Annotated in this window: 53 protein-coding genes and 2 tRNA genes (2 of these 55 running past the window's edge); 34 read left to right on the top strand and 21 right to left on the bottom strand. The window is 68.7% G+C overall.

The features are described from left to right. From EV662_RS05015 to rpoD, 3 genes are all read left to right on the top strand, one after another. On the top strand, positions 1-515 hold the end of the coding sequence (locus EV662_RS05015) for a Glu/Leu/Phe/Val family dehydrogenase (protein ID WP_132461036.1). 916 nt of this gene lie to the left of the window's left edge; 515 of the gene's 1,431 nt are visible here — the last part of the coding sequence; the start codon falls outside the window, past its left edge; the stop codon is at positions 513-515. A 147-nt stretch (positions 516-662) separates the two neighbouring features. Further along, on the top strand, positions 663-2,696 hold the full coding sequence (gene dnaG / locus EV662_RS05010; protein WP_132461035.1) for a DNA primase: 2,034 nt from the start codon (positions 663-665) through the stop codon (positions 2,694-2,696). Between the two features lie 49 nt (positions 2,697-2,745). Next, positions 2,746-4,737, top strand: a complete 1,992-nt coding sequence (rpoD, locus tag EV662_RS05005) for an RNA polymerase sigma factor RpoD (protein WP_132461034.1) — start codon at positions 2,746-2,748, stop codon at positions 4,735-4,737. Positions 4,738-4,761: 24 nt separating this feature from the next. Here rpoD and EV662_RS05000 read toward each other — a convergent pair whose 3' ends face one another. Continuing rightward, complete coding sequence (locus tag EV662_RS05000) at positions 4,762-5,541, bottom strand: hypothetical protein (RefSeq protein ID WP_132461033.1); 780 nt, start codon at positions 5,539-5,541, stop codon at positions 4,762-4,764. Between the two features lie 259 nt (positions 5,542-5,800). On the opposite strand from EV662_RS05000, the gene EV662_RS04995 reads away from it, so the two are divergent. The 7 genes from EV662_RS04995 (at position 5,801) to ribD (ending at position 11,092) form a co-directional block, all read left to right on the top strand. Then, positions 5,801-6,244 (top strand): hypothetical protein, encoded by a 444-nt coding sequence (locus EV662_RS04995; RefSeq protein ID WP_132461032.1) that lies wholly within the window; start codon positions 5,801-5,803, stop codon positions 6,242-6,244. Positions 6,245-6,396: 152 nt separating this feature from the next. Then, positions 6,397-6,933 (top strand): ubiquinone anaerobic biosynthesis accessory factor UbiT, encoded by a 537-nt coding sequence (gene ubiT, locus EV662_RS04990; protein ID WP_243695770.1) that lies wholly within the window; start codon positions 6,397-6,399, stop codon positions 6,931-6,933. Next, positions 6,930-7,937, top strand: coding sequence for a ubiquinone anaerobic biosynthesis protein UbiU (gene ubiU, locus EV662_RS04985; RefSeq protein WP_132461031.1), 1,008 nt, complete (start codon positions 6,930-6,932; stop codon positions 7,935-7,937). The genes ubiT and ubiU overlap by 4 nt, the downstream gene beginning before the upstream one ends. A 5-nt stretch (positions 7,938-7,942) precedes the next feature. Beyond that, positions 7,943-8,863 carry a ubiquinone anaerobic biosynthesis protein UbiV gene (gene ubiV / locus EV662_RS04980; RefSeq protein ID WP_132461030.1) on the top strand — a complete coding sequence of 307 codons (921 nt, stop codon included), beginning with the start codon at positions 7,943-7,945 and terminating at the stop codon, positions 8,861-8,863. 157 nt (positions 8,864-9,020) lie between these two features. Next, the gene (locus EV662_RS04975) at positions 9,021-9,431 is read left to right on the top strand and encodes a secondary thiamine-phosphate synthase enzyme YjbQ (RefSeq protein ID WP_132461029.1); all 411 of its coding nucleotides are present in this window, start codon (positions 9,021-9,023) and stop codon (positions 9,429-9,431) included. A gap of 96 nt (positions 9,432-9,527) precedes the next feature. Beyond that, complete coding sequence (gene nrdR, locus EV662_RS04970; protein ID WP_132461028.1) at positions 9,528-9,995, top strand: transcriptional regulator NrdR; 468 nt, start codon at positions 9,528-9,530, stop codon at positions 9,993-9,995. After that, a complete protein-coding gene (gene ribD, locus EV662_RS04965) occupies positions 9,995-11,092 on the top strand; it encodes a bifunctional diaminohydroxyphosphoribosylaminopyrimidine deaminase/5-amino-6-(5-phosphoribosylamino)uracil reductase RibD (RefSeq protein WP_243695781.1) in 1,098 nt (365 codons plus the stop codon). Before nrdR ends, ribD begins: the two co-directional genes overlap by 1 nt. 80 nt (positions 11,093-11,172) lie before the next feature. On the opposite strand, the gene EV662_RS04960 is transcribed toward ribD, so the two are convergent. From EV662_RS04960 to EV662_RS04945, 4 genes are all read right to left on the bottom strand, one after another. Continuing rightward, entirely contained in the window at positions 11,173-11,943 is a 771-nt protein-coding gene (locus EV662_RS04960) for a VPLPA-CTERM sorting domain-containing protein (protein WP_132461027.1), read from the bottom strand. A 143-nt stretch (positions 11,944-12,086) separates the two neighbouring features. Then, on the bottom strand, positions 12,087-14,135 hold the full coding sequence (locus EV662_RS04955) for a capsular polysaccharide biosynthesis protein (RefSeq protein ID WP_132461026.1): 2,049 nt from the start codon (positions 14,133-14,135) through the stop codon (positions 12,087-12,089). A gap of 8 nt (positions 14,136-14,143) precedes the next feature. Further along, positions 14,144-15,274, bottom strand: a complete 1,131-nt coding sequence (locus EV662_RS04950) for a polysaccharide biosynthesis/export family protein (RefSeq protein ID WP_132461025.1) — start codon at positions 15,272-15,274, stop codon at positions 14,144-14,146. A gap of 136 nt (positions 15,275-15,410) precedes the next feature. Next, a complete protein-coding gene (locus EV662_RS04945; RefSeq protein ID WP_132461243.1) occupies positions 15,411-16,703 on the bottom strand; it encodes a capsule biosynthesis protein in 1,293 nt (430 codons plus the stop codon). A gap of 123 nt (positions 16,704-16,826) precedes the next feature. Between EV662_RS04945 and EV662_RS04940 the strand changes: the two genes are divergently transcribed. From EV662_RS04940 to nusB, 4 genes are all read left to right on the top strand, one after another. Continuing rightward, entirely contained in the window at positions 16,827-17,429 is a 603-nt protein-coding gene (locus EV662_RS04940; RefSeq protein WP_132461024.1) for a riboflavin synthase, read from the top strand. Positions 17,430-17,551: 122 nt separating this feature from the next. Further along, on the top strand, positions 17,552-18,664 hold the full coding sequence (gene ribB, locus EV662_RS04935) for a 3,4-dihydroxy-2-butanone-4-phosphate synthase (protein ID WP_132461023.1): 1,113 nt from the start codon (positions 17,552-17,554) through the stop codon (positions 18,662-18,664). Between the two features lie 3 nt (positions 18,665-18,667). Next, complete coding sequence (locus EV662_RS04930; protein ID WP_132461022.1) at positions 18,668-19,207, top strand: 6,7-dimethyl-8-ribityllumazine synthase; 540 nt, start codon at positions 18,668-18,670, stop codon at positions 19,205-19,207. After that, the gene (gene nusB, locus EV662_RS04925) at positions 19,204-19,671 is read left to right on the top strand and encodes a transcription antitermination factor NusB (protein ID WP_132461021.1); all 468 of its coding nucleotides are present in this window, start codon (positions 19,204-19,206) and stop codon (positions 19,669-19,671) included. The genes EV662_RS04930 and nusB overlap by 4 nt, the downstream gene beginning before the upstream one ends. Here nusB and EV662_RS04920 read toward each other — a convergent pair. Next, on the bottom strand, positions 19,668-20,381 hold the full coding sequence (locus EV662_RS04920) for a glutathione S-transferase family protein (protein WP_132461020.1): 714 nt from the start codon (positions 20,379-20,381) through the stop codon (positions 19,668-19,670). The genes nusB and EV662_RS04920 overlap by 4 nt on opposite strands. A 147-nt stretch (positions 20,382-20,528) precedes the next feature. On the opposite strand from EV662_RS04920, the gene EV662_RS04915 reads away from it, so the two are divergent. The 3 genes from EV662_RS04915 to EV662_RS04905 all read left to right on the top strand — a co-directional run bounded on the left by EV662_RS04915 (position 20,529) and on the right by EV662_RS04905 (position 22,365). Further along, complete coding sequence (locus EV662_RS04915) at positions 20,529-20,861, top strand: hypothetical protein (protein ID WP_132461019.1); 333 nt, start codon at positions 20,529-20,531, stop codon at positions 20,859-20,861. A gap of 175 nt (positions 20,862-21,036) precedes the next feature. After that, positions 21,037-21,606, top strand: a complete 570-nt coding sequence (locus EV662_RS04910) for a hypothetical protein (protein WP_132461018.1) — start codon at positions 21,037-21,039, stop codon at positions 21,604-21,606. 297 nt (positions 21,607-21,903) lie between these two features. Then, complete coding sequence (locus tag EV662_RS04905) at positions 21,904-22,365, top strand: MmcB family DNA repair protein (RefSeq protein ID WP_132461017.1); 462 nt, start codon at positions 21,904-21,906, stop codon at positions 22,363-22,365. On the opposite strand, the gene EV662_RS04900 is transcribed toward EV662_RS04905, so the two are convergent. Further along, on the bottom strand, positions 22,355-22,573 hold the full coding sequence (locus tag EV662_RS04900; RefSeq protein ID WP_132461016.1) for a DUF6324 family protein: 219 nt from the start codon (positions 22,571-22,573) through the stop codon (positions 22,355-22,357). The genes EV662_RS04905 and EV662_RS04900 overlap by 11 nt on opposite strands. Positions 22,574-22,797: 224 nt before the next feature. On the opposite strand from EV662_RS04900, the gene EV662_RS04895 reads away from it, so the two are divergent. Together EV662_RS04895 and EV662_RS04890 are read left to right on the top strand one after the other, a co-directional pair. After that, positions 22,798-22,874 (top strand) — tRNA-His (locus EV662_RS04895). Between the two features lie 76 nt (positions 22,875-22,950). Next, entirely contained in the window at positions 22,951-23,559 is a 609-nt protein-coding gene (locus EV662_RS04890; RefSeq protein WP_132461015.1) for a CDP-alcohol phosphatidyltransferase family protein, read from the top strand. Between the two features lie 105 nt (positions 23,560-23,664). Here EV662_RS04890 and hisH read toward each other — a convergent pair whose 3' ends face one another. Both hisH and hisB read right to left on the bottom strand, forming a co-directional pair. Beyond that, positions 23,665-24,303, bottom strand: coding sequence for an imidazole glycerol phosphate synthase subunit HisH (hisH, locus tag EV662_RS04885; RefSeq protein WP_132461014.1), 639 nt, complete (start codon positions 24,301-24,303; stop codon positions 23,665-23,667). 4 nt (positions 24,304-24,307) lie between these two features. After that, entirely contained in the window at positions 24,308-24,895 is a 588-nt protein-coding gene (gene hisB / locus EV662_RS04880) for an imidazoleglycerol-phosphate dehydratase HisB (RefSeq protein ID WP_132461013.1), read from the bottom strand. A 137-nt stretch (positions 24,896-25,032) separates the two neighbouring features. Here hisB and EV662_RS04875 point away from each other — a divergent pair, with 137 nt between their 5' ends. After that, positions 25,033-25,272: an Lrp/AsnC ligand binding domain-containing protein gene (locus EV662_RS04875; protein WP_132461012.1), complete on the top strand. Its 240-nt coding sequence runs from the start codon at positions 25,033-25,035 to the stop codon at positions 25,270-25,272. A gap of 12 nt (positions 25,273-25,284) precedes the next feature. On the opposite strand, the gene EV662_RS04870 is transcribed toward EV662_RS04875, so the two are convergent. The 3 genes from EV662_RS04870 to EV662_RS04860 form a co-directional block, all read right to left on the bottom strand. Further along, positions 25,285-25,692: a GFA family protein gene (locus EV662_RS04870; protein ID WP_132461011.1), complete on the bottom strand. Its 408-nt coding sequence runs from the start codon at positions 25,690-25,692 to the stop codon at positions 25,285-25,287. A 92-nt stretch (positions 25,693-25,784) separates the two neighbouring features. Then, positions 25,785-26,210, bottom strand: coding sequence for an acyl-CoA thioesterase (locus EV662_RS04865; RefSeq protein WP_132461010.1), 426 nt, complete (start codon positions 26,208-26,210; stop codon positions 25,785-25,787). A 90-nt stretch (positions 26,211-26,300) separates the two neighbouring features. Continuing rightward, positions 26,301-27,623: an acetamidase/formamidase family protein gene (locus tag EV662_RS04860; RefSeq protein WP_132461009.1), complete on the bottom strand. Its 1,323-nt coding sequence runs from the start codon at positions 27,621-27,623 to the stop codon at positions 26,301-26,303. Between the two features lie 233 nt (positions 27,624-27,856). Between EV662_RS04860 and EV662_RS04855 the strand changes: the two genes are divergently transcribed. Next, a complete protein-coding gene (locus EV662_RS04855; RefSeq protein WP_132461008.1) occupies positions 27,857-29,224 on the top strand; it encodes a lipase/acyltransferase domain-containing protein in 1,368 nt (455 codons plus the stop codon). Here the strand turns inward: EV662_RS04855 and EV662_RS04850 are convergent. Then, positions 29,211-31,190, bottom strand: a complete 1,980-nt coding sequence (locus EV662_RS04850; RefSeq protein ID WP_132461007.1) for a DNA/RNA non-specific endonuclease — start codon at positions 31,188-31,190, stop codon at positions 29,211-29,213. The genes EV662_RS04855 and EV662_RS04850 overlap by 14 nt on opposite strands. 164 nt (positions 31,191-31,354) lie before the next feature. Between EV662_RS04850 and EV662_RS04845 the strand changes: the two genes are divergently transcribed. Next, positions 31,355-33,064 carry an ATP-binding protein gene (locus EV662_RS04845; protein ID WP_165915518.1) on the top strand — a complete coding sequence of 570 codons (1,710 nt, stop codon included), beginning with the start codon at positions 31,355-31,357 and terminating at the stop codon, positions 33,062-33,064. Here the strand turns inward: EV662_RS04845 and EV662_RS04840 are convergent. The 4 genes from EV662_RS04840 to EV662_RS04825 form a co-directional block, all read right to left on the bottom strand. Next, entirely contained in the window at positions 33,061-33,432 is a 372-nt protein-coding gene (locus EV662_RS04840) for a response regulator (RefSeq protein WP_132461005.1), read from the bottom strand. The two genes, EV662_RS04845 and EV662_RS04840, sit on opposite strands and share 4 nt — an antisense overlap. A gap of 1 nt (position 33,433) precedes the next feature. Next, positions 33,434-33,877, bottom strand: coding sequence for a MarR family winged helix-turn-helix transcriptional regulator (locus tag EV662_RS04835; RefSeq protein WP_132461004.1), 444 nt, complete (start codon positions 33,875-33,877; stop codon positions 33,434-33,436). A 92-nt stretch (positions 33,878-33,969) separates the two neighbouring features. Further along, positions 33,970-35,685, bottom strand: coding sequence for an ATP-binding protein (locus tag EV662_RS04830; protein WP_132461003.1), 1,716 nt, complete (start codon positions 35,683-35,685; stop codon positions 33,970-33,972). A gap of 303 nt (positions 35,686-35,988) precedes the next feature. Then, positions 35,989-36,195, bottom strand: a complete 207-nt coding sequence (locus EV662_RS04825) for a hypothetical protein (protein ID WP_132461002.1) — start codon at positions 36,193-36,195, stop codon at positions 35,989-35,991. Between the two features lie 357 nt (positions 36,196-36,552). Here EV662_RS04825 and EV662_RS04820 point away from each other — a divergent pair, with 357 nt between their 5' ends. Then, positions 36,553-38,262 (top strand): di-heme-cytochrome C peroxidase, encoded by a 1,710-nt coding sequence (locus EV662_RS04820; RefSeq protein ID WP_207903590.1) that lies wholly within the window; start codon positions 36,553-36,555, stop codon positions 38,260-38,262. Positions 38,263-38,274: 12 nt separating this feature from the next. On the opposite strand, the gene EV662_RS04815 is transcribed toward EV662_RS04820, so the two are convergent. Beyond that, a complete protein-coding gene (locus EV662_RS04815; protein ID WP_132461001.1) occupies positions 38,275-38,730 on the bottom strand; it encodes a DUF411 domain-containing protein in 456 nt (151 codons plus the stop codon). Positions 38,731-38,965: 235 nt separating this feature from the next. Between EV662_RS04815 and EV662_RS04810 the strand changes: the two genes are divergently transcribed. Next, positions 38,966-39,664 carry an NnrU family protein gene (locus EV662_RS04810; RefSeq protein WP_132461000.1) on the top strand — a complete coding sequence of 233 codons (699 nt, stop codon included), beginning with the start codon at positions 38,966-38,968 and terminating at the stop codon, positions 39,662-39,664. 54 nt (positions 39,665-39,718) lie between these two features. Here the strand turns inward: EV662_RS04810 and EV662_RS04805 are convergent. After that, positions 39,719-39,793: transfer RNA gene (locus EV662_RS04805), tRNA-Gly, on the bottom strand. Between the two features lie 318 nt (positions 39,794-40,111). Between EV662_RS04805 and EV662_RS04800 the strand changes: the two genes are divergently transcribed. Beyond that, positions 40,112-40,723 (top strand): VPLPA-CTERM sorting domain-containing protein, encoded by a 612-nt coding sequence (locus EV662_RS04800; RefSeq protein ID WP_165915517.1) that lies wholly within the window; start codon positions 40,112-40,114, stop codon positions 40,721-40,723. A 41-nt stretch (positions 40,724-40,764) separates the two neighbouring features. Here EV662_RS04800 and EV662_RS04795 read toward each other — a convergent pair whose 3' ends face one another. Further along, positions 40,765-44,208 (bottom strand): pyruvate carboxylase, encoded by a 3,444-nt coding sequence (locus EV662_RS04795; protein WP_132460998.1) that lies wholly within the window; start codon positions 44,206-44,208, stop codon positions 40,765-40,767. Between the two features lie 107 nt (positions 44,209-44,315). Next, positions 44,316-44,741 carry a hypothetical protein gene (locus EV662_RS04790; RefSeq protein WP_132460997.1) on the bottom strand — a complete coding sequence of 142 codons (426 nt, stop codon included), beginning with the start codon at positions 44,739-44,741 and terminating at the stop codon, positions 44,316-44,318. 129 nt (positions 44,742-44,870) lie between these two features. On the opposite strand from EV662_RS04790, the gene EV662_RS04785 reads away from it, so the two are divergent. From EV662_RS04785 to EV662_RS04745, 9 genes are all read left to right on the top strand, one after another. After that, positions 44,871-47,228 (top strand): ATP-dependent helicase, encoded by a 2,358-nt coding sequence (locus EV662_RS04785; RefSeq protein WP_132460996.1) that lies wholly within the window; start codon positions 44,871-44,873, stop codon positions 47,226-47,228. A gap of 117 nt (positions 47,229-47,345) precedes the next feature. Then, on the top strand, positions 47,346-48,434 hold the full coding sequence (locus EV662_RS04780; RefSeq protein ID WP_132460995.1) for a Hint domain-containing protein: 1,089 nt from the start codon (positions 47,346-47,348) through the stop codon (positions 48,432-48,434). 502 nt (positions 48,435-48,936) lie between these two features. Continuing rightward, a complete protein-coding gene (locus EV662_RS04775; protein WP_132460994.1) occupies positions 48,937-50,010 on the top strand; it encodes an Mrp/NBP35 family ATP-binding protein in 1,074 nt (357 codons plus the stop codon). 580 nt (positions 50,011-50,590) lie between these two features. Next, the gene (gene mraZ, locus EV662_RS04770) at positions 50,591-51,094 is read left to right on the top strand and encodes a division/cell wall cluster transcriptional repressor MraZ (protein WP_132460993.1); all 504 of its coding nucleotides are present in this window, start codon (positions 50,591-50,593) and stop codon (positions 51,092-51,094) included. A 3-nt stretch (positions 51,095-51,097) separates the two neighbouring features. Beyond that, positions 51,098-52,096 (top strand): 16S rRNA (cytosine(1402)-N(4))-methyltransferase RsmH, encoded by a 999-nt coding sequence (gene rsmH, locus EV662_RS04765; protein WP_132460992.1) that lies wholly within the window; start codon positions 51,098-51,100, stop codon positions 52,094-52,096. Then, positions 52,097-52,459, top strand: a complete 363-nt coding sequence (gene ftsL / locus EV662_RS04760; protein WP_132460991.1) for a cell division protein FtsL — start codon at positions 52,097-52,099, stop codon at positions 52,457-52,459. After that, the gene (locus tag EV662_RS04755) at positions 52,456-54,234 is read left to right on the top strand and encodes a peptidoglycan D,D-transpeptidase FtsI family protein (RefSeq protein ID WP_132460990.1); all 1,779 of its coding nucleotides are present in this window, start codon (positions 52,456-52,458) and stop codon (positions 54,232-54,234) included. The genes ftsL and EV662_RS04755 overlap by 4 nt, the downstream gene beginning before the upstream one ends. A 26-nt stretch (positions 54,235-54,260) precedes the next feature. After that, entirely contained in the window at positions 54,261-55,736 is a 1,476-nt protein-coding gene (locus EV662_RS04750; protein ID WP_243695769.1) for a UDP-N-acetylmuramoyl-L-alanyl-D-glutamate--2,6-diaminopimelate ligase, read from the top strand. Next, on the top strand, positions 55,733-55,875 hold the 5' portion of the coding sequence (locus EV662_RS04745) for a UDP-N-acetylmuramoyl-tripeptide--D-alanyl-D-alanine ligase (RefSeq protein ID WP_132460988.1). 1,306 nt of this gene lie beyond the right edge of the window; the window shows 143 of its 1,449 coding nt (coding positions 1-143); it begins with the start codon at positions 55,733-55,735; its stop codon lies beyond the right edge, outside the window. Before EV662_RS04750 ends, EV662_RS04745 begins: the two co-directional genes overlap by 4 nt.

The following is a 55,875-nucleotide window of genomic DNA, read 5'->3' as shown; positions in this document are numbered from 1 at the left end:
TCCCCGCCGCGCTGGAAGGGGTGATCACCCGCGAGAACGCCCCGCGCATCCGTGCGCCATTGATCATCGAGGCGGCCAACGGGCCGGTCACCGCGGGCGCCGATCATATCCTGTCCGAGCGCGGCACGGTCATCATCCCCGACCTTTATGCCAATGCGGGCGGGGTGACGGTGTCGTATTTCGAATGGGTCAAGAACCTGGGCCATATCCGCTTCGGCCGGATGCAGCGCCGCCAGGAAGAGGCGCGCCACCAGCTGGTGGTGGACGAGCTGGAACGGCTGTCGCACGAGATGGGCAATACCTGGACGCTGAGCCCGGGGTTCAAGGAACGCTACCTGCGCGGCGCGGACGAACTGGAACTGGTGCGCTCGGGGTTGGACGACACGATGCGCACCGCCTACCAGTCGATGCGCGAGGTCTGGCATGGCCGCCCGGACGTGCCCGATCTGCGGATGGCGGCCTACATGGTCGCGATCGAGCGGGTGGCGGCCAGCTATCATGCCAAGGGGTTGTGAGGTGCGGGAAAGGGCAGGGCTCCCGCCCCTTTCCGCCGCCCTAGCGGGCGTCGCAAAGCGTTGGGCCCGGCGCGCCCTTCGGGCGTGCGCCCGTTCCGTGACGCAGGTGTCTGGACAGCACCGCGCCCGCAACCGATATTATGGGACATGAGCCTGCCCCCCGGTTTCCTTGAAGAACTGCGCACTCGCGTGTCGCTGTCCCAGGTCGTGGGGCGCAAGGTCATGTGGGATACCCGCAAGTCGAACCAGGGCAAGGGCGACATGTGGGCACCATGCCCGTTCCACGAGGAAAAGACCGCCAGCTTTCACGTCGATGACCGCAAGGGGTTCTATTACTGCTTCGGCTGCCACGCGAAGGGGGACGCGATCTCTTTCGTGAAGGAAACCGAGAACGTGGGTTTCATGGAGGCGGTGGAAATCCTCGCCCGCGAGGCCGGCATGCAGGTGCCTGCCCGCGATCCCAAGGCCCAGCAAAAGGCCGACCGCCGCGCCCAACTGGCCGAGGTGATGGAACAGGCGGTGCGCCACTACCGGATGCAGCTGCGCAGCAGCGCGGCCGCCAAGGCACGCGCCTACCTGGAGCGGCGCGGCCTGGACGAGGCGGCATGCGACCGCTGGGAGATCGGTTTCGCCCCGTCCGGCTGGCAGGGTCTGTGGACCCACCTGCGCGGCAAGGGCGTTGCCGAGGACCTGATCCTGGGCGCGGGGTTGGCGAAGACCTCCGACAAGGGGCGCGAGCCCTATGACGTGTTCCGCAACCGCATCCTGTTCCCGATCCGCGACGCGCGGGGCCGCGCCATCGCCTTTGGCGGCCGGGCGATGGATCCGAACGATACCGCGAAATACCTCAACTCGCCGCAGACGGAGCTCTTCGACAAGGGGCACAATCTCTACAACCACGGCCCCGCGCGCGAGGCCGCCGGCAAGGGCCAGCCGCTGATCGTGGCCGAGGGCTACATGGACGTGATCGCGCTGGTGCAGGCGGGGTTCACGGCGGCGGTGGCGCCGCTGGGCACCGCGATCACCGAAAGCCAGTTGCAGCTGCTTTGGCGCATCCACCCCGAACCCATCGTGGCGCTGGACGGCGACAAGGCGGGCATCGGCGCGGCGCGGCGGCTGATCGACCTTGCGCTGCCCTTGCTAGAGCCCGGTCGCGCGCTGCGCTTTGCCCTGATGCCGGCGGGCCAGGATCCCGACGACGTGATCCGTGCGGGCGGGGCGGGGGCGATGCAGGCGGTGCTGGAGGCCGCCCGGCCCATGGTACAGCTGCTGTGGGAGCGCGAGACCGAGGGCCGCGTCTTCGACAGCCCCGAACGCAAGGCCGCGCTCGACCGCGACCTGCGCCAGGCGCTGAGCCGGATCAAGGATCCCTCGTTGCGCCGCCATTACGGCGAGGAAATCAAACACCTGCGCTGGGCGCTGTTCCGCCCCGCCCGCGGCCCCGCCCGCAAGGGCGGCTGGAAAGGCCGCGAGACTCCCGCCGCGCCACGCCCCTCGACCAAGGGGTCCGCCCTGGTCGCGGCCTCCGACCGCTTCGCCGAGGACCTGCGCGAGGCGGTGATCCTGGCCACGCTGGTGACCCATCCCGCCCTGATCGCCGAGTTCGAGGCCGAGGTCGAACGGCTGGAATGTGCCTCGGACATGCATGCGCGCCTTCGGGCGGCGCTGCTGGCCGCTGCGCATGGGGCGCCGCAGGCCGATCCCGCCGCCTTCCGTGCCGCGCTCGAGGCGCGTCTCGGTGCCGAGCCCCTTGAAAAGCTGTTCTCGCTCAGCCATGTCCGCATAGCCCCGCCGATCCGTCAGCCGGGCAATGCGGAAAAGGCGGCGCTGTGCCTGGCCGAGGAACTGGCCAAGCTGTCGGCGGCGCGGGGCGCCGAGCGCGAGATCGAGGACGCGATGCACGATCTTCAGGGGCTGGCCGACGAAGGGCTGACCTGGCGTCTCGGCCAGGTCGCCGAGGCCCGCAACCGCGCGGGCCGCAGCGATACCGAGGACCGTACCGATTACGAGATCGGCCCGAACGGTGCCCGGATCAGTCGCGACGAGAAGGACGCGTTTACCGAATTGCTGGACCGAATCGACTATGCCCGGGGAAAGCGCCGCAACCGGGGCACAGACGCACGGGAAGCGCCAGAAAAAACAGGCGAATCGGGTGGCCTTCCCGATGATTCGCGCTATTGATTCGATTTGAACCGGCGGGCGAATCAGCCTCCCCCTCAAGGAGCACTCCATGGCCGCAAAAGACACCGACGACCGCAAGACCGACGAGCAGGAACCGGAAATCTCGCTCGATATGAGTCAGGCCCAGGTCAAGAAGATGATCGCCGAGGCCAGGGAGCGCGGCTACATCACCTATGACCAGCTCAACCAGGTCTTGCCGCCCGACCAGGTGTCGTCCGAGCAGATCGAGGACGTGATGTCGATGCTGTCCGAAATGGGCATCAACATCATCGACAACGACGAGACCGAAGAGGGCGAAGAGGCCTCGACCCAGGTTGTCGAAACCTCGACCTCGCGCGAGGTGGCGGTCGCCACGACGCAGTCCGAAACGCTGGATCGCACCGACGATCCGGTGCGGATGTACCTGCGCGAGATGGGGTCGGTGGAACTGTTGTCGCGCGAGGGCGAGATCGCCATCGCCAAGCGCATCGAGGCCGGCCGCAACACGATGATCGCGGGCCTCTGCGAAAGCCCGCTGACCTTCCAGGCCATCACCATCTGGCGCGACGAGCTTCTGAACGAAGACATCCTGCTGCGCGACGTGATCGACCTCGACGCCACCTTCGGCCGGTCGATGGAGGGCGAAGAGGACGAGCCGGTGGTCGAGGGGTTGGGCGTCGAGACGACCGCCAGCGCCACCTCCAGCGCCCAGAAGGAGTCCGAGCCCGAGCTGGATGCCGACGGCAACCCGATCCGGCGCGAGGATGACGACGACGACGACGAGCAGGCCAACATGAGCCTTGCTGCGATGGAGGCCGCGCTGAAACCGCGCGTTCTCGAGCTGCTGGACCGGATCGCCGAGGATTACGCCAAGCTGTCCGACATCCAGGACAGGCGCATCCATGCCACGCTGCACAAGACGCAGCGCTTTTCGGACAAGGACGAGGCCGAGTACCAGAAGCTGCGCGCCGAGATCGTCGAACTGGTGAACGAACTGCACCTGCACAACAACCGGATCGAGGCGCTGATCGACCAGTTGTACGGCATCAACCGCAAGATCATGTCGATCGACAGCGCCATGGTCAAACTGGCCGACGAGGCCCGCATCAACCGGCGCGAATTCATCGACGAATACCGCGGCCACGAACTCGACCCGCACTGGATGGAGCGGATGGGCGAAAAGGCCGGTCGCGGCTGGCAGGCCTTCACCGAACGCTCGGGCGCCAAGGTGGCGGACCTGCGCGCCGACATGGCCCAGGTGGGCCAGTATGTCGGCGTCGACATCCAGGAATTCCGCCGCATCGTGAACCAGGTGCAGAAGGGCGAGAAAGAGGCGCGCCAGGCCAAGAAGGAAATGGTCGAGGCCAACCTGCGCCTGGTGATCTCGATCGCCAAGAAATACACCAACCGCGGGCTGCAATTCCTCGACCTGATCCAGGAGGGGAACATCGGCCTGATGAAGGCCGTGGACAAGTTCGAATACCGCCGCGGCTATAAATTCTCGACCTACGCGACCTGGTGGATCCGTCAGGCGATCACCCGGTCCATCGCCGACCAGGCCCGCACGATCCGCATCCCGGTGCACATGATCGAGACGATCAACAAGCTGGTGCGCACCGGCCGCCAGATGTTGCACGAGATCGGTCGCGAACCCACGCCCGAGGAACTGGCCGAAAAGCTGCAGATGCCGCTGGAAAAGGTCCGCAAGGTGATGAAGATCGCCAAGGAGCCGATCTCCCTCGAAACGCCCATCGGCGACGAGGAGGATTCGCAGTTGGGCGATTTCATCGAGGACAAGAACGCGGTCTTGCCGCTGGATTCCGCGATCCAGGAGAACCTCAAGGAAACCACGACCCGGGTGCTGGCCTCGCTCACCCCGCGCGAGGAACGCGTGCTGCGCATGCGCTTTGGGATCGGCATGAACACCGACCACACGCTGGAAGAGGTCGGCCAGCAATTCAGCGTCACCCGCGAACGCATCCGCCAGATCGAGGCGAAGGCTTTGCGGAAGCTGAAACATCCCAGCCGGAGCCGGAAGTTACGGAGTTTCCTGGATCAATAGCGTGTGCCTTGCCGGCGCGAATGATCAGGACTGCGGTTCAGAGCAGTTTTCGTGTCTTTGGACGAGTCGTCCCGAGCCAGCCATAAAGGCAATGGCGCCGGTAAGCAGAAGAATGCTCCCCGGAAGCGGTATTGGAGCAGGTAGCGAGTTGGGGTTGATCGCTGGAATCGTGACGTTCACGTCTGAAAATGAGAATTGGACGGTCATACCGTCGAACGTCCACCAATGGACTTCATCAAATTTTCCAGTGTAATACGCTTCGTTGCCGAAAACGAGGCTGCCGCCGTTAGGGTCAATTCTGAATGAATTATAAGGCGCCGCAGCGGATGAAAAAGACGAAGCTTGGAATCCCATTCCGTCGGCGGTTAAGGACAAACTTGACGCGCCGTAATTTGCGCAGAATGTAGTGTCCAGATTCGAATCTGAAAGGCGGCAGCGAACCTCGATGCCGAGATCCCTTGCACGTTCCTCGTCAATTGGATTTCCAAGTTCCAATGAAGGCGCATCGGCGAAAACCTGAAACTTTGCCCGAGTGCTATCGCCCGGTTCCATGCCATTGAACCATTGCTCTGGCGAAAAGCCCATTGCATCTCCGGTCTGAGAAAGCGACCTGTAGGCGATTGGGTCGAGCTGAATGAGGGTTTCCCATTCCCCCGGGTTCGTGGGAGGAATTATGGCGCTCACCGACATAAGCACACTATCGAGTGTTGCGATGAAGTTGGCCTCATAGATCAGCGTAGAGGCGGATGCTGATGTTGCGACGAGAAGTGTGCAGGCAGACGAAAATGCAATTTTCTTGAACATCTCAAAATGCCTCCAGAAAAACTCTACTGGCAAGCAAGATCGCACATAGCTGACGGTTCTGCTAGATCCATGGTCGCTCTTTCTGCACCCATTGGAAGGTTGCCAATCCTCAACCCTGCGCCCAACGCGCTGGAGCATCGGTGGGGCCGAACCCGCCAAGCCTGGAATTGCCACCACTTGACCGGCCGCAGCTTGCCGGACAGACCTACCCTCATTATTCGGTCACTATCGCCCGATCCAGCGCCCCGGAGACCCGCCCATGCGCCTCGCCCTCGCGCTCTGCACAGCCCTCGCCCTGACCGCCTGCATGCCCGCCGGCCCCAATGACGCGCCGCAAGCGATGCGGACCTTCCGGGGCAACCTCGTTGTCCCCGACGCCCGCATCCCCGGCCAGTTCGAGGTGTTCACCCGGCCGGGCGACGCGGGGTCCGACCTGTGGTGCGCGGCTGCCGAATTCGCCGAGGACGAACTGCGCGTGCCCGTCAACCGGCGCATCTATGTCGTGACCCCGCGCGGGCGCAGCGCGACCCGGCCCGGCGCCACCAGCGCCGTCTTCACCGTCTCGCCCGATGCCGCCCTGACTCGGGCCGCCGAGGCGCTGCCCGACAGCCTGTCCATGGGGGTCGACCGGCCGGGGCGGAACTTCCTGCCGATCCACGGGCGCGCCGCCTGCCGTCCGATCTTCGATCTGCGTTTCGACTGACCCCTCACGCGTATGTGATGACCCCCGCGCGGCATGGAAACGGCGTGTTTCCGGCCCCCGGGGCCGCCTGTGACAATTCGTGACCACGACGCGGCAGGCGGTTTGACGTAGGTCAAGTCTCTCCCTGAGACATCCGAGTAACGACTGGCGCCATGACATCCGAACCCAAGTCCTCACGCCTTTCCGGCGGCCCGGTCGGCTTTCCCTTTGCGCCGCCCCTGCCGCTGTTCCTTCTCAACCCCATCCTCAAGCGCATCGTCCACAGGATCGCCGCGCAGAACCCCGACATGTTCGACCGTCTGGGGCCGCACCGGCACGCCTATTTCCTGATCGACCCGGTGGACATGCCCCTGATGCTGTACCTGCGCCCCGATCCCGAGGCGCTGGATTTCCGCGCGGTGAACCGCCGGGCACTGCCGCCCCATGTCGCGCGCATCTCGGGCAAGTTTCTCGATCTGCTCACGCTGATGGATACCGAGCAGGACGGCGATGCGCTGTTCTTCTCGCGCGACCTGATCGTGACCGGCGACACCGAGGCGGTGGTCTGCCTGCGCAACGCGCTGGATGACGTGGACGAACCCATCGCCGAAAGCGTGGCCGACATGTTCGGCGCGCCCGGGCGCGGGGCGCTGAACTTCCTGCGCCGCGCTGCCGAGAATGCCCAGAAACGGAAAGGGGCCAGCACATGAACGCACCGGTCAAGCCCGAACTGATCTGTCCCGCGGGGACCCCCGCCGCCCTGCGCTCGGCCGTCGATGCCGGCGCCGACGCCGTCTATTGCGGCTATCAGAACGCCACCAACGCGCGCAACTTCGTCGGCCTGAACTTCACCCCCGAAGAGATGGAGAAATCCATCCGCTACGCCCATGACGGCGGCACCAAGGTCCTGATCACGCTGAACACCTTCCCGCCGTCGGGCAATGTGCAGCTGTGGAAGGACATGGTCGACCTGTCGGCCCGGCTGGGCGCGGATGCCTGCATCGTCGCCGATATCGCGGTCGCCGCCTACATCCAGAAGCATCACCCCGACATGCGCATCCACCTGTCGGTACAGGCCGCGGCCTCGTCGCCCGAGGCGATCGAGTATTACGTGCGCGAATTCGGGGTCAAGCGCGTGGTCCTGCCCCGCATCATGACCGTCAGCGAGATCCGCGGCCTGGTCGAGGAAATCCCCTGCGAGGTCGAGACCTTCATCTTCGGCAACCACGGGCTGATGGTCGAGGGGCGGTGTTCGCTGACCAACTATGTCACCGGGCAATCGACCAACATGGACGGCGCCTGTTCGCCCGCGGCCTGCGTGAAATACGAACGCGCCGAGGATGGCAGCATGTCGACGATCCTGGGCGATTACATGATCGACCGCTTCGGCCCCGAGGAAACCGCCGGCTACCCCACGATCTGCAAGGGCCGCTACAAGTGCGATGCCCGCGACGGCGGCTATTACGCCTTCGAGGAACCGATCAGCCTGAACGCGTCCACCATGCTGCCCGAGCTGATCAATGCCGGTGTGCATGCCTTCAAGATCGAGGGGCGCCAGCGCTCGCGGGCCTATGTGAAAAAAGTGGTCGCCGCCTTCCGCGAGGCGGTCGACTCGATCATGGCGGGCGAAGAGCCGAAACTTGCCGACCTCGTCGCGCTGACCGAGGGTCAGAAACAGACCGAGGGCGCGCTGAAAACCAAGAAGTGGAGGTAAGCGGCATGGCTGCGGAACTCACCCTCGGGCCGAACCTGTTTCACTGGCCCGCCGAACAGAAGATCGACTTCTACAATCGCATCGCCGACGAAAGCCCGGTTTCGACCGTCTACCTGGGCGAGGTGATCTGTTCCAAGCGCACGCCGTTCTTCGACGACAAACATCTCGACCAGGTCGCCGAGCGGTTGGAGCGCGCGGGCAAGAAGGTGGTCTATTGCTCGTTCTCCGAAGTGGTCATCAAGCGCGAGCGCAACATCCTGATGGAGTGGTCCAAGCAGGAGGGGCGCGACCTGGAGGTGAACAACACCGCCGCGCTTCTGCACCTCAAGGGGCGGCCGCACCGGATCGGGGCGCTGCTTAATGTTTACAACGAAGAGACCATGGCCTACCTCGCGGGGCAGGGCGCCACGCATTTCAGCCTGTTGCCCGAACTGCCGCGCAGCGCCGTCGAGGGCCTGGGCGCCAAGGGCGCCGAACTGGGCGTGGGGGTCGAGGTGCAGGTCTTCGGCCGCGCCTCGCTGGCGCTGTCGGCGCGGTGCTATCACGCCCGTGCCCATGACCGCACCAAGGACAACTGCCAGTTCGTCTGCGGCGAGGATCCCGACGGGATGGTGCTCAAGACGATGGACGACAAGCCGTTCCTGACGGTCAACGGCATCCAGACGCTCAGCTATGGCTATCTCGACATGATGGCCGATCTCGAGGACATGAAGTCGATCGGCGTGACCCATTTCCGGGTGATGCCGCATACCTGCGACATGATCGCGGTGACGCGGATCTTCGACGAGGTGCTGGCCGGCCGGATGGGCGTGGACGAGGGCGAGGCGAAGCTGCGCGAGCTGGGCATCGACGCGCCTTTCGTCAACGGCTTCTACCGTGGCCGGGCAGGGCACGACTGGGTGCCCCGGGCGACCGAAATGGCCTGACCACGGTCCGGGCCGGCGCGACAGCCGGCCCGCAACCGTGATCCGTCCGCGCCGTCCGCGGGATGCCACTGCAGGCGCGCAACGGGGCGCGGCCCGTGCCCCTTGCCCGCCGCGCGCCCCTGCCATAGCGTGCCCGCACCAAGCGGCACGAGGGGCGATGCAGACCACCTTCACGATCCCGACCCGGGGGCCCGGCCTTTACGAATTCACGGCCGATGTTTGCCGCTGGACCGCGGGGCAGGGGGATGGGCTGCTCACGCTGTTCGTGCGCCATACCTCCTGTTCGCTGCTGATCCAGGAAAACGCCGACCCGGACGTGAAACGCGACCTCGACGCCTATTTCGCGCGCCTCGTGCCGTCCGCCGACGATCCGGTAATGTCCTACCTGCGGCACACGCTGGAAGGGCCCGATGACATGCCCGCCCATATCAAGGCCGCCCTGCTGCCCGTGTCGCTGTCGATCCCGGTGGCGGATGGACGCCCGGCGCTGGGCACCTGGCAGGGAATTTACCTTTATGAACATCGCGCTGCGCCGCATCGGCGGCAGGTGGCCGCGCATCTGGGCTGACCCCATATCTAGCAGGTGAAAAGGCCCCTACCCAAACCCTAGAGGCTCCCCTATAGTGGCTGTGGATAAGTTGAACGCACCACCGAGGGAGAGGCCATGCGCTGCCCGTTTTGCGGAAATATCGACACGCAGGTCAAGGACTCGCGCCCCGCCGAGGATCACGTCGCGATCCGGCGGCGCCGCTTCTGCCCGGCCTGTGGCGGGCGCTTTACCACCTATGAACGGGTACAGCTGCGCGACCTGGTGGTGATCAAGTCGAACGGCCGGCGCGAGGATTTCGACCGTGACAAGTTGGAACGCTCGATTCGCATCGCGCTGCAGAAACGTCCCGTCGATCCCGAGCGGATGGACCAGATGATTTCCGGGATCGTCCGGCGGCTGGAAAGCATGGGCGAGACCGACATTCCCTCCAAGGTGATCGGCGAGATCGTGATGGAGGCGCTGGCCCGGATCGACACCGTGGCCTATGTCCGCTTTGCCAGCGTCTACAAGAACTTCCAGGCGGCCGACGATTTCGACAAGTTCGTCAGCGAATTGCGCCCGCCCGCTGCGGCCGAGGAGTGATCGCCGACACCGACGCGCGGTTCATGGCGCTCGCCCTGTCGCTGGGCGCGCGCGGGCAAGGGCGCACCTGGCCGAACCCCGCCGTGGGCTGCGTGATCGTCAACGGGGACCGGATCGTCGGCCGTGGCTGGACTGCGCCCGGCGGCCGCCCCCATGCCGAACCCGTGGCGCTGGCCCAGGCCGGCGCGGCCGCGCGCGGGGCCACCGCCTATGTTTCGCTCGAACCCTGCTCGCATCACGGCCAGACGCCGCCCTGCGCCAAGGCGCTGGTGGCCGCCGGGGTGGCGCGCGTCGTGACCGCGCTGGAGGACCCGGACCCGCGGGTGGCCGGGCGCGGTCACGCGATGCTGCGCGCGGCCGGGATCGAGGTCGCGACCGGCGTGCTCGAAGGGGCGGCCCGGCGTGCCCATCGCGGTTTCCTGCTGAACCGAACCCAGGGGCGCCCGGCGCTGACGCTCAAGCTGGCGTCGTCTTTCGACGGGCGGATCGCCACCGCGACCGGTGAAAGCCGCTGGATCACCGGCCCCGAGGCCCGCCGCGCGGTGCATGCGATGCGCGCCCGTCACGATGCGGTGATGGTGGGCGGTGGCACCGCGCGCGCCGACGATCCGGACCTGACCGTGCGCGACCTTGGCGTGGCGCATCAGCCGGTTCGGGTGGTCTGCACGCGGCGGCTCGACCTGCCGCTCGATGGCCGGCTGGCGCGGGGCGCGGACAGCGTGCCGCTTTGGCTGTGTCACGGGGCCGATGCCGACCCGGCGCGCGTCGCGGCGTGGACGGCGCGCGGCGCGCACCTGATCGAGGTGGCGGTGGCGCCGGGCGGCCAGCTTGACCCGCTGGCGATGCTGCGGGCGTTGGGCGCGGCGGGCCTCACGCGGGTGTTCTGCGAAGGGGGCGGCAGCCTGGCCGCCTCGCTTTTGTCCGCCGGTCTGGTGGACGATCTGGTGGGATTCACCGCCGGGTTGGCGTTGGGGGCCGAAGGCTGGCCTGCCTTGGGGGCGTTGGGCCTGGGCCGCCTGGCCGAAGCCCCGCGGTTTCGCCTGGTCGAAACGCGCGCCATCGGGGCCGATGTCCTGCATGTGTGGGAGCGCGACTGACCGCGGGAGCGTGTCACCGCGGGCTGCGTGTCGGACGGGCGGGCGTCGGCGCGGCGCCCGGGCGCGCCGCGCGGACAATGTCAGGCGTTCGGCCGCTCGCGGCGGGTGCGACGCACGGCGCCCAGCGCGCCCAGCGCCGTCACCATCAAAAGCGCCGCCGCAGGCACGGGCACCGGCGCGGTTGTGATATTCGCCATCTCGAAGGTGCCGCCATAGCCGTAGGTGCGGAACCGAAGCCCGTCGAAGGGGAGGCCCGACAGCGTCAGCAGCGCGCTGCCCCGGCCGGGCTGGTCCACGATATCCTCGCCGAAGGTCGTGTTGAACCAGTCCAGTTCGGCCCCGAAGAACGATCCGACCACCACGTCGCCCAGCAGGAACTCGATCTCGTTGGACATATCGGGCGAGCCCCAGAGCAGCGAAACCGCGCCCTGCCGCTCGTCGAAGCGCAAGGTGGCTTCGTTGGTGCCACCAGCCACCTTCAGGTCGAACACCGTCCAGAACGAGGCCGTCTCCCAGCCCGGCGCTCCGGAGATCGTTGACAGGTCGCCCAGCACGCCGCCGTAATAGGGCGAACAGGCAAAGGTGCAGGGATCGCCGCCCACCAGTACGGGGTCGACCGGATAGGTTGCGTTGGGCAGCAATTCGATATTCGAGTCCGCCGTCCACGCGGCGCCCGTGGGCAGCACGGTGCCCTGGCTCAGGTCGACTTGCGACCACGCGGTGGGATCAATCGCGGTGACCGTGGCGTTCAGTACGCCGCCCGAGGCCTGGGGCAGGGAAATTGTCGTTGCATGCGCCATGCCCGCCACGGCAAGCGAGGCAAGCGCGATGAAAACCGGATTTTTCGTCATGTTTGTCCGCCTTTGAAATGCGGCGTAATGTGTCGAAAATACGCCGAAAATCTGACTAGCACCAGGCTTTGGAAAGTGCAATCGCGAGTTGAGAGCCGGTCACGAAACACTGCGTTTACACCCGCAGAAGCGGACCGCATCGCCTAGCGCCACAGCCACGCCGCGCCGGCCAGCGCGCCCTGCAGCCGCGACAGCATCCGCAGCCCCGGCCCCGGGCGCGGCAGCTGGCCCCGGGCCAGCCGCTCGGCCACGACCTCGGCCGGGCAGGGCCGCCCGGTGACGGGGTCCAGGTAGCGCGGGTAGTCGATCAGAACCGCGTGGGCCAGCGCCACGATATCGGGCCGCGCCGCGCGGCGTGCGGGCACGGGGCCCAGGTCGCGCGTCAGCCCCCAACCGGCATAGAAGGGCGCGCCAAGGCAGGTGACGGGAAGCCCGCGCAACAGCGCCTCGAAGCCCAGCCCCGAACACAGGGTCCAGACCTCGTCCACCCCGGCCAGCAGTTCGGCCAGCCCGCCCCCGCGCAGCACCAGGTCGGCAAGGGCCAGCACCGCCGCATCCTCCAGCGCGCCGGGGCGCAACCCGGCCTCGACATCGGGGTGGGGCCGGTAGATCAGGACGGCGCCGGGATTGTCGGCCCGGGCGCGTTCCAGCAGGTCCAGGTTGGTTCGTTCCCGCGCGCAGCCGAGCCGCACCGAGGCGTCGTCCTCGACCTGGCCCGCGACCAGGATGCGCCGCCCCGGCGGCAGGGCGGGCAGGGTCGCGCCGCCCAGGTTGTATTTCGTAACCCCCCCGCCGGTCAGCGTCGCGATCAGCCGCCCGGCGCGGGCGCGCGCCACCGGGTCAAGGTCGCAGGCCGCCGCCACCAGCCGTTCCAGCCGGCTTTCCCGCGTGGGGTCGTAGTGGATGCCCAGATCGTCCAGCACCAGCGACAAGGGCGGCACCAGCGCCGCGCCCAGGCCCCGCGAGCGCAGGAACCCGTCCTCGACGCGCCAGGTGCCGGCCGCCACGTCCCCGGCGGACGAGGCCCAGACCATCACGCGCCGCCCTGACGCCGCCGCGCGCGCCTCGGCGCGGGCGCTGTCGCGGGCAAAGCGCACCGCGCGGACGCCCCCGAAAAAGCGTTGCACCGTGCCGCGTTTCCACGCCCGCATGCCGCCCGCCACCCAGCCTTGCCGGTCCTCGCGCCAGGTGCGCGTCTCGGCCTCCAGCGTGGCCAGCGCGTCCTCCAGTTCGCACAGGCGGTCGCGATAGGTGTCGTACCACGTGGGTGCCAGGATCAGCGCGCCGGCCACCAGCTGCGCGCGGGTCAGTCGGCGTTCGCGCCGGGCGACGGGGCGTTCGTCCTGCGTCAGCCCCCAACCGGCATAGAACGGCTGGCCGAAGACGCGCGGTTTGTGCCCCGCCAGGATCGCCTCGAACCCCATCTGCGAGGACACGGTATAGACCGCCACCGCCCCCTCCAGCAGCGCCCAGGGCGAAACCGGATCGGACAGGACCGTCACCCGGTCCCCCGCCACTTCGGGGCCGAGATGGCCAGGCCGCAGGCCCAGCCCGGTTTCCGGGTGGGTCTTGACGATGACCCGCGCGCCGGGGTTCTCGATTTGCGCCACCGCCAGCATCTCGCGGAAGGTGGCGGCATCCGCCCCGCTGGCCGTGACCGAGGCATCGCCCGCGGTCTGGTCGATCACCAGCGCATAGCCCGGCGCGGGCACCGGCGCGGCCGGGTCGAACCCGGTATACTTCGTCAGGTGGCCCGCCTTCAGCCGCGCCATGGCCGCGCGCGCCCGGTCCAGAAGGGCCGTGTCGTCCAGCGGATGGGTGGCCAGGATATGCTCCAGGTCGGATGGCACGGTCGGGTCGAAATGCACGCCGCGCCGGTCCAGCATCAGACCCAGCGGCGCGCCCGCCCCGCGCGCCCGCCCCGGCAGGACCGAGCGCAGGAACGCGTCCTCGACCCTCAGCAGCCCCGCGCCGCGTGCCCGCGCGACCCTCAGTCCGCGCCCGGCGGTCGGGCGGGCGCCCCAGATGCCCACGATGTCGTCCGGCCCCGGCACCCCCAGGTGGATGTCATATCCCGCAAGCGCCAGGATGCGGCGCACCCGCCGCTGGGTCACGAAACCGCCGTTATAGACGAAAAGCCGCCGGGAGGTTTCCCCCCCGGCGGCGGTTTCATGGGCCGGGTTCCGGGCCATTGATGCGCTCAGTTGTTGCTGTCCACGACGTTGGCCAGGGAGCTCGCGGTGCCTGCCGTGCCGGTGATGGCGCTCAGGGTCTTCTGCCACTGCACGAAGGGCGCTTCGGTGACATAGACCGTGTCGCCGTCGCGGATCGCGAAATCGCGGGCCAGGAACATGCCGTTGGTTTCGGTCAGGTCCAGCACGTAAACCAGGCGCTGCGCCCCGATCAGGTCGTCGCGGCCCAGAACCATGCGGGCGATTTCTTCGGATTCGTTGCGGATCACGAAGACGCCGGTCGGATCGGCCAGCTGGCTGCTCAGCCCGCCGACCTGGGCGATCGCCTCGATCGCCGACAGGCTTTGGGTTTCGAACGGCACGCGCCGCTGTGCGCCCATCGCACCCAGCGCGGTGAACGCGCGGGTGTCGCGCTCGACCAGGATGCGGTCGCCGTTGCGCAGCGCGATGTCGATCTCGGGATGGTCGTACAGGTCCTGGAACCAGACCTCGCCGCGTTGGTGGCCGCGCAGCACGGTGATCCGCGCCACCTCGGGCGGGATCGAAATGCCACCCGCGGTCGCCAGCATGCCGGTCAGCGTGCGGTTCGGGCGCTGGATCGGATAGACCCCCTGGCCCGCGACGCCGCCCACCACCGACACGGTGGCGCCGTCGCCCGCCATCCGGCGCACGATCACCTGCGGGTCGGGGGTCTGGGCGTCCAGCTTCTCGGTGATGATCTGGCGCAGCCGTTCGGGGGTGTTGCCAGCGGCGCGGATGCGCCCGGCATAGGGGATGAAGATGAACCCCGAATCGTCCACCTGCACCTCGCTCAGGGCCGCGGCATTGCCGCCGGCCTGTGCCAGCAGCCCGTCATCGACGTTCTCGTAGATCGTCAGGCCCAGTACGTCGCCGTTGCGGATGATGTCGGATGTCACCAGGCCCGCGCCGCGGAACTCGGGCGGAAAGCCGATCGCGGGGGTCACCGCCGTGGCCCGGGTCACCCGATCGTTCACCGCCACGACGAAGGCGTCGCCCTGTTTCTGAACCGAGCCCTGGTAGATTTCGCGCTTGTTCGGGCCGGAGCGCGGCAGGCCGCAGGCGCTCACGGTCGCCACGAGGGCCAGCAGGGCCACCGCCCTTGCCCCCCGGGAATGCATGATTTTCACTGCTCGGCTTCCTCGTTCTTGCTTTTGACTGCCTCAGGATCGTCCCGGACGGCTTGATGCCGCCTCGATAATTTGCCTTCAGCCTACAGGCTTCGGGTGGCTCTGGCCAGCCTGTCGAGGGCCGGTGCTATCCCGCAAGCCGCAGGTGTTGCGCCGCCGCCGCGGCCGGTCGCGGGCGCGCCTCGTAGGGATCGGCCGCGTCCAGCACCATGTCGACCACCTGGCGCATCAGCTGGTCGCGCCCGCGGCGCGAGTAGAATCCGCCCGGCACCTGGCTGGTTTCCAGCAGGAACCGCCGGAAAACACGATAGGCATCCGCGTCGGGGCGGCGCGGCGCGGCGAAGAACTCGGCCAGCGGCTGGTCCGAAACCAGTTCGGGCTTGCCATAGACCGCCGCCCCGAAGACCCGCAGCGGCAGACCGCGCCACAACGCCTGTTGCCCGGCGGTGGAATTCACCGTCACCGCGCTTTTCGCCCCGTCCAGCAGCGGCGCGAGCTTGCCCCCCGGTACGTAATGCACCCGTCCCGCCAGCCCATGCGCGCGGGCCAGCGCGCGGAGACTGCGGGGCAGGGGGCTGCGCCCGTCCTCCAGCGGGTGTGCCTTGAACACCAGGTGGTGATGGGCGGGCGCACCGGCGGCGAACCCCTCGACGCACCGCGCCAGGAAATCCTCGATCCGGTCGAACGGCCCATGGTGGCGAAAGCTTGCGTCATGGGCCAGTTGCAGCAGCACAAGGTGATAGGCAAAGCCCCCCCGCCTGATCGCCCGCGTCGCGGCGAAACGCGCGGCGATATGGGCGGGCAACAGGGCAAGCCGGCGCAGGTACAGCGCGAATTCGGCACTCACCGGCAACCCGCGATGGGGCCGGTAATGCCGATAGCGGCGCGATGGCGCCATCACCAGCCCGTGATACAGCGCGCCATAGAAGACATGTTCGCGCATGTCGCCCCAGTGGGCCGGCGCCTCGGCCACGGGCGGCCCCTCGCCCCGCAGCCGGGCGGCGATCTCGGCCATCGACAGGCCCATCAGCCGCGAATGCCCGTTCGCGCCGTCCCGTTCATAGGTCACCCACCAGGGGCGCAGGTAGCCCTCTTCGAAGATGTGGACCGTCACGCCCCGCGCCCGCGCCGCCGCGATCGCCGCGGCATGAACCGGCCGGGTGTCGCCATACAGCACGATATCGGTGATCCCCAGCCGGTCCAGCAGGGCCGCGCAATGCGCCGGCCAGTCCGCGGCCGGGCAGGTCACCGCCAGGTAGTGCGCCGCGTCCGACCAGAACGCCCGGTCGCCACGGTTGAACCCCGCGCGCCAGACCTGCGCCCCCGCCGCCCGCAGGCCCCGCCCCAGCCGGTCGAAGAATGGCCCGTGCGGCCCCTGAAGGAGCAGAAAGCGCCGCGTAATGCCCGAAGACTGTGCCATCGGCGGCATTGGGCCATCTTTTCGGGCAGCGCGAAAGAGCGAAAGCGGACGCGGCGCCCTGCCGCTTGCCCTTGACCGGGCCAGCCGCTAGGTCGGGCGCGCAACGGCAAAGGAGCGCAGCCCATGTTCACCGGCATCATCTCCGATATCGGCACCGTCAAGGCGCTGGAAAAGCGGGGCGACACCCTCGCGCGGATCGGCTGCGGCTATGCGCCCGACAGCATCGAGATCGGCGCCTCGATCGCCTGCGACGGGGTCTGCCTGACGGTGGTCGACCGGGGCGCGGAGGGGGTGGGCGCCTGGTTCGAGGTGTCCTTCTCGGCCGAGACCTTGTCCAAGACCAACCTGGGCACCTGGGCCGAGGGCAGCCGGATCAACCTGGAACGCGCGCTGAAGGTGGGCGACGAATTGGGCGGCCATATCGTGTCGGGCCATGTCGACGGGCTGGCCGAGATCATCGCGATGACGGATGAGGGCGACAGCACGCGGTTCACCTTCCGTGCGCCCGACGCGCTGGCGAAATTCATCGCGCCCAAGGGGTCGGTCGCGCTGAACGGCACCTCCCTGACCGTGAACGAGGTCGAAGGCGCGACCTTCGGCGTCAACTTCATCCCGCACACCAAGGAGGTCACTACCTGGGGCCTGTCCAGGGTCGGCGACATGGTGAACCTCGAGATCGACACGCTGGCCCGCTATGTCGCGCGCCTGAACGAATTCCCGACCTGATCGTCCGGCGGGCCGCCGCCGCCACGCGGGCCGGGCACTGGATCGGCGCGCCGATCCGCCTCTGGCACCCGTCTGCCAGATGGTCTATCTGCCTCGCGACGATCCAACCGCAAGGGCAGACCATGGATTCCGATTCCGCCGCCGAAACCTGGCATGACGCGATTTCCTCGACCGAGGAAATCCTCGACGATGCCCGCAACGGCCGGATGTTCATCCTGGTCGACCACGAGGACCGGGAAAACGAGGGCGACCTCGTGATCCCCGCGCAGATGGCCACGCCCGAGGCGATCAACTTCATGGCGACCCATGGGCGCGGGCTGATCTGCCTGGCGCTGACCGGCGAACGGGTGGATGCGCTGGGCCTGCCGCTGATGTCCTCGCAGAACTCCTCGCGCCACGAAACCGCTTTTACCCTGTCGATCGAGGCCCGCGAGGGCGTGACCACGGGCATCTCGGCGCATGACCGGGCGCGCACCGTGGCCGTGGCCATCGACGCGGGCAAGGGTGCGCGCGACATCGCCACCCCGGGCCATGTCTTTCCGCTGCGCGCCCGCGACGGCGGCGTTCTGGTGCGCGCGGGCCATACCGAGGCGGCGGTGGATGTCTCCCGCCTGGCGGGCCTGAACCCCTCGGGCGTGATCTGCGAGATCATGAACGAGGACGGCACCATGGCACGGCTGCCCGACCTGGTGACCTTTGCCCAGCGGCACGGGCTCAAGATCGGCACGATCTCCGACCTGATCGCCTATCGCCGGCGCCACGACAACCTGGTGAACGAAACCGCCGTGCGCCCCGTCACCTCGGCCCATGGCGGCGACTGGCTGATGCGGGTTTTTACCGATGAAACCCAGGGCGCCGAGCATGTCGTGCTGACCAAGGGCGACATTTCCAGCCCGGAACCGGTTCTGGTGCGGATGCACGCGCTCGACCCGCTGCAGGACGTTCTGGGCCTGGGCCCGCACGCGCCGGGGGAACTGGCCCGCGCGATGGGCATCATCGCCGACGAGGGGCGCGGCGTGGTAGTGCTGTTGCGCGATACCACGATGAAACTTGCCGTCGAGGGCGCCGCCTCGCCGCAGACGCTGCGGCAATACGGGCTGGGCGCGCAGATCCTGGCCGCGCTGGGCCTGCACCGGCTGGAACTTCTGACCAATTCCCCCCTGCCCAAGGTGGTCGGGCTCGAGGCCTACGGGCTCTCGATCGAGGGCACCCGCAAGATCGACGGAAAGGGCTGAGCCATGGCCGACCAGGACCCCCATCACATCCTTGAACTGCCCAGCTTCGACAAGCCGGTGAAACTGCTGATCGCGGTCGCGCCGTTCTATCGCGACATCGCCGACATGCTGATCGCCGGGGCGACCGCGAAACTGGAACAGGCCGGCGCCACCCATGACATGGTCCAGGTGCCGGGCGCGCTGGAACTGCCGCCCGCCATCGCGCTGGCGCACCGGATGTCGAACTATGACGGTTATGTCGCGCTGGGCTGCGTGATCCGCGGGGCAACGACGCATTACGAAACCGTCTGCAACGACAGTTCGCGCGGCCTGACGCTGTTGGGCCTTCAGGGCGCGCTGATCGGCAACGGCATCCTGACCGTGGAAAACCACGAACAGGCGGTCGAGCGGGCGAACCCCGCCGACATGGACAAGGGCGGCGGGGCGGCGGCCGCTGCGCTGCACCTGATCGCGCTGGCCCGCAAGTGGGGCGGCCAGACCAAGGGCGTCGGCTTCAAGCCCGCCGGCAGCTTCCAGATCGCCGAGGGGAGCGACCGCGCATGACCTCCGCTGCCGAGAAACGCCAGATGAAATCCGCCGCCCGGCTCTATGCCGTGCAGGCGCTGTTCCAGATGGAACAGTCGGGCCAAAGCGTCGACGCCGTCCGGCGCGAGTTCGAGGATTGGCGCTTCGGCATCGGCTATGAAGAGGGCGAGGACCTGGCCGAGGGCGACGTGGACCTGTTCCGCGCCACGCTGGAAGGCGCGGTGAACTGGCAGGCCAAGATCGACCAGATGACCGACCGCGCGCTGGTGGCCAAGTGGCCGATCGACCGGATCGACCCGACGCTGCGCGCCCTGTTCCGCGCCGCCGGCGCCGAACTGGTCGGCGGCAAGACCCCGCCCAAGGTGGTCATCACCGAATATGTCGACGTCGCCAAGGCGTTCTTCCCCGAGGGGCGCGAGCCGAAATTCGTCAATGCCGTGCTCGACCACATGGCGCGCGAGGCCAAGCCCGAGGCGTTCTAGCCCGCGCCCCCGGCCACCAGCGGCGCGGCGATCCCTGCACGCAGGCGGCGGTGATAGTCGACCAGCGCCGGCAGGCCCAGCGCCGCGTCCTTCAGCGGCGTGTCCATCTCGGCCCCGATCACGTTCTCCAGGAACCCGAACACCACCGTGTCGATGCTGCTGGGCCTTTCGCCGAAGACATAAGGCGCCTCGCCCACCAGCGCGGCCAGCGCCGCCAGCCCCTCGGCCCCCATCGCATGGATCGCCTCCGCCGGGTGCCGCCCCATGCCCTGGGCGTGCAGTGCCCGGGCCACCTGGCGGCGCACCAGCGCGAAGATCGGCGCGCGCAGGGGGGCGGGCAGCCGGCCGAAGAACGCCGCGCGGGTGACCTCGGCCCGCTCGATCCAGCGGGAATGCACGAGCACCCAGTAAAGATGATCCTCGACCAGCGCGCGGATCGCCACCGCCTCGGCCCGCTGGCGGTCGCTCAGCGCCGCGTCGGGGTCGAACCCGTGGGCGCGGGCCAGGTGCGCGCGGATCGCCTCCGAATCGGGAATCACCTCGCCCCCGTCGACCAGCACCGGCAACTTGCCCCGCGGCGCCTTGCGCGGGTCACCGGCGCAGCGGGTATAAGGCAGCCCGCTCATCTCCAGCAGAAGCAGCGCCTTGACCGAGAACGGGCTGGGGCTGATCGTGCCCAGCGCAGGCGAAAACACGTTTAAGGCGAGCATTTTGGAAAGGTTCTGTTAATCATGCAACGCACAGAATGGACGGGCGATGCCCGCCTTGCCAAGCCGGATCGGAACCGTGCCCCAAGATTCTTCTTGGAATCGCATCGCGAATGTCTACGTAATAGGGGCAAGCAACGGAGACGATCCATGCCCAAACTCGTGAGCCTCTACATCCGGCATACGATCATCGGCTTTGTCCTTTCGGGCGTTTTCGTGGCCCTTCTGATGTATTTCAACGTCGCGAACCTCTGGCATCTGGTGACCCATGTCTCGGGCGGGTGGCTGGCCGGGGTTCTGCTGTTCATGTTCAACGGTATCGTCTTCTCGGGCGTGCAGTTCGGCATCGCTGTGATGTCTCTGGCCCGCGACGAGGATGACGACTCGCGCGGCCGGCGCCAGCCGGAGCGCGTGCGCGGGCTGGCCGATGCCCTGGCACCGATCCCGGTGCCGGTGCGGGATGACCGGCGTTTTCCGCGCTGACGACGACGCCTGAGTTCGGGATGATGCACAAACTGGCGGCCCTCGGGCCGCCGTTTTTTTGCCGCCAGGCGCCGGTTCCGCCCCGGCCCCGCGACCGCGCCCGGACTCGTATCGCCGCGCCCGGCCCGCTATAGTCGCAAACTTGGAGGCTATGCGATCATGGGTGGACGTTGAGATGCGCATTCTGATCGGTGTCTGGCTGCTGCAGGCCCTGACCATCGGCCCGCTCTGGCTTGTCCTGAATGGCCGCGATCCCGCGCTTGTCGGCCTGGGCATCGCGACGGCGCTGGGGGCGGGGCTTCTGGCGGCGCTGTGGATCGGCACGTTGCTGCGCGACCAGCGCCGGCTGACCGAGGCGCGCCAGTCCGAGCGGCTGGCCGCGGCCAAGGCCCGGTTCCAGGCGACGCTTGCCAAGCACAAGACCGAGGATGCCGCCCGTCTGTCGGCCTTGACCCGGAAGATGGGGCAGGGGCGGACGCGGTTGCTGAAGGTGGGGCTTGTGACGGGCGCAAGCCTGGGTCTGGGCGTGGCGCTGTTCTTTGCCCAGGTGTTCACGGCCGGCCTGATCGTGACGGCGCTGGCCGCCGGTGGCGTCGCGGGCTACGGCGCGCGCGGATACCTGTCGCGGCCCGCGCGCGGGGCGGAGGTGGACGCGACCCCATTGATCGACGCCGAGGAACCGGCCGCCAAAACCCGGCGGCTCGCCCGCCCGCGCCTGCGCCGCATCGGTGCCGTGCGAACATGACCCCGCGCCGCTGCGCCGCCCCTTGGGGCGGCACCGCGGGTCCGGGTGTGTCAGGCGGGATGGGGCGGGACCGCCGCAACCGTTGAGGCAACGAATTCCCGAGGACCTGTTACTACAGGTGGGCGCCAGGTAGACGGGCCAGGACCCGAACAGAGCCAGCTCCCTCGGATTTGCTTAAGGCCACCGGAATTTGACCTCGTCACGGGAAGGGCAGAACCCGCCTGACCCGAGACATAGGGCGGCGCGGGGGCGGCCGCAAGTCTTGCCAGATGTTCATGGATTGTTCATCATGGCGCCATGTCCGCTGATCCCGCCCGTCCTGCCCCCGCCCCGCTTGCCCCCGGCCAGCTGATCGCCCGCGGTGTCTGCCGCCACCTGCGCGACCTGGGCTTTGCCTGTGTCGAGGAACTGGTGCCCACCGGGGGGCTGCGCGTCGACGTGATGGCGCTGGGCCCGCGGGGAGAGGTCTGGATCGTCGAGTGCAAGTCGAGCCGGGCCGATTACACCTCGGACCGCAAGTGGCAGGGCTACCTGGACTGGTGCGACCGGTTCTTCTGGGCGGTGGGCGCGGAATTCCCGACCGATCTGCTGCCCGCCGAAACCGGGTTGATCCTGGCCGATGGCTATGGCGCCGAGATCGTCCGCGAGGCCCCCGAGGTACGGCTGGCCGGCGCGCGGCGCAAGGTGGTCACGCAGAAATTCGCCCGGCACGCCGCGCTGCGGCTTCAGGCGCTGCGCGACCCCGTGCTCAGCCCTTAGGTTTGGATTTCTTCGCCGGTTTCTCGCCGACCGCGCGGGCACGCGCCGCGGCGGCGCGAATCTCTTCGGCGATTTCCTCGGCTTCGTCGGGTTCGAAATCCATCGGCAACTCGAACCCGTCGCCCTCGATATAGATCCGCACCATGCCCAGGCTGGTCGGCCCGATCTGCAGGTTGGCGGCAAGGTCGCTTTGCTTGTCGATGCCCATGGCTGCAACGTCCCGCTGTTAAGGCGGTTTGGCCTAGCGCGTTGCCCGGCCAGAGGCAAGGGCCGCGGCGGCCATCCGATCCGGCCGTCCCGCCATCGCGCCGAGGCGGGGCGCAGGTGACCGGGGCGGGCCTGTGACCGAAGGGGGGCGATGCGGCCGAACGCGCAAAGCGGCGGGAACGGGGCTTGCAATGCCCGCGCGGGGGCGTTAAATCGCCCCGCAGTGCCGCCTTAGCTCAGTTGGTTAGAGCGCTGGATTGTGGATCCAGAGGTCCCCCGTTCAAGCCGGGGAGGCGGTACCATTCCCCTCACATCGCTGTCAGACCCCTTGCGCCGGGGGGCCGTTCGTCTGACAGGATAGCGGCAGGAGGATTTCGCATGCTGGACGGGGTGATGCGCCGGCTGATCGACCCGCCGCTCGACCGGATGGGGCGGGCGCTGGCGGGGCGCGGGGTGACGGCGGATGCGGTGACGCTGACGGGGCTGGCGTTCGGGCTGATCGCGGCGGGGCTGATCGCGCTGGGCTGGCCCGGTCTGGCGTTGGTCCCGCTTCTGGCGAGCCGGCTGGCCGACGGGCTGGACGGGGCGGTGGCAAGGGCCGGGCGCAAGACCGATTTCGGCGGCTATCTTGATGTAATCAGTGACTTTTTATTCTACGGGGCGGTGCCTTTGGGGTTCGTGGTCATGGATCCTGCGAATGGCATTGCGGGGGCGTTCCTGTTGCTGAGCTTCTATTTCAACGGGGCGACCTTCCTGGGATTCGCGATCCTGGCCGAGCGGTGCCGGATGGAGACCACCGCGCGCGGGGCGAAGTCGCTTTACTTCACCGGCGGCCTTCTGGAAGGCACGGAAACCATTGCGTTTTTCGTGGCGCTTTGCCTGTGGCCCGGGGCATTCGCGCCGCTGGCCTGGGGGTTCGGGGCGCTGTGTTTCGTGACCGCGATCAGCCGCGTTCTGCTGGCGCGGAAGGTGTTTCCGAACGGGTGATCCCGGCCCCCGACAGGCCGGAATCCGGCATATGAATCGCATATGAATTCCATATGAATCGCATATGACTTTTTTCGGACTCCGGGCGCCGCCCGGACCCGCGCCTCAGGGCGCCCAGGCCAGGAAATTCGCGATCAGGCGCAGCCCGGTGGCCTGGCTTTTCTCCGGGTGGAACTGGGTGCCCACCATGGTGCCGCGCCCGACGATGGCGGTGACCGGCCCGCCGTAATCGACATGGGCCAGCAGGTGCGCGGGGTCGGCCACGCGGAACTGGTAGGAATGGACGAAATAGGCGTGGTCGCCCGTGGCGATGCCGTCCAGCACCGGATGCCCCCGGTCGATCACCAGGTCGTTCCAGCCCATATGCGGCACCTTCAGCGCGCCATCGGCGGGGTCGATATGCACCACCTCGCCGCCGATCCAGTCGAAGCCGGGGGTTTCGCTGTATTCCAGCCCGCGGGTCGCCATCATCTGCATGCCGATACAGATGCCGAGGAAGGGCCGCGCCCCGGTGACTACCACCTCTTCGATCGCCTCGAACAGGCCGCGATGGTCGAACAGTTCGCGTCGGCAGGCGGGAAAGGCGCCGTCGCCGGGCAGCACCACGCGGTCGGCGCGGCGCACGGTATCGGGGTCCGAGGTCACCAGAACCTCGCCCGCGCCCTGTTCGCGGGCCACGCGTTCGAACGCCTTCTGGGCCGAGTGCAGGTTGCCCGACTCGTAATCGACGATGACGGTCAGCATGCCCCTACAGCGCCCCCTTGGTCGACGGGATCGCGTCGGCCTTGCGCGGGTCGGTCTCGACCGCCTCGCGCAGGGCGCGCGCGACGGCCTTGAACGCGGCCTCGGCGATGTGGTGGCTGTTGATCCCGTGCAGCGCGTCGACATGCAGGGTGATCCCGCCATGGGTGGACAGCGCCTGGAAGAATTCGCGCACCAGTTCGGTATCGAACCCGCCGATCTTGGCCGTCGGGAAATCGACGTTCCACACCAGGTAGGGCCGCCCCGACAGGTCGAGTGCCGCGCGCACCAGCGCGTCGTCCATCGGCAACAGGCAGGCGCCGTAGCGGCGGATGCCGCGCTTGTCGCCCAGGGCCTGCGCCAGGGCCTGGCCCAGCGCGATGCCCACGTCCTCCACCGAATGGTGGTCGTCGATATGGGTGTCGCCCGCACAGCGGATGCGCATGTCGATCAGCGAGTGGCGCGCCAGCTGGTCCAGCATGTGGTCGAAGAACCCCACGCCGGTCGCCATGTCATAGGCGCCGCTGCCGTCGAGGTCGATCTCGACCGCGATATCGGTTTCCGCCGTCTTGCGGGTGATGCTGGCCTGCCGCATGGGCGCGCCTCCTTCTGCTGTGGGTTTCCCTTACACCGCGGCCCCGCGCCCTTCCAGCCCCGGGCGCGGCTTTTGCCGCTTGCCGGGGCGGGGCGGCCTCAATAGGGTCTGGCCGAGATGCCGAGAGGAGGCCCGACATGTCCAGCTGTGTCTTCGTTCAACTGCGCTGCCGCCCGGGCAAGACCTATGACGTCGCCGAGGAAATCGTGCTGCGCGAGATCCATTCGGAACTGTATTCCACCAGCGGCGAATTCGACCTGCTGCTGAAGCTGTACATCCCGAAGGACGAGGATATCGGCAAGTACATCAACGACCGGCTGCTGGACATTCCGGGGATCGAACGGTCGCTGACGACGCTGACCTTCAACGCGTTCTGAGGGGCGGGCCGTTCAGCCGGGCAGGCCGTCGATCTTGTCCAGCGCGGCCAGGTCGTCGTCCCAATCGGCACGGCTTGCCATGCAGATATGCGCCTTGGGCCGGATGCCGACCGGGCTGTCGAGGGACCCCGCCGGCACCACGATCCCGCCGTCATCCGGCTGCGCGAACGGGAGCGCCGAGCCGCATGCCGTGCAAAAGCATTTCACATGCCGAGAGCCGGGAAGCCGGAAGGTCCTGGTGTTTTCCTGACCCGACAGCCAGGTGATCGTCGCCCGGGAAGAAAACAGGTTCGCCGAATGGGCCGAGCCGCTGTCCTTGCGGCAGCGCGCGCAGTGACACAGGAAAAAGCAGTCGAACGGGCCGGTGATCCGGAATGTCACCGCCCCACACAGGCACTGTCCGTTTGCCAGATCGTCCATCGGGGGCCTCGTTCCGGGGTCGTGACCGTGCCCGCGCTGCGCCGGGGCGTTTTCCGCACGCCCCACCCGGACACGGGGGTAGGGCCGCGCGCTCAGGCGTCCTTTGCCGGTTCGGCCAGGTCGGCGGGTTCCGCATCCTGCGGCACCGGGCGGGGTTTGCCGTTCTCGTCGATGGCCACGAAGGTGAAGACGCCGCGGGTGACCTGTTCGGTCCATTCCTGGCAGCGGGGGCGGTGCCACGCGCGGACCTCGATCCGCATGGAGCTGCGCCCGATCTTGAGGACCTTGGCGTAAAGCGTCACCTCGTCGCCGACCTGCACGGGCTTGTGGAATTCCATCTCGTCCACCGCGATGGTCGCCGCCCGCCCGCGCGAGACCCGCGCGGCCACGTTGCCCGCGGCCAGGTCCATCTGCGACATCAGCCAGCCGCCGAAGATATCGCCCGCGGGGTTGGTGTCGGCGGGCATGGCGATGGTGCGGATGACGGGTTCGCCCTTTTCGGGGGTCAGCTCGGGCATGGGCGCGGGGTCCTTCTGGCGGGTTGCGGTCGCGCGCCCTATAGCGGCTTGGCCGCGCGGGGGAAAGATGCCCCGCGCGGGCCGGGGGTGTCAGAGGTTGTATTGCTCGCGCGCATAGGCGCCGAGGCCCACCGCGTCGAGTTTGTCCAGCGGGGCGAGGAAGGTGACCTGGATCACGCCGGGGGCGCGGCCGATCTCGATCGCGCCGTTGATGGTGGCGCGGTTGCGGACCTCGGGCACGGTCATGCCCAGAAGGGTCGCGGCACGCTCCAGCCCGTTCTGGATCGCGTCGTTGAGGTTGGCCGCCGTGCCGATCACCGAGACGGGGGCCACCTCTTCCAGCTTGTCCACGCCCCATTGCGCGGCCAGCCGCGTGCCCTTGGCCTTTTCTTCGGGGGTGAAGGGGCGGGCGAGCGGCGGCAGGTCCTCGACCAGGGGGAACAGGACGGGGCCGTCGATGGGGTAGTTCTTCACCACCTCGACCTGAAGCGTCACGCTGCCGGCCACGTCCATCGTGTGGCCCGCGATCTCGCCGTCGCCCTGGCCCGCGTGCATGTCGCCCATGTAAAGGCCCGCGCCTGGCACCTTGACCGGGCAGACGAGGATCGCGCCGGGACGGACCGCGTCGATATCCATGTGGCCGTCGGTCTTGTGCTGGGCCAGTTCCTCGGGTGTCAGGGCATAGGCGTGCGGCGCGCCGACGAGGAAGGCGCCGAAATCGCCGGCGTTGTGGCTGTCGGGCATGGCCTTGGACGGGCAGGTGCCGAGTTGCCCGAGGAAGGGGCGCATGCGGACCAGCGCGCCGGGCATGTCGGATGGCGCGTAGACGAGGATCGAATGCTGGTGGCTTTCGTCGGGGAGGGCGGCGTAATGGTCGGCTGCATGCGCGATCTTCTCGGCCGCGGGTTTCGGCAAGGTCAGGCCCACGGCGCGGGTTTCGTCGAAGGTGACGGTATAGCCATGCACGATCGCGAAGGGCGTGACCGGGTTGCCGCACTTGTTGCATTTCACGGCGTCCTGGCCGATCCCCTCGACATGGGTTTCGGGCCAGAGCGCGTCGCAGGTGGGGCAGCGCGCGGCGACGTAGGGATCGCCCAGGCAGAACCCCTCGGGCGAGCTGTCATGGCCCGACGCGGTGGCGATGGAGGTCACCGTGATATCGCGGATGCGGATCGCGATCCCGTCGCCCGGTTCGGCGCCCGCGATTTCCACGGGTTGCGTGACCTCGTGCCCGCCGCGCAGGCTGGGGGTGATCATCGGCCCCCAGCAGCCCGGCGCGGTGTTGGCGATGATCGTGCCGCCATCCTCGACCGGGCCCAGCATGGGCGCGTCGGGGTCGAGCACGCTGTTGGTGAAGCCCTGCACCACCACGCTGCGGCGGGCGGCGGTCGCGTTCTGAGTTCCATCGGCCATTCCGGCATCTCCCTGTTTGTCCCGCATCGAAGGTAGGGCACGGCGGGCCCCGCGTCGACAGGGCCGTGGGGCGGCGCCATTGCCTCGGCGCCGAACTGGCCGCATACTCGGCCTTGCCCGCCCGCGGGCCGGACGTGGTGGTGCGCACCGCCCCGATATCGAGTGCCCTGGTACCCCGACCCGCCCGCCGCCCGGCGGCGGCGCCGCACATACGATTTCGGAGGAGGATTTCCATGAAGGTCGCATTCCTGGTTCCCGGCATCATGGCCACCCGGCTGGAGCTGAACGGCGAGGAGGTCTGGCCGCCGAAGCCGAAAGAGACGATTTTCGGCTATGACCGCATCGACAAGCTGCAGGACGACGCGGTGCAGCCCACCGAGCTGATCTATAACGTCCTCAGTTTCCAGTTCTATTCGACGATCAAGGAATTGCTGGCGGGGGCGGGCTATACCCCGGGGGGCGCGCAGAAACGCTATGTCGATTTCCCCTATGACTGGCGGCGCGACCTGTTCGAGACGGTCGACGTTCTGGCCGACCGGCTGAGGGCGCTGCATGACGAAGGCGCGACCGAGATCGCGCTGATCGGCCATTCGATGGGCGGACTGTTGTCGCGGCTGCTGCTGGAAAGCGGCAAGTTCGACAATGAGCCGTGGTTTCCCAAGATCACCCTGTTCGCCGCGCTGGCCGCGCCGCACCTGGGCGCGCCGCTGGCGCTGGCGCGGATCTTCGGGGTGGACAGCACGATGGGGATCAAGGGCAGCGATTTCGCGAAACTGGCGGCGAACCCGAAATACCCCTCGGGCTATCAGCTGATCCCGGCGCCGGGCGAGGAGTCGATCTGGGACCTGGCGAGCGACGACCTGGCCGCGCTGGACCCCTATGACGATGCCACCGCCCAGAAGATCGGGATGGTGCCCGCGCTGGTGGCCCGCGCCAGGGCGCTGCACGACGTGCTGGGGCAGAACAACCAGCCGGCGCATGTGCGCTATTTCTACTTCGCGGGGGTGGGGCACAAGACGGTGACGCGGGTCAACGTGGAGCTGGGCGGCGCGGCGCAGGCCGACCATTCCAGGACGGTGCTGACCAAGACGCCCGATGGCGGCGACGGCACGGTGCCGATCTATAGTGCGCTGCCGCGGATCGGCCAGCGGCAACTGGTGGTGAACGAACATTCCACCGTGTTCGAGGGCGTGCCGTTCAAGCGCGTGTTCTTCCGCCTGTTCGGGGCGGATGCCGGGGCGCCGGTCGAGGTCGCGGGGGGCGAGGCGCCCAACATGACCGTCTCGCTGAGCACGGACCAGCCGGTGCAGCAGGTGGGCGAACCGATCGAGGTGACGCTGTCGCTGGTCCCGCCCGCGGGCGCGGCGGAACCGGCGACGGCGAGCGCGATCGAGGGCCGCTTCATCCTGGACCGGGTGGACGAGGAGGGCCGGGTCGCCGAACGCGGCGTGCGCGAGACGGCCATCGCCTATGACGGGCCGGGGGTGACGCGGCTGACGGTCTACCTGCCGCCGATCGAGCAGGCGGGGCTGTACCTGATGCGGTTCGCCAGCGGCGCGCAGGCGCAGAACGACATCCGCTTCGCCGTCACCGAGGCGTAAGCGACAGATCGTCCGCGCCGCGCACGCGCCGCACCTGCTGGCCGAAGGCGGCCTCGCGCAGCGAGGTCACGGCCAGCGGGTCGGCCGCTTTCAGCGCGCCGAAGTCGAGCCCCGTCGCGCCTTCGATCAGGGCCAGCGGCACCTGGTAGGTTTCATAGGCGCCCAGGACGAATTCGGCCTCGGTCAGGCCCTTTATCATCTCGCCATGGCTCAGGACATAGCCCGTGGCCGACAGGTTCCCGCAGGCGGCCCGGCGCATCACCGCGACCTTCCAGAACTCGCGCGGGATGGCGATGTCCTGGGCCCCCGCCTGGTTGCGCAGGTGGCGGTCGTCGTCGCGGAAGACGGGGCCGGTGAAGACGTTCACCTTGAAATCGTATTCGCCCGAGGCATCGAGGATGTAATCCTCCAGCCCGACCCAGTCGCGCTGGTTCAGATTGGCGTGCTGGGGCACGGAATTGGTGTAGTGGAAGGTGTCGGCCTGCGCCTTGAGGATCGTGTCGGTATCGGTGATGTCCTCGGCCCAGCACGGGTCGAGCCGGCGCACCATGTGGCCGCGGTCCAGCGGGTTGGAGCGGTAAAGCTCGTTGCCGACCTGGTGGGCGGGGTCGAGCCGGCCGTCCAGCTGCCAGCGGCCCTTGCGCGGGATGCGGCGCAGATGCGCGCCGTGGATGTTGACCGCGGTCATCAGCGGCAGGCGGCGGGTGGCGCTTTGCCAGACCGAGAAATGGCAGTATTTCAGCTCGGTCCCGCCGCCCGCGACGGGGGCGAGGTCGTCGGCCCAGCGGCCGAAACAGGGCAGGGGGGTGTCGGCGCCCAGGAAGGCGCGGTCGAAGCCCTTGCGGTCGGCGAAACTGTCGGGGCGGCTGGCCTCGGGTTCGGCGGGGGTGGCGCCGGCGGGCAGGGCGGGGACGGTGACGCGCGATTTCACCCGGCGCAGCGCGGCGGCGACGGTGGCCGCGGGGACGGCGACGTTGCGTTCCTGGGCGGCACCCGCGAAATGCAGCCCCACCGCCGCGCCGGTTTCCATCGCCATCACCACCGACCCGGAATTGCCCCCCAGCGTCGAGGCGTCGTGGTCCAGCACCCAGCCATCGGACCCCATCACCCGCCCGGGCGCCAGCCGCTTGACCCCGAAGCGGTCGCCGAAGAACGAGCCGATCAGCTCGGCGGGGTTGTCGCGCGGGTCGCGTTCGGGATAGCCGACCACCGCGACGGGCGTTTCGGGGGCGAGCGGGGCCTCGGAGAGCGGGATCGGCTCGGTCCCGGGGGCGTGCACCCGCAGGAAGGCCATGTCGGGTTCGCCCGGCCCCGCGACCCACAGGACGGCGGTGACGAAGGCCGCGCGCACCGGGTCGGGGGGCGTGTCGATCTGGGCCAGCGGGTTCAGCCGGACCTCGACCTTGCGGTCGAACTGGCCGTCCCGGAAATCCCAGTCGTCGCCCATCCAGCGCCGCGCGAAAAGTTCGGCGACATGCCGGTTCGTCACCGCGATCCCGTCATCCACAAGCCAGCCGGTGCCCGCGTATTCGCGGAACCCGTTGAAGAGATCCAGCCGCCCGGCCGCCCGCGCGCAGGTTTCCAGCAGGGCGCGGTTCGCGTCGAACATCGCGCGATCGTCGAAGTCGAGATCCATCCCCTCCATCAACTGGCGCGCCATGGGCGACAGCCCCTCGCGCGCGCTGAGCACCCTGTCGCGCGCCATGTAGAAGGACGGGCGCAGGGTGGAGCGCACGATCGCCTCGACCATCGCGCCGCCGCGGGTGGCAAAGGCGCTTTCGACCTCGCCGCGGCCCAGGTCGCGCGCCGCGTTGTCCAGTTCGAAGGTGACATAGCCCGAATCGCCGCTTTCCGTGCCCATCGCGCCGCCGGGCGGCGCGGCCGCCGCCAACAGGTCGCGCGCCCGCGCCACCGCCTCGTCGAAACCCGGCTCGCGGCCACGCAGCCTGCCCAGTGCGGTCGGCATCGGTTCCCCTCCTCCTGCGGTAGATTCCCTGACACCACTATGGCACGGTGCGCGCGGATTGCACCGCCCGATCATCGCGGCCAGCCCTCGCCGCCGGTGGCGCCGCTTCTCAGCGTGGCGCCGATCCTCTAGACTTGGCGCGGGCTGGGCCCCGGGGGATGGGAATGGATGCCGACCGCGAGATCGCGCGGCTCTACGCGCTGGAATACGGCGAACCGCGCGAGGTGGCGTTCCGGTTCTCGGCGATCCTGTTGGGCGGTCTGATCCTGGTCGGCTATACGGGCTGGACCTTCAGCTATCTGTGGCTGGGGCTGTATGCGCTGGCCCATGGCGTGCATTTCTGGTTCCTGCGCGCGCGCGCGGGCCGGGCGCGCGAAAGCGACGTCACGATCGCGGGGGCGCTGTTCCTGGTGATCCTGGCCGCCTTCCTGTGGATGCCGGGGCTGTTGATGCTGCAGGACGACCTGGCGCTGCAGATATCGGGGGCCGCGGCGGTGACCAGTGTGCTGATCTTCCTGGTCCGGCGCAGCGACACGCCGCGGTTCATGGTGTGGGGCGAGATCGCCATCGTGGCGGCGGCGGTGCTGATCGCGCTGGTGGTGACGCTGCCGCGGACCGAGTCGCAGATGGCCCGGCTTGCCATGACGTTTTGCGCGCTGGGCATGGTGGGCTATGTCGCGCACGCGATCCTTCTGAGCCGCAAGACCCGGCTGGACAACGAAGAGACCGAACGCCAGCTGCGCCATGCCCAGAAGCTGCGCACGCTGGGCCAGCTGACCGGGGGGGTGGCGCATGATTTCAACAACCTGCTGGCGGTGATCCAGGGCAATGCCGAACTGCTGGAGGATGCCTATGGCGCCGATGCGCCGGGGGTGGCGGCGATCCTGCGCGCCACCGACCGGGGCGCAAACCTGACCCGGCGGCTTCTGGCCTTTGCGCGGCAACAGCCGCTGGCGCCCGAAACGCTGAACCTGGGCGAGCTGGTCCCGGGGATCGCGGGGCTGCTGCGCCGCACCCTGGGCGAGACCATCTCGGTCGATATTCACATGGACGAGGCGCTGTGGCCGGTGCGGGTCGATCGCGGCCAGTTCGAGACCGCGATCCTGGACCTGGCGATCAATGCCCGCGACGCGATGCCGGGGGGCGGGCGGCTGACCATCGGGTTCGCCAATGCAAGGCTGGCCGAGCCGCAGGCCAGCGTCACCGGCACCGTGCCCGCGGGCGATCACGTCGTGATCGCGGTGACCGACCGGGGCGAGGGCATGTCCGACGTGGTGCGCCGCCGCGCGGTCGAGCCGTTCTTTACCACGCGGGCGCCGGGGCAGGGCAGCGGGCTGGGCCTGTCGATGGTGCATGGCTTTGTCCACCAGTCGGGCGGCAGCCTGCGGATCGACAGCATGCCGGGCGCCGGAACGACCGTGCGGCTGTACTTTCCCCGCGCGCAGGCGGATGCCCCGTTGCCGCAGGACATGGCCGAAACGCCCCCGCGCGGGCAGGGCGAGCGTATCCTCGTGGTGGAGGACGACCCCGAGGTGCGGCGGTTCCTGGACACGGCGCTGGTCGGGCTGGGATACCGGGTGCGCTGTGCGGGCGACGTGCAGGCGGCGCTGGCGATCGCGCGCTCGATCGACAGTCTCGACCTCGTGCTGAGCGACGTGGTGCTGCCGGGCGGCATGGACGGGGTCGACGGGGCGCGGGCGCTGACGGCGCTGCACCCGGGCGCGGCGGTGGTGTTCATGTCGGGTTATCCCGCGCGCGACACGACCGATCCGGGGCTGCGCGGCCCGGCGCCGGTGTTGCTGTCCAAGCCGTTCCGCATCGACGCGCTGGCCCGGGCGGTCGGTGCGGCGCTGCGCGGGCGGCGGGCGGGTTAGGGCTGCGCGCAGGCGTCCAGCGCGCGCAACAGCTCTTCGCGGCGGAACGGCTTGTGCAGGAACACGGCGACGCCGCTGACATGGCCCAGCGCCTCGGCCATCTCGGCGGAATGGCCGCCGCCCCCGCCCGAGACCAGGATCACCGGCAGGTCGCCCGCCTCGGCGGCGATCCGGTCCAGCACGCCCAGCGAGGTTTCGCCGCCCAGCCAGAAATCGACCAGCACCGCGTCGTAGCGGGCCTGGGCCAGCAGGGCGAAGAACGCCTCGGGGGTGCGCGCGCAATCCACCTGGACCCCGCTGCCCGCCAGAAGCGGCGGCAGCAGGTCCAGGAATTCGGGCTCGTCGTCGATCACGGCGATCCTGGGCATCTCATGTGTCCTCGGGGTCCTGGCGCACGGCCATCACGCGCAACGCCCGTTTCACCGCGTCGCGGTCCGGCTCGGGCAGGGCGGCGACGCGTTGCGCGATCTTGCGGATCGGATCGAGTTCGAGCGCGGCCCACCCCGCCTCGGTCAGCGAAAGGATGCTGCTGCGCGCGTCGGCCGGGTTCGCCTCGGTCGAGACCAGGCCGCGCCCGCGCAGGGTGCGCAGCGCCCGGCTGATCGGGGCATGGGTCAGGTCCAGGTAGGTCGCGATCCGGGTCAGCGTGCGGCCTTCGGCGGGATAGCGGGCCAGGTAGCGCAGGATCGACCATTGCAGCGGCTGGATCTCGTGCGATTGCCGCGTGTCATAGGCGCCGCGCACGATCCGCTCCATCAAAAGCGCGACCGCGAGATCGCTGCGATCGAACCCGTTCTGCGTGATTTCGTTCATGCCGTGCCGCGTCGTTTTCGGTATTCCGGCCACATTATCACGGCGGCGTCCCCGGTCGACAGCGATCCGTGCAGGGGGCAAGACCTGCGCATTTATCCGCCTGCCAGCGCGGTCGAGATGGCCTCGATCAGGCGGCTTCGGCGCACCGGTTTCGCCAGGCGGATATCGTCCGGCCGAACGCCCGGGTGGCGGTCGAAGCTGCCGAAATCGTGGCCCGACAGGAACAGCACCGGCAGATCGGGCCGCATTTGCCGCAGCCGCTCGGCCAGGGCCGGCCCCTGCAGCGCGCCCGGCATCACCACGTCGGTGATGACCAGGTCAAAGCCCGGGTCGTCCTGGAACAGCCGCCAGGCCGCGTCGCCGCTGGGGACCGGCACGATGTCATGGCCGCTGCTTTCCAGCGTGCGCAGCAGTGTTTCGCGCACGTTGGGTTCGTCCTCGACCAGCAGGATGCGCGCACCACTTCGGGCCGTCCGGGGCGTGCCGACGGCGACCGGGCGCGGGACCGGCCCCTTGTCGCGGCGGGCGCGGAAATACAGCCGGAACGTCGTGCCCGCCCCGGGGGCCGAGGTGACGCTGACCCCGCCGCCCGACTTGTGCATGAACAGGTCGATCATCGCCAGGCCCAGCCCGGTGCCGTTCGGCTTGGTCGTGGCGAAGGGTTCGAAGACCCGCGCGAGGTCCTGTTCGGCGATGCCCTGGCCGTCATCCTCGATCGCGACGGTGACGTAGCGCCCCGCGGGCAGGCGGCGCGCGCCGGGCAGGGTCACGGCCCGGGAAAGGGTCTCGTTGGCGGTGACGATCCGGATCCGGCCGCCCGCGGGCATCGCGTCGCGCGCGTTCAGCACCATGTTCAACAGCGCGCTTTCGGTCGAACTGGCATCCACCTCGACGCGCCACAGGTCGGGGGCAAGGTCGGTTTCGATCACGATGTTGTCGGGCAGGGTGCGCGCGGCGAAGCGGGTCAGTTCGGCCACCACGGCGTTCAGGTCCACGACGCGCGGCGTCAGGTTCGCCTGCCGGGCAAAGCGCAGCATGTTGCCGGTCAGGTCGGCGCCGCGCTCTGTCGCGCGGATGCCCGCGTCGATCAGGTCGCGCTGGGCGGGGCTGCCCGCGCTTTCGCGCAGCGCCTCCAGGTTGCCCAGGATCACGAAGAGCAGGTTGTTGAAATCATGGGCGATCCCGCCGGTCAGACGGCCGATCGCCTCGGACCGGCGCGCGAGTTCCAGGTTCAGCCGCGTCTTTTCATAGCCGTCATGCCAACGATAGGCCCGCAGCACCGAGACCAGCAGGTAGATGACCAGCGCCGCGGCGATCACCATGCCGGCGACCGCGTCGCGCACCTGGTAGCCTGGCCCGGTGAAGGTGGCCGCGATCACGAAAACCGCCACCCCGTTCGGGATGACATAGCACAGCATCGACTGCCAGACCTTGGTGCGCACAAGAAAGGTGTTCAGCGTCGAGCCCACCAGAAGCGCGATCACCGCGAACTTGTAGACCGGGTCGTCGACCTGCCAGAGCAGCACCGACAAGAGCGCGAAATTGCTGCCGATCAACAGGTTCAGCGCCACGACGACCGCGAAGAACCCGCGCGAGTTCCAGTCGGGCGTGGATTTCAGCAACACCCGTTCGCCCGCCACCAACGTGTATTGCACCGCGTACCAGGCGAACAGCCACCACAGCTGATAGGCCACCGCGCCCACCGTCACGCAGATCAGCACCAGCGCGGTTTCGGTCAGCAATTCGGGATAGCTGGACGCGCTGAGCGCGCGAAGGCGGTCCAGTTCCCGTTTGCGATCGCGTGTCATCCTCTGCCTTTCGCCGTCGCGCCGGGGCCCGGGGCCGGTTCGGCGCGAGTCGAACCGGTTTCACCATGTCACGGCGCATACCGTTTGTCCCGGGCCAGCGGCCGGTCCGGTGGGCGACAGGTTTGTCATGAACGCGATCCAAGGTCGATGGCGCGAGGGCGCGATCGCCGCGGGTATGCCCGGTTCCCGGACCCGGCGCACGCATTCCCGGGCACGCGTCGGGGGAGGGGGCGCGTGCGGCCGCAGCACGGAGAGCACCGCGGCGCAGGGCGCGCCGGTGTTTTTGGGTGCGGGTGGGGCGGTTTACTGCGCCTTGACCAGCCGCAGGTGGGTGGGTCTGCGCGCAAGCCCCGAGCGCACCAGCCCCGCAAGCGTCGCCAGTTCGCGACGGACCTGCGCGAATTGCGGCTCGCGGATACCCAGCCGCGTTTCGACGGCGGTCAGGTATGACTGCAGTTCCTCGAGGGTGGTGGCAACCTCTTCCAGCGCGTCCTGCCCGTCCTGCTGCATCTTCCTCGTATCCTTTTCGACCGGGTTCCTTTCCCACCACTGCAACCATGAACGCCACCGGCGCGGGGGGCTGTCGGCGAGGGGCCGCGCCATCCGCAGGGGTGACCTTACTTGCCACTAGCAAATAAAGTCCAGATGCAATTTCGCGCATGCGGCTACCCGTTGCGTGCATGACAACCACAAGTCGAATCAAGGGGTTGAGGTCGGCGGTTGCAGTCTGTTCCGGCCGGGTGTGCGCGATGTCGCAGGGCGCTGAATTCCCGTGAAATGATCGAGAATTCTGCGCGTTTGCCCAATTCTCTGGCAATACCTGCCGCGCCATGCGACCCTTTGACCCTAGGGAACGGGAGAAACGCCATGAAATTGCGCGCACTGGCGACGATGGTTCTGCTGTCGGGGTTCGGCGGGGCGGCGGCGGCGCAGACGGTGTTCGTCGACCAGGGCGACGACTGGACGCCCGCCCTGCGCGATGCCTTCTACACCCAGGACCAGGGTTCGCGAATCATGCCGCTGGCCTGGATGCGGGCGCTGCGTCTGCCCGATGGGGCGCCGTTCCTGCAGGACGCGCTGGCGCGCTATGGCTATCTGCCGATGCCGGGGCGGCTGGACGATGACCTGCCGGTGGGGTTCACCACCAATGGCCGCGGCGCCGACATGGCGGTGGGCATGACCTGCGCGGCCTGCCACACCCGCGAGATCGAGGTGAACGGCACCGCCTACCGGGTCGATGGCGGCCCGGCGATGGTGGATTTTCAGGCGTTCCTTGCGGACCTGGATGCGGCCGTCCTGGCGTTGCTGGACGATGCGGCCGCCTTTGACGCCTTTGCCGCCGAGGTTGCCGGGCCGGATGGCGATACCGCCGCGCTGCGCGAAGCGGTCGAGACCTGGAGCCTGCGCTTTCACACGCTGATGGCGCGGTCCCTGCCCGATCCGGCCTGGGGGCCGGGGCGGCTGGACGCGGTGTCGATGATCTTCAACCGGTTGGCGGGGCTGGATATCGGCCCCGAGACCGAGGATTACCTGATCCCCGACAACATCGCCCTGGCCGATGCGCCGACGCGCTATCCGTTCCTGTGGAACGCCGCGCGGCAGGACCGCACGCAATGGCCCGGGTTCGCCGAGAACGGCAACGACCTGCTGGGCCTCGCCCGCAACCTGGGCGAGGTCTACGGCGTGTTCGGAGAGTTCCACCCGGCGACGAAACCCGGGCTTGTCTTCGGCCATGACTACATCTCGCGCAATTCGGCCAATTTCGACGGGTTGCGCGCGCTGGAGGATTGGGTGTGGGAGATCGGCGCGCCGCGCTGGCCCTGGGCGCTGGACCGCGAGCTGGTCCGGCAAGGCCAGGCGGTGTTCAACCGGCCCGTCGCGGCGGGAGGCTGCGTGGCCTGCCACGGCAAGCGGCGGGGCGAGCGCCGCGCGCTGTTCCACAGCACCTATGCCACGCCGATCCTGGACGTGGGCACCGACACCCGTGAATGCGCGATCCTGGGCCGCAGGGTGCAGACCGGCGTTCTGGAAGGTGCCAGGATCCCGCTGTTGCGCGACGAACTGGGCGCCGAGGCCCCGGCCTTCGAGGTGTTGGGCGTGGCGGTGATCGGCGCGATCATCCAGCAGGCCACGTCCTTCGGCCCGGCGGGGCTGGGGCAAGAGGCGGGCGGGGCGGATCAGGCCGACTTCATGGCCCAGTTCGACGACCTGCGCGGGGCCTTCCCGATGGGGGCGGCGGGCACGGGGCTGGAATCGGGCGAAACGGGCTGCAAATACGCCGCCCGCGTGCTGGAGGGGATCTGGGCCGCGGCGCCCTATCTGCACAACGGGTCGGTTCCCAGCCTGCGCGAGTTGCTGACCCCGCCCGAGGAGCGTCTCGCGGCCTATACCCCCGGCCCGGTCTACGACATCGAGGCGGTCGGCATCGCCACCGATCAGCCGGGGTTCGGACAGGTGATCGAGACCACGGGCTGCGCGGCGCTGGACAGCGGCAACAGCCGCTGCGGCCACCCCTATGGCACGACCCTGCCCGAGGCCGAGAAACGCGCCCTGCTGGAATATCTCAAGTCGATCTGAGCGGGCGCGGCCTCAGCCCGCGGCGTCGTAGCGGGTGAAGATCTCGGTCGTGCCCGCCGGGCCGATCAGGTGGACGTCATAGGCCTCGCGCCGCGACTCCGGCCCCATGCCGGGCGAGCCGAAGGGCATGCCGGGCACCGCCAGCCCCACCGCCGCGGGCCGTTCGGACAGGATTCGCAGGATGTCGGCGGCGGGCACGTGGCCCTCGATCACGTAGCCGTCTACGCGCGCCGTGTGGCACGAGGTCATCGCCGGGGGCACGCCGCTGTCGATCTTGTGCTGCACCAGGGTGCCGCCCGGCACGTTCTCGGCGGTCACCGCGAAGCCGTGCGCCTTCAGGTGGTCCATCCAGGCCACGCAACAGCCGCAACCGCTGGTCTTCAAAACATGGATCGCCGGCCCCTCGGCCAGAGCCGGGGCGGCGGTGGCGGCGAGCAGCAGGGCGGCAAGCGGGGCAGCGGGGCGCATGGCGGGTGTCCTTTCCCGGGAATGGTGGTGCGATGCTGCCAGCCGTGCGGCCCTTCCGTCCAGTGCCCCGCGGCGCGCGGCCGATCACGTCCGGGTGATGCGGGCCCGCCTTGGCCGTTTCGCGGCGCGCCGGGCCTGTGTAACAATCGCTGCAACGCCAGCCGAAGGGGCCGCCGATGCGCCTGATCCCAGCCATGGAGTGCGGCCCGCGCCTGCGGGCAAGGGGCGCGGCGTGATGGCGGGCTGGGGCGAACTGGCGCTGGCCTTCGCGGCGTTCCTTGGCTCGCACGCGCTGCCGGTGCAGCCGCCGGTCAAGGCCCGGCTGACGGCGTCGCTGGGGCCGCGGGGCTATCTGCTGGCCTATTCGGCGCTGTCGGTGGCGATGCTGGCCTGGCTGATCGTCGCGGCGGGCCGTGCCCCGTTCGTGCCGCTGCTGCCCTGGGCGGCATGGCAGGCCTGGGTGCCGGCCCTGGTGATGCCGGTGGTCTGCCTGCTGATCGCCTTTGGCACCGCCGTGCCCAACCCGCTGGGATTCGGGGGCGCGCGCAACGGCCTGTTCGATCCCGACAGGCCGGGCATCGTGGGGCTGACGCGCCACCCGTTGCTGTGGGCGCTGGCGCTGTGGGCGGGGGCGCATGCGCTGGCCAATCCCGACCTGGCGCATGTGCTGGTGTTCGGGGGGTTCGCGGGGTTCGCGCTTGCGGGTATGCGCATCATCGACCGGCGGATGCGGCGTCTGATGGGGGCGGAGCACTGGCAGCGGATGGCGGCCCGCACCGCGATCCTGCCGCTGGCCGCGCTGTTGGCCGGGCGCTGGCGCCCCGCGGGCGCGCCGGACCTGCGGCGGCTGGGCGTTGGCCTTGCGCTGTGGGTGGGGCTGCTTTGGGCGCATGGCCCGGTGATCGGCCTCTCGCCGCTGCCCGCGCCGGTCTGACCTGCGGACACTTGGATCGCGATGGCCCGAACCGCCTGATATCGGTGAGAAAATTGGAGCGGGCGATGAGATTCGAACTCACGACCCTTACCTTGGCAAGGTAATGCTCTACCCCTGAGCTACGCCCGCATCCATTGGGTGAGGCGTGATTTATAAAGTTGGGCCGGGGGCTGCAAGGAGAAAAATACGCCTGCGGGAAATTTTTTGCGATGCCCTTTGCCGATCCGTCGCCTGGGCCGGGCCGACCGGCGCCGCCGCGCGGGCGGGCGGTCGATCGGCCCCGGTTCCGGGGACAACCCCGGCCGATTTCCACGATTGTCCATGGTCCCGGGGGGCTGCGACGTTTGGCGCGCGCCGGTGGCGGGGCGGGCGCGCGATTGCGATTGAACTTTCGCCGCGATGGTGCCGCTATTCCGCCATATTCAATTCGTGCAAGGGGTAACGATCTTGAAAAAACTCATCACCATGGCCGTCGTTTCGACGGCCCTCGCCGGGGCGGCCGGGGCGGCCGGGGCGGCGACCGTCGGGTTCGACCTGACCATTTCCGGCGAGGCGAACGGGCCGGTCTTTTCGCTGGCGAACACGTCCAGCGCGGCCACGATCACCGGCGGCCGGGCCGTCATCGGCAACACCGCCTACAATTTCGACTGCGTCAGCAACCCGGTGGCGCCCGCGGGCGGCACCCTTGGGTTCACAACGCCCGAGGTCGGCACCTGTTACCCCGGCGGCGGGATGCGCCCCGACGAGATCGTGTTCCAGGTCACCGATTTCGATCCGGGTGAAACCCTGTCCTTCGGGACCGACATCGACCGCGATTTCTCCGACACGTCCGTCTACGACTTCAACGTCCTGCTGAACGGCGGCCGTTTCGAGGTCACGTTCGCGGTCCCGGACCTGAACGGTCCGCTGGTCGCCCAGTTTCAACCGGGTCAGAAGAGCTATAGCGTCTCGGTCACGACGGGCGCCACGCCGTCGGCGGTGCCGCTGCCGGCGGGCGGCGTGCTGATCCTGACGGCGCTGGGCGCGCTGGGTGCCGCTGCCCGGCGCAAGACGCGCTAGGCCACAGACCTGGCGGGCCGGTCAGCCCGGCCCGCCGGGGGTCATTCGAATTCGACCAGCAGGTCCTTGGCGTCGATCTGTGCGCCGGGGGTCACGTGGACGGCCTTGACCGTGCCGTCATGTTCGGCATGCAGGCCGGTTTCCATCTTCATCGCCTCGATGGTCAGCAAAAGGTCGCCTTCCTTGACCTTCTGGCCGGGGCTGACGACGACCGAGGCCACCGCGCCCGGCATCGGCGCGCCGACATGGGCGGGGTTGCCCAGTTCCACCTTGGGCCGCTTGGCGACCTGGGCCTTGGCCTTGCGGTCGGGCACGCGGATCACGCGGGGCTGGCCGTTCAGCTCGAAGAAGACGCGCACATCGCCTTCCTCGGTGGTCTCGCCCACGGCGGACAGGCGCACCTCCAGCGTCTTGCCGGGGTCGATCTCGGCGGTGATCTCCTCGCCCGGTTCCATGCCGTAGAAGAAGGTGCGCGTGGGCAGGGTGCGCACGGGGCCGTATTGCGTGTGCCGCGCGGTGTAGTCGGTGAAGACCTTGGGATACATCAGGTATCCGTTCAGGTCCTCGTTGTCGAATTTCAGGTCCTCGAACTGCGCCGACAACTCGGCGCGCAGCTTGTCCAGGTCGGCCGGGGGCAGGTGCTTGCCCGGGCGTTCGGTGTTGGGCTTTTCGTCCTTCAGCACCTTGCGGACGATGGCCGGGGGGAACCCGCCCGGCGGCTGGCCCAGGTTGCCGCGCAGCATGTCGATGACGGAATCGGGGAAGGCCACGTCCTTGTCGGGGTCTTCGACGTCGGCGCGCGTCAGGCCCTGGCTGACCATCATCAGCGCCATGTCGCCCACCACCTTTGACGATGGCGTGACCTTGACGATATCGCCGAACATCCGGTTCACGTCGGCATAGGTCTTGGCGACCTCGGGCCAGCGGTCCTCCAGCCCCAGGGAGCGGGCCTGCGCCTTGAGGTTGGTGAACTGGCCGCCCGGCATCTCGTGCAGGTAGACCTCGGACGCGGGGATCTGCATGCCGGATTCGAAGGCGGCGTATTGCGCGCGCACCTGGCCCCAGTAATCGGAAATCTCGCGCACCGCGTCCATGTCCAGGCCGGTTTCGCGCGGCGTGTTGCGCATCGCCTCGACGATGGAGCCCAGGCAGGGCTGCGAGGTGCCGCCCGAGAAGGCGTCCATCGCGGCATCGACGGCGTCCACGCCCGCCTCGGCGGCGGCGATGATGGTGGCGCCCGAAATCCCGCTGGTGTCATGGGTGTGGAAATGGATCGGCAGGCCGACCTCTTCCTTCAGGGCCTTGAACAGCACCGTGGCCGAGGCGGGTTTCAACAGCCCCGCCATGTCCTTGAGCCCCAGGATATGGGCGCCCGCGTCCCGCAGCGCCTTGCCCATCTCGACATAGTATTTCAGGTCGTATTTCGCGCGGTCGGGGTCCAGGATGTCGCCGGTATAGCAGATCGCGCCCTCGCAGACCTTGCCGGTCTCGATCACCGCGTCCATCGCCACGCGCATGTTCTCGACCCAGTTCAGGCTGTCGAACACGCGGAACACGTCGACGCCGGTGTCGGCGGCCTGACGCACGAAGCCCTGCACCACGTTGTCGGGATAGTTGGTATAGCCCACCCCGTTCGACCCGCGCAGCAGCATCTGCGTCATCAGGTTGGGCATCCGCGCGCGGATGTCGCGCAGCCGCTGCCACGGGCATTCCTGAAGGAAGCGATAGGCCACGTCGAAGGTGGCGCCGCCCCAGCATTCCACGGAAAACAGCTGCGGCAGGTTGTGGGCATAGGCGGGCGCCACGCGGATCATGTCGATGGACCGCATCCGGGTCGCCAACAGCGACTGGTGCCCGTCGCGCATCGTGGTGTCGGTCAGCAGAAGTTGTTTCTGCTCGGCCATCCAGTCGGCCACCGCCTGCGGGCCGAATTCATCCAGGATCTGGCGGGTGCCGGGGGCATAGCTTTCGCGCCGGTTCTCGGGGGGGCGCGGCGTCTTGGCCTCGGCGGGCGGGCGGGCGCGCCCTTCGGTTTCGGGGTGCCCGTTCACGGTGACATCGGCGATATAGGTCAACAGCCGCGTCGCCCGGTCGCGCCGCTTTTCGAAACGGAACAGTTCCGGCGTCTGGTCGATGAACTTGGTGTGGTATTCGTTGTTCAGGAAGGTCGGGTGCTTCAGCAGGTTCTCGACGAAGGCGATGTTCGTGCTGACGCCCCGGATGCGGAATTCGCGCAAGGCGCGGTCCATCCGCGCGATCGCGGCCTCGGGGGTGGGGGCCCAGGCGGTGACCTTTTCCAGAAGCGAGTCGTAATAGCGGGTGATGACCGCGCCCGAATAGGCGGTGCCGCCATCGAGCCGGATGCCCATGCCCGTGGCGCCCCGATAGGCGGTGATCCGGCCGTAATCGGGGATGAAGTTGTTCAGCGGATCCTCGGTGGTGATCCGGCATTGCAGGGCGTGGCCGCGCAATTCCACGTCATACTGGCTGGCCACGCCGGTGGCCTCGACAAGGCTCTTGCCCTCGGCCACCAGGATCTGCGCGCGCACGATGTCGATGCCGGTGACTTCCTCGGTGACGGTGTGTTCCACCTGCACCCGGGGGTTCACCTCGATGAAGTAGAACTCGCCCGTCTCCATATCCATCAGGAATTCGACGGTGCCCGCGCATTCGTAGTTCACCTCTTCGGCGATCTTCTTGCCGAGATTGCACAGGTGTTCGCGCTGGGCGGGCGACAGGTAGGGGGCGGGGGCGCGTTCGACGACCTTCTGGTTGCGGCGCTGCACCGAACAGTCGCGTTCCCACAGGTGATAGATGTTGCCGTGCTGGTCGCCGAGGATCTGCACCTCGACGTGGCGGGCGCGCAGGATCATCTTTTCGAGATAGCCTTCGCCGTTGCCGAAGGCGGCCTCGGCCTCGCGCCGGCCTTCGCGCACCTTGTCCTCCAGCTCGTCGGGGCCGTTGATCGGGCGCATGCCGCGCCCGCCGCCGCCCCAGGACGCCTTGAGCATCAGGGGATAGCCGATCGCGTCGGCCTCGGCGCGGATCGCGTCCATGTCCTCGCCCAGAACCTCGGTCGCGGGGATCACCGGCACGCCGGCCTTGATCGCGACCTTGCGGGCCGATGCCTTGTCGCCCAGCGCGCGCATGGTTTCGGCCCTGGGCCCGATAAAGGCGATGCCGGCGGCTTCGCAGGCCTCGACGAAATCGGGGTTCTCGGACAGCAGGCCATAGCCCGGATGGATCGCGTCGGCGCCGCACATCCTGGCCACGCGGATGATCTCGTCGATCGAGAGATAGGCCTGCACCGGGCCCAGCCCCTCGCCGATCCGGTAGGCCTCGTCCGCCTTGAACCGGTGCAGGCCCAGCTTGTCCTCTTCGGCGTAGACCGCCACCGTCTTCTTGCCCAGCTCGTTGGCGGCGCGCATCACGCGGATGGCGATTTCACCGCGGTTGGCGATCAGGATCTTGCGGAATTCGGTCAAGGGCGGGCCTCCTTGTTGGATCGGTCCGTCCGGCGCGGGTGGCGCGCGGGGGAAGTGTCATATCGGTATATCTTGGCGCCGGGGCGGCGCAAGGGGCGTCGGCCCAGCTAGCGCGGGGTGACGGTCACCACCCGGCCCGCCGGATCGGTCTGGCAGCGCCACGTTCGGTCGCTGTCCGGCCTGCCCAGGTCGACGAACCAGCCCGCCGCCGTGCGCCCCTGTTCGCCCATCAGGACCGCGGCGTCGGGCAGGCGGAACCGGGTGGCGAATTCGGCGGTGCAGGTCCGCCGCGCCTCGGGCGGCGGGGTGGCCATGGCGGCGGCCGCCGCCTGTTTCGCCGCCTCGGCGCGCGGGCCCGGCGGGATCGGGCGCAGGTCGGCGACCGGGGCCGGGCCGGTCCCGGCAATGCGCTCGGCCGGCAGCGGCACCGCCTCGACCGGGCGCAGACCCTCGGGCGCGCGGTCGGGCGGCGCGGCACAGCCGGCGAGGGCGGCCAGCCCCAGGATCATCGCGATGGCGCGAGCCTGTGTCATGCCCCGACTATTCCCGTTTCACGCGAAAAGGCAACCGGCGGGCGGGGTTGCGCCGGGATGCGCGGCGCGGTCAGAACATTCTGCGAACACGCCTTTAACTCTGATCCGACCCGCGCTAGATTGCCAAACATGTGCCCCATCGACGACTCCGAGGCCTTCGAGGCCGCCGCGCAAAGCTCCTTGGCCGCCCGGGCCATGGCGGCGCGCCCCGCGCCCTATCTGGATGGCCTGAACCCCGCCCAGCGCCAGGCGGTCGAGGCGCTGGACGGCCCCGTGCTGATGCTGGCGGGGGCGGGCACCGGCAAGACCAAGGCGCTGACCACGCGCATCGCGCATCTGCTGTTCACCGGGTCCGCGCAGTCCAATGAAATCCTGGCCGTGACCTTCACCAACAAGGCCGCGCGCGAGATGAAGGAGCGGGTGGGCCGGTTGATGGGCCAGACGGTCGAGGGGATGCCGTGGCTGGGCACCTTCCACGCGATCTGCGTGAAACTGCTGCGCCGGCATGCCGAACTGGTGGACCTGAAATCGAACTTCACCATCCTCGACACCGATGATCAGATCCGCCTGCTGAAACAGTTGATCGTCGCGGCCCATATCGACGAGAAACGCTGGCCCGCGCGGCAACTGGCCGGGATCATCGACCACTGGAAGAACCGCGCCTGGACGCCCGAACAGGTGCCCGCGGGCGAATCCGCGGCCTTCAACAACCAGGGCGTTGCGCTGTATGCCGCCTACCAGGACCGCCTGAAAACCCTGAACGCGGTCGATTTCGGCGACCTGCTGTTGCATGTCGTGACGATCTTCCAGGCGCATCCCGACGTGCTGGAGCAATACCGCCGCTGGTTCCGCTATATCCTGGTGGACGAATACCAGGATACCAACGTCGCCCAGTACCTGTGGCTGCGCCTGCTGGCGGGGGGGCATCGCAACATCTGCTGCGTGGGCGATGACGACCAGTCGATCTATGGCTGGCGCGGCGCCGAGGTGGGCAACATCCTGCGCTTCGAAAAGGATTTCCCGGGCGCGCAGGTGATCCGGTTGGAACAGAATTACCGCTCCACCCCGCATATCCTGGCAGCCGCCAGCGGATTGATCGCGGCCAACAAGGGCCGGCTGGGCAAGACGCTATGGACCGAGGCGGACGAGGGCGAAAAGGTCCGCCTGATCGGCCATTGGGACGGCGAGGAAGAGGCCCGCTGGATCGGCGAAGAGGCCGAGGCGATGCAGGCGGGCACCCGCGGGATGCGGCCCTATTCGCTGGACGACATGGCGATCCTGGTGCGCGCCAGCCACCAGATGCGCGCCTTCGAGGACCGGTTCCTGACCATCGGTCTGCCCTATCGCGTGATCGGCGGCCCGCGCTTCTATGAACGCATGGAAATCCGCGACGCGATGGCCTATTTCCGCCTCGCCGTGTCGCCCGAGGACGATCTTGCGTTCGAACGCATCGTCAACACGCCGAAACGGGGCCTTGGCGACAAGGCGCAGCAGAAGATCCAGCAGATGGCGCGCACGAACGGCGTGCCGCTGGTCGTGGGCGCGCGGCTGCTGATCGAAACCGGCGGGATCACCGGCAAGGGCGCGGGCGAATTGCGCAAGCTGATCGAGGGGATCGGCCGCTGGCACGGCGCGGCGCTGGATGCCCGCGAAAGCCATATCGAGCTGGCCGAGCGTATCCTCGACGAATCCGGCTATACCGAACACTGGCAGAACGACAAGACGCCCGAGGCGCCGGGGCGGCTGGAGAACCTCAAGGAATTGGTCAAGGCGCTGGAGGAATTCGAGAACCTGCAAGGGTTCCTCGAACACGTGGCCCTGATCATGGACAACGAGACCGAGGAACAGGGCGCCAAGATTTCCATCATGACGCTGCACGCCGCCAAGGGGCTGGAATTCCCCGTGGTCTTCCTGCCCGGGTGGGAGGACGGCCTGTTCCCCAGCCAACGCTCGATGGACGAGAACGGCCTGAAAGGCGTCGAGGAGGAACGCCGCCTGGCCTATGTCGGGATCACCCGCGCCGAGGAGGTCTGCACGATTTCCTTTGCCGCCAACCGCCGCGTCTATGGCCAGTGGCAATCGGCGCTGCCGTCCCGTTTCATCGACGAACTGCCCGAAGAGCACGTGGATATCCTGACCCCGCCGGGCCTTTACGGCGGAGGGATGGCCGCGCCCGCGCAATCGGGCATCGAACAGGCGGCGGCCAGCGCGAATGTCTACAACTCGCCCGGCTGGAAACGGTTGCAGGCGCGCAGCGGGGCGCGGCCCATGGCCCAGCCGCGCGAAAGCCGCACCATCACCATCGACGCCCAGGCGGTGGCCGCCTATGAGACCGGCGCGCGCGTGTTCCACCAGAAATTCGGCTATGGCACGGTGACGGGCATTGAGGGCGACAAGCTGGACATCGCCTTTGACAAGGCCGGCGAGAAGAAGGTCGTCGCGCGCTTTGTCGTGGCCGCCGAACAGGCCGACGACGTACCGTTCTAGGGCGCGTCCGGCACGCGGAATTTATTGAAAATCCAAGGGAAAAACGGCGTGGCCGAAGGGGCGTGTTAACCCTTCTTTCGGGGCGGATGACGAGAGTCTGGGACGAAGGACTCTGTCATGATCGTCACGTTCAACGCCGTAGATACCGAATTCGCCGCGTCCACGGGCGACAACGTCAACAACAATGTTGGCGGCGCCGGGACGTCGCAATTCGACTATCCGCCGAACGGGACCAAGGACCTGGTCATCACCTCGAAAGAGGGCGACCCCGACCCCTATACGTTCGAGGTGGGCGATGTCTACGAGGTGTCCTTTGGCGGCGCGCACTCGGCCACGCTGACCGATGCGGTGGTGATCCGCTCGGACGAGATCGATTTCGCCCCCGGTTATGCCGTGGTGTTCGAGGGCACGGATGAAAACGGCGACCTGGTCCAGGTGGTCTGGTCGCCTACATTCGACCTGGAACAATGGTACTGGGACAACTACACGCCGTCCGACAATCCGGGGTTCTACGTCTACGACCGCGACCCGAACACCGAATATTCCGCCCCGGTGATCTGTTTCGAGGCCGAGACGATGATCGCCACGCCGCGCGGCCCGGTGCGCGCGGCCAGCCTGGTGCCCGGCATGATGGTGGAAACCGTCGACCACGGGCCGCAGATGCTGTTGTGGGTGGGCCAAAGCGTCACCCGCGGCACCGGCCCGATGGCGCCGGTGGAATTCCCGCCGGGCGCGCTGGGCAATGACCGGCCGCTGGTCCTGTCGCAACAGCACCGGGTGCTGCATGCCTCGGCGATGGCGGAAATGATGTTCGCCGCGCCCGAGGTCCTGGTCTCGGCGCGGGCCATGGCCATGGCCGGGGTGGGGGGCGCGGCGATCGTGGAACGGCCGATGGTGCGCTATGTCCACCTGCTGTTCGAACGTCACGAACTGGTGCTGGCCGAGGGCGTGGCCTGCGAAAGCCTTTACCTGGGCGATGTCGCGCGCCGCGCGCTGGATTCCGAGGCGCGCGACGAGATCGCCACCCATTTCCCCGAACTGGATTTCACCCCCGCCGGCGACGAACCGTTCGAGGCCGCCCGCCCGATCCTGCGCAGCTACGAGGCGCGCGCGCTGTTCGGCCCGTCCCGCGCGTCCGCGCGCCCCGCCGTCCTGCCGGTGGCGGCCATGGCCGATGCCGCGGATGCGGCACTGGACCCGCGCTAGGCGCACAACCCCGTTTTGATGGTCCGGAAAAGGGAAACGGCGGCACCTGGGAGGAGGTAGGTGCCGCCGTTCCATACTACGGCGGAGTCAGGGAGGAGGAGACGCCCGCCGTAACTGTCGGAGCCGTGCGGTTCCGTCGAAAATGTGCGGCGACACCAGGGAGGAGGTCGGTGCCGCCGCGATAAAAGGAAACCCAGGGAGGAGGAGGGGTTTCCCTTTTCCAAGGCTTTACGGGCTGCCTCTTGCCACCGTCGCGGCCCTTGGCGATCCCGATACGCGGACCGTGCCGCGCGCCGTTGAATTGAAGATAGCCAAATGCTGCGGATGCACAATGGTCCGCATGTGAATTGCCGCCATGCAGAAAATGCATAAGTCTTGCTGACGTAATTCTGGGCGCCCTGCGCCCCGCTGCCGCGAAATCCGGCACCGTGCGAACAATCTTGCGCTTGCCGCGCCGGTGCACAAGTAAGAGGTTAACCCAATCACCCCCAAGGAGGCCCAAATGCCCGTCACCCGCGATGCCGTGCTCGATACCCTGTCCCGAATCGCGCTGCCGGACGGGGGCGACCTGGTTTCGCGCGACATGGTGCGGGCGCTGAGCGTCGAGGGGGACGCGGTGCGCTTCGTGATCGAGGCGCCCGACGCCGCGCAGGCCCCCGCGATGGAGCCGCTGCGCGCCGCTGCGCAGGCCGCGGTGCAGGCGATGGACGGCGTGGCCAAGGTGTCCGCCGTGCTGACCGCGCACGGCCCCGCGCCCAAGGCCCCGCCCGAGGGCGGGCTGAAGATCGGCCGCCACCCCACCGCCCAGGCCGGCCCCGAGAACCCCGCCGGCATCGACCGCATCCTGGCGGTGGGCTCGGGCAAGGGGGGCGTGGGCAAGTCCACCGTGGCCAGCAACCTGGCCGTCGCGCTGGCCCGGCAGGGGCGCCGGGTGGGTCTGCTGGACGCCGATATCTATGGCCCCTCGCAGCCGCGCATGATGGGGGTCGACCGCCGCGCCGCCTCGCCCGATGGCAAGACGATCGAACCGGTCGTGGCCCATGGCGTCACCATGATGTCGATCGGGCTGATGCTGGACGAGGGGCAGGCGGTGATCTGGCGCGGCCCGATGCTGATGGGGGCGCTGCAACAACTGTTGACCCAGGTGAACTGGGGGCCGCTCGACGTGCTGATCGTCGATCTGCCGCCCGGCACCGGCGATATCCAGCTGACCCTGTGCCAGCGCACCAAGCTGAGCGGCGCGGTCGTGGTGTCCACGCCCCAGGACGTGGCGTTGCTGGATGCGCGCAAGGCCATCGACATGTTCGCCAAGCTCAAGACGCCGGTTCTGGGCCTGGTCGAGAACATGTCCACCTATGTCTGCCCCAATTGCGGGCACGAGGCGCATATCTTCGGCCATGGCGGTGTCGCCGCCGAGGCCGAGAAACTGGGCGTGCCGCTTCTGGGGGCGCTGCCTTTGGCGCTGGAGGTGCGCGAGGCGGGCGACGCGGGCAGGCCCGTGGCGCTGGGCGAGGGGCCCGCGGCCGAGGCCTATGCCCATATCGCCGCCCGCCTGATCGGCGGCGGGATGGCCTGACGGACGCCATGGGAATTCATGGTCCGGGGCCGGAAACCGGCCCCGGCGCTGCGAATCACCGGGGCGTGACCGGGCGCGATCCGGGCTGATCGGGCGGGTTTTCGGCCCCGGTCGGGGCCTGCGCCCGAAAATTCTGGGAAATCACGGGAAAATCCTGCCCCGCGCCAGCGGCCACAAGATGTTGTGGCCGCTTTTGTTTTCTTCGCAACCTGCGCCATTTTTCGCGTCCGTTTCGGCAGGTCAAGCCGACGCGGGGCCGGGTGCTCTCCCTTATTCCCCCGTTGTGTCCCATCGATTTCAGTTGATTTCCATGAATTCCCATGGCATCCCTTGTTCATCCGATGAGGACGGGCAATCAGGGGCAGCAAGACCCCGCAAGTCAGTCAGGCTTCATACAGGCACCTCCGCCTTCATCGAAAAACAGAGATCCGGCGCGCGGGCGAGCAGAACATCCCCCCAGGTGGCATCGCGCAGCCGGACATCCCGAAGCGGGACGAGGGCGGCGGATTGGGCAGTGGCAGCAGCTCAATCCGCCGTTTTCGTACCCGGCGGACGGTGAGGCAAAAGGAGCGCAGGTCCGGTGGCGCGCAGGTTCAGAGGCGAAAGCCGCCACAAGGTGGATGCCAAGGGACGGGTATCGATTCCGTCCCTGTTCCGGCGCATCCTCGAGGCGGGCGATCCCGACTGGACCGACGGTTTGCGCCCCCAGGTGGTGATCGTCTACGGCGATCCGCGCCGCAAGTTCCTGGAATGCTACACGATGGAGGCGATCGAGGAGATCGACCGCAAGATCGAGTCCAAGCCGCGCGGGTCCATCGAACGGCAGATGCTGGAGATGACCTTCAACGTCCAGTCGCACCCCACCGAGGTCGACAATGACGGCCGCATCGTGCTGCCGCAGAAGCTGCGCGAAAAGATCGGGCTGACCGACGAGGCGCTGTTCGTCGGCTCGGGCGAGAAATTCCGCATCTGGAACCCCGACACCTACGAAACCGAGGAAATGGCCCGCGCCATCGCCCGGTTCGAGGAACTGCCGCCCGATTTCGACGTGGCGTCCCTTCTCGATGGATCGCTGGAGGACTAGGGGATGGCCGGTGCAGAACGCCTTTCCCCGACCGACCCGCCGCATATCCCCGTCCTCTTGCGCCCGCTGCTCGAGGCGGTCTCGCCCGTGTCGGGCATCTGGCTGGACGGCACGTTCGGGGCGGGGGGCTATGCGCGCGGTCTGCTTGACGCCGGGGCGGACCGCGTGATCGGCGTGGACCGCGACCCCAGCGTGTTCGAGATGGCCGAGGGCTGGGCCGAGGCCTATGGCGACCGGCTGCGGCTGGTCGAGGGCACGTTTTCCGACCTGGACCGGATCGCGGGCGGGCCGCTGGATGGCGTCGTGCTGGACCTGGGCGTGTCCTCGATGCAGCTGGACCGGGCGGAACGCGGGTTCTCGTTCCAGAAGGACGGGCCGCTGGACATGCGGATGGGCGATAGCGGGCCGTCGGCGGCCGACCTGGTGAACGCCGCGTCCGAGGGCGAGCTGGCCGACATCCTGTTCCATTACGGCGAGGAGCGCGCCGCGCGCCGCATCGCGCGGGCGATCGTGGCGGCGCGGGCCATCGCGCCCATCGTCACCACCGCGCAACTGGCCGAGGTGATCGCGCGCTGCCTGCCGCGCCAGAAACCCGGCCAAAGCCACCCCGCGACGCGCAGTTTCCAGGCGATCCGCATCGCGGTGAACGACGAGCTGGGCCAGCTGGTCGCGGGGCTTGAGGCCGCCGAACGCGCGCTGGCGCCGGGCGGCAAGCTGGCGGTCGTGACCTTCCATTCGATCGAGGACCGGATCGTCAAACGCTTCCTGCAACTGCGCGCGGGCCAGGGCGGCGGCGGCAGCCGGTATGCCCCCGAACAGCCGCAGGAAGAGCCGCGCTTTACCCTGCTGACCCGCAAGGCCACCCCGCCCGACGAGGCCGAACTGGCCGCCAACCCGCGCGCGCGCTCCGCCAAGCTGCGCGTCGCGATCCGCACCGAGGCGCCCGCCGGTCCCGTCGACCGGGCCGAACTGGGCCTGCCGAAGATCATGGAGGGGCATTAGATGCGCAGCCTGTTCTACGTGCTGACCGCGCTGGCCGTGATGGGGCTGGCGGTCTGGGCCTATCGCGAGAATTACCGCACCCAGCAGGCCATCGCCGAGGTCGAGGACCTGCACCGCGATATCGGCGTGTTGCGTGAAAAGCTGGCCGTGCTGAACGCCGAATGGGCCTATCTGAACCGGCCCGACCGGCTGATGGCGCTGGCCGAGATCAATTTCGACCGGCTGGGCCTGATGCCGCTGGCGCCCGAACAGTTCGGCAATCTCGACCAGGTGGCCTACCCGGTCTACGAGCTGCCCGAGATCGTGATCCCGGAGGATTTCCTGGGCAGCCTGCTGGCCGAGGAGGGGGAGGGGCTGCAATGATCCGCACACCGCTGCGCCCGCTGGCGCGCATCCTGGAGGCCCGCGCCCGGGGCGAGAGCCCCGCCGCGATCGAGCGCGAGAACCTGCGCCTGCGCCACGAACAGATGCGCGACGCCGCCCGCGACCGCGCCGAGGGGCGGCTGCTGATGCTGGGGGTGATGTTCTTCGCCGCCTTCCTGGTGGTCGGCGTGCGCATGGGCAGCCTGGCCGCCTCGGAGCCGTCCGAGCCGCGCGCCGCCACCTCGGGCGCGGCCATCGTCGCCCAGCGCGCCGATATCGTGGATCGCAACGGCAACATCCTGGCCACCAACCTGGCCACGCATTCGCTGTATGCCCAGCCGCCGAACATGATCGAACCGCTGCGGGTCGCGCGCGAACTGGTCGCGATCTTTCCCGATCTCGACGAGGAAAAGCTGGTCCGCGATTTCACCGGCAAGCGCAAGTTCCTGTGGATCAAGAAGAAGATCAGCCCCGAGCAGATGCAGCGCGTGCATGATATCGGCGATCCGGGGCTGATGTTCGGCCCGCGCGAGATGCGGCTTTATCCCAATGGCCCGCTGGCCGCCCATGTCCTGGGCGGGTCGGGTTTCGGCCGCGAGGGCGTTTCCTCGGCCGAGGTGGTGGGCCGCGCGGGCGTGGAAAAGGCGTTCGATTCGTGGCTGCGCGACCCCGCGAATGGCGGTGCGCCGCTGCGCCTGTCGCTGGATCTGAGCGTGCAGGCGGCGGTCGAACGGGTGCTGGCCGGCGGCATGAAGCTGATGAATGCCAAGGGCGCGGCGGCGGTGTTGATGGATGTGCAGACCGGCGAGGTGATCGCGCTGGTCAGCCTGCCCGATTTCGACCCGAACGAACGCCCCCGCCCGCTGGTCAAGGGCGACGCGTCCGACAGCCCGCTGTTCAACCGCGCGGTGCAGGGCGTCTATGAGCTGGGCTCGACCTTCAAGACCTTTACCATCGCCCAGGCGCTGGACGAGGGCATCGTCTCGCCCGCCACGATGATCGACACCAAGGGCCCGCTGGTCTGGGGCCGCCACCGGATTCGCGACTTCCACAATTACGGGCCGCAGCTTTCGGTGACCGACGTGCTGGTGGAAAGCTCGAACATCGGCACCGCGCGCATCGCCCAGCGCATCGGCGCCGAGCGCCAGCGGGCGTTCCTGGAAAAGCTGGGCCTGCTGGAGCCCACCCCGCTGGAAATCGTCGAGGCCGCCTCGGGCAAGCCGCTGTTGCCGCAGAACTGGTCCGAGATTTCCACCATGACGATTTCCTATGGCCACGGGCTGTCGGCCAGCCCCCTGCACCTGGCCGCCGCCTATGCCACCATCGCCAATGGCGGCACCCGGGTGCGCCCGACGATCCTGGCCGGGCCGGTCGCGCCGGGCGATCGGGTGATCTCGGAATCGACCTCGCGCGCGGTGCGTTCGATGCTGCGCCAGGTGGTGTCGCGCGGCACCGCGACCTTCGCCGATGTCGAAGGCTATGCCGTGGGTGGCAAGACCGGCACCGCCGACAAGCCAAAGCCCACGGGCGGCTATTACAAGGACAAGGTGATCGGCACCTTCGCCAGCATCTTTCCCGCCGACGATCCCGCCTATGTGCTGGTGGTCAGCCTGGACGAGCCCGAGGACCGCACCGGTTCCGAACCCCGCCGCACCGCCGGCTGGACCGCCGCCCCCGTCGCCGGCGAGATCATTCGCCGCGCCGCGCCGCTTCTGGGGCTGCGGCCAGAGATTGAAACGGCCGCGGGCTTCGGGGTAACACTGGCCGCGAACTAGGGGCGCGGGGGATCATGACGGGCCGCATGGAGTCAACGCTTGCCGCGCTGGGCCTTCGGGCCAGGGGCGGGCGCGAGGCCCGGGTCACCGGGCTTGCCATCGACAGCCGCGCGGTCAAGCCGGGCTTTCTGTTCGCCGCCTTCCCCGGCAGCCGCGCCCATGGCGGCGATTTCATCCAGTACGCCCTGCGCCAGGGGGCGGCCGCCATCCTGACCGATGCCGAGGGCGCGGCGCTGGCGGCCGATGTCCTGGCCGGCTCTGACGCCGCGCTGATCGTGGCCGAGGACCCCCGCGCGGCCTTTGCCGGCGCCGCGGCGCTGTGGTTCGCGGCCCAGCCCGCCACCATGGCCGCCGTCACGGGGACCAATGGCAAGACGTCGGTCGCGCATTTCACCCGCCAGATCTGGACGCTTCTGGGGCACGCGGCGGCCAGCCTGGGGACCACCGGCGTCGAGGGCGCGTTCGAGGCGCCGCTGGCGCACACCACGCCCGACCCGCTGACGCTGCACCGCCTGCTGGCCGAGATGACGGGCGCGGGCGTCACCCACGCGATCATGGAGGCCTCCAGCCACGGGCTGGCGCAGGCGCGGCTGGACGGGGTGGTGCTGCGCGCGGCGGGGTTCACCAACTTCACCCAGGACCACCTGGATTACCACGAGACGTTCGAGGAGTATTTCGCCGCCAAGGCCGGGCTGTTCGACCGGGTTCTGCCCGCCGACGGCACCGCGGTGGTCAACGTGGACGATCCCAAGGGCCCCGTGATCGCCGGCATCGCCACCGCGCGCGGGCAGGATGTGCTGCGCGTCGGTACCGATCCGGGCGCCGATCTGCGCATCGCGGGCCAGCGGTTCGACGCGACCGGGCAGGACCTTCGGCTGGACTGGCAGGGGCGGGCGCGGCAGGTCCGGCTGAACCTGATCGGCGGGTTCCAGGCGCAGAACGTGGCGCTGGCCGCGGGGCTTGCGATCGCCTGCGGCGACGATCCGGGGCAGGTGTTCGACACGCTGCCCGACCTGTCGGGGGTGCGCGGGCGGATGCAACTGGCCGCGACGCGGGCAAACGGGGCGGCGGTGTTCGTCGATTACGCCCACACGCCCGACGCGCTGGCGACCGCGCTTCGGGCGCTGCGCCCGCATGTAATGGGCCGCATCGTGGTGGTGTTCGGCGCGGGCGGCGACCGCGACCGGGGCAAGCGGCCCCTGATGGGGCAGGCGGCGGCGGCCCATGCCGACGTGGTGTTCGTCACCGATGACAACCCGCGCAGCGAGACCCCCTCGGTGATCCGCCACGAGGTGCTGCAGGGCTGTCCCGAGGCGATCGAGGTGGGCGACCGGGCCGAGGCGATCCTGCGCGGCGTCGACGCGCTGGAGCCGGGCGACGCGCTGTTGATCGCGGGCAAGGGCCACGAGACGGGGCAGGTGGTGGGCGACGACGTATTCCCCTTTGACGACGTGGAACAGGCCAGCGTCGCGGTGGCCGCGCTGGACGGGCGGCTGGCATGAGCGCGCTGTGGACCGCCGCCGAGGCCGCCGCCGCCACGGGCGGGCGGGCGACCTGTGATTGGCAGGCGACGGGCGTGTCCATCGACACCCGCAGCCTGGCCCCGGGCGATTTGTTCGTGGCGCTGACCGATCAGCGCGA

The sequence above is a fragment of the Rhodovulum marinum genome, assembly GCF_004343075.1.
Classification (GTDB): Bacteria; Pseudomonadota; Alphaproteobacteria; order Rhodobacterales; family Rhodobacteraceae; genus Rhodovulum; species Rhodovulum marinum.
This window is presented reverse-complemented; position numbering and strand designations above follow the sequence as displayed.

Bases quoted from the DNA above. Each gene is read 5' to 3' on its own strand.
- EV662_RS04910 (WP_132461018.1), top strand. From the start codon at position 21,037: ATGCGCATTCTGATCGGTGTCTGGCTGCTGCAGGCCCTGACCATCGGC.
- nrdR (WP_132461028.1), top strand. From the start codon at position 9,528: ATGCGCTGCCCGTTTTGCGGAAATATCGACACGCAGGTCAAGGACTCG.
- EV662_RS04915 (WP_132461019.1), top strand. From the start codon at position 20,529: ATGCCCAAACTCGTGAGCCTCTACATCCGGCATACGATCATCGGCTTT.
- rsmH (WP_132460992.1), top strand. From the start codon at position 51,098: ATGGCCGGTGCAGAACGCCTTTCCCCGACCGACCCGCCGCATATCCCC.
- EV662_RS04775 (WP_132460994.1), top strand. From the start codon at position 48,937: ATGCCCGTCACCCGCGATGCCGTGCTCGATACCCTGTCCCGAATCGCG.
- ribB (WP_132461023.1), top strand. From the start codon at position 17,552: ATGGATTCCGATTCCGCCGCCGAAACCTGGCATGACGCGATTTCCTCG.
- EV662_RS04825 (WP_132461002.1), bottom strand. From the start codon at position 36,195: ATGCAGCAGGACGGGCAGGACGCGCTGGAAGAGGTTGCCACCACCCTC.
- hisB (WP_132461013.1), bottom strand. From the start codon at position 24,895: ATGCGGCAGGCCAGCATCACCCGCAAGACGGCGGAAACCGATATCGCG.
- EV662_RS04890 (WP_132461015.1), top strand. From the start codon at position 22,951: ATGCTGGACGGGGTGATGCGCCGGCTGATCGACCCGCCGCTCGACCGG.
- EV662_RS04845 (WP_165915518.1), top strand. From the start codon at position 31,355: ATGGATGCCGACCGCGAGATCGCGCGGCTCTACGCGCTGGAATACGGC.
- EV662_RS04955 (WP_132461026.1), bottom strand. From the start codon at position 14,135: ATGGCCCGGAACCCGGCCCATGAAACCGCCGCCGGGGGGGAAACCTCC.
- EV662_RS04995 (WP_132461032.1), top strand. From the start codon at position 5,801: ATGCGCCTCGCCCTCGCGCTCTGCACAGCCCTCGCCCTGACCGCCTGC.
- hisH (WP_132461014.1), bottom strand. From the start codon at position 24,303: ATGCTGACCGTCATCGTCGATTACGAGTCGGGCAACCTGCACTCGGCC.
- rpoD (WP_132461034.1), top strand. From the start codon at position 2,746: ATGGCCGCAAAAGACACCGACGACCGCAAGACCGACGAGCAGGAACCG.
- dnaG (WP_132461035.1), top strand. From the start codon at position 663: ATGAGCCTGCCCCCCGGTTTCCTTGAAGAACTGCGCACTCGCGTGTCG.
- EV662_RS04810 (WP_132461000.1), top strand. From the start codon at position 38,966: ATGGCGGGCTGGGGCGAACTGGCGCTGGCCTTCGCGGCGTTCCTTGGC.
- EV662_RS04785 (WP_132460996.1), top strand. From the start codon at position 44,871: ATGTGCCCCATCGACGACTCCGAGGCCTTCGAGGCCGCCGCGCAAAGC.
- EV662_RS04875 (WP_132461012.1), top strand. From the start codon at position 25,033: ATGTCCAGCTGTGTCTTCGTTCAACTGCGCTGCCGCCCGGGCAAGACC.
- EV662_RS04870 (WP_132461011.1), bottom strand. From the start codon at position 25,692: ATGGACGATCTGGCAAACGGACAGTGCCTGTGTGGGGCGGTGACATTC.
- ubiT (WP_243695770.1), top strand. From the start codon at position 6,397: ATGACATCCGAACCCAAGTCCTCACGCCTTTCCGGCGGCCCGGTCGGC.
- EV662_RS04855 (WP_132461008.1), top strand. From the start codon at position 27,857: ATGAAGGTCGCATTCCTGGTTCCCGGCATCATGGCCACCCGGCTGGAG.
- EV662_RS04750 (WP_243695769.1), top strand. From the start codon at position 54,261: ATGGAGTCAACGCTTGCCGCGCTGGGCCTTCGGGCCAGGGGCGGGCGC.
- EV662_RS04835 (WP_132461004.1), bottom strand. From the start codon at position 33,877: ATGAACGAAATCACGCAGAACGGGTTCGATCGCAGCGATCTCGCGGTC.
- EV662_RS04850 (WP_132461007.1), bottom strand. From the start codon at position 31,190: ATGCCGACCGCACTGGGCAGGCTGCGTGGCCGCGAGCCGGGTTTCGAC.
- EV662_RS04905 (WP_132461017.1), top strand. From the start codon at position 21,904: ATGTCCGCTGATCCCGCCCGTCCTGCCCCCGCCCCGCTTGCCCCCGGC.
- EV662_RS04920 (WP_132461020.1), bottom strand. From the start codon at position 20,381: ATGCTCGCCTTAAACGTGTTTTCGCCTGCGCTGGGCACGATCAGCCCC.
- EV662_RS05000 (WP_132461033.1), bottom strand. From the start codon at position 5,541: ATGTTCAAGAAAATTGCATTTTCGTCTGCCTGCACACTTCTCGTCGCA.
- EV662_RS04860 (WP_132461009.1), bottom strand. From the start codon at position 27,623: ATGGCCGATGGAACTCAGAACGCGACCGCCGCCCGCCGCAGCGTGGTG.
- EV662_RS04945 (WP_132461243.1), bottom strand. From the start codon at position 16,703: ATGGCACAGTCTTCGGGCATTACGCGGCGCTTTCTGCTCCTTCAGGGG.
- EV662_RS04820 (WP_207903590.1), top strand. From the start codon at position 36,553: ATGAAATTGCGCGCACTGGCGACGATGGTTCTGCTGTCGGGGTTCGGC.
- EV662_RS04865 (WP_132461010.1), bottom strand. From the start codon at position 26,210: ATGCCCGAGCTGACCCCCGAAAAGGGCGAACCCGTCATCCGCACCATC.
- ftsL (WP_132460991.1), top strand. From the start codon at position 52,097: ATGCGCAGCCTGTTCTACGTGCTGACCGCGCTGGCCGTGATGGGGCTG.
- EV662_RS04960 (WP_132461027.1), bottom strand. From the start codon at position 11,943: ATGACGAAAAATCCGGTTTTCATCGCGCTTGCCTCGCTTGCCGTGGCG.
- EV662_RS04940 (WP_132461024.1), top strand. From the start codon at position 16,827: ATGTTCACCGGCATCATCTCCGATATCGGCACCGTCAAGGCGCTGGAA.
- nusB (WP_132461021.1), top strand. From the start codon at position 19,204: ATGACCTCCGCTGCCGAGAAACGCCAGATGAAATCCGCCGCCCGGCTC.
- EV662_RS04780 (WP_132460995.1), top strand. From the start codon at position 47,346: ATGATCGTCACGTTCAACGCCGTAGATACCGAATTCGCCGCGTCCACG.
- EV662_RS04830 (WP_132461003.1), bottom strand. From the start codon at position 35,685: ATGACACGCGATCGCAAACGGGAACTGGACCGCCTTCGCGCGCTCAGC.
- EV662_RS04900 (WP_132461016.1), bottom strand. From the start codon at position 22,573: ATGGGCATCGACAAGCAAAGCGACCTTGCCGCCAACCTGCAGATCGGG.
- EV662_RS04755 (WP_132460990.1), top strand. From the start codon at position 52,456: ATGATCCGCACACCGCTGCGCCCGCTGGCGCGCATCCTGGAGGCCCGC.
- EV662_RS04815 (WP_132461001.1), bottom strand. From the start codon at position 38,730: ATGCGCCCCGCTGCCCCGCTTGCCGCCCTGCTGCTCGCCGCCACCGCC.
- ubiV (WP_132461030.1), top strand. From the start codon at position 7,943: ATGGCTGCGGAACTCACCCTCGGGCCGAACCTGTTTCACTGGCCCGCC.
- EV662_RS04950 (WP_132461025.1), bottom strand. From the start codon at position 15,274: ATGCATTCCCGGGGGGCAAGGGCGGTGGCCCTGCTGGCCCTCGTGGCG.
- EV662_RS04840 (WP_132461005.1), bottom strand. From the start codon at position 33,432: ATGCCCAGGATCGCCGTGATCGACGACGAGCCCGAATTCCTGGACCTG.
- EV662_RS04790 (WP_132460997.1), bottom strand. From the start codon at position 44,741: ATGACACAGGCTCGCGCCATCGCGATGATCCTGGGGCTGGCCGCCCTC.
- EV662_RS04975 (WP_132461029.1), top strand. From the start codon at position 9,021: ATGCAGACCACCTTCACGATCCCGACCCGGGGGCCCGGCCTTTACGAA.
- EV662_RS04930 (WP_132461022.1), top strand. From the start codon at position 18,668: ATGGCCGACCAGGACCCCCATCACATCCTTGAACTGCCCAGCTTCGAC.
- ubiU (WP_132461031.1), top strand. From the start codon at position 6,930: ATGAACGCACCGGTCAAGCCCGAACTGATCTGTCCCGCGGGGACCCCC.